The sequence below is a fragment of the Paenibacillus sp. FSL R10-2736 genome, assembly GCF_038000245.1.
Lineage (GTDB): Bacteria > Bacillota > Bacilli > Paenibacillales > Paenibacillaceae > Paenibacillus_AQ > Paenibacillus_AQ phytohabitans.
Genome location: NZ_JBBOBN010000001.1, coordinates 4,553,310 through 4,610,980, shown reverse-complemented (window position 1 = coordinate 4,610,980; position 57,671 = coordinate 4,553,310). Strand labels below are relative to the sequence as shown.

At 56.1% G+C, this 57,671-nt stretch carries 13 protein-coding genes (2 of these 13 cut by a window edge); 12 read left to right on the top strand and 1 reads right to left on the bottom strand.

Annotated features, from left to right (window positions below):
* Both NSQ73_RS19960 and NSQ73_RS19955 read left to right on the top strand, forming a co-directional pair.
* Positions 1 to 1,156, top strand: the 3' portion of a protein-coding gene (locus NSQ73_RS19960) for a hypothetical protein (RefSeq protein ID WP_340987844.1). The gene continues 902 nt to the left of window position 1, outside the view; the window shows 1,156 of its 2,058 coding nt (coding positions 903-2,058); its start codon lies off the left edge, out of view; its stop codon occupies positions 1,154 to 1,156.
* A complete protein-coding gene (locus NSQ73_RS19955; protein ID WP_340987843.1) occupies positions 1,156 to 5,787 on the top strand; it encodes a hypothetical protein in 4,632 nt (1,543 codons plus the stop codon). Before NSQ73_RS19960 ends, NSQ73_RS19955 begins: the two co-directional genes overlap by 1 nt.
* Before the next feature lie 806 nt (positions 5,788 to 6,593).
* Here the strand turns inward: NSQ73_RS19955 and NSQ73_RS19950 are convergent.
* On the bottom strand, positions 6,594 to 6,956 hold the full coding sequence (locus tag NSQ73_RS19950) for a DUF3221 domain-containing protein (RefSeq protein ID WP_340841233.1): 363 nt from the start codon (positions 6,954 to 6,956) through the stop codon (positions 6,594 to 6,596).
* A gap of 276 nt (positions 6,957 to 7,232) precedes the next feature.
* Here NSQ73_RS19950 and loaP point away from each other — a divergent pair, with 276 nt between their 5' ends.
* The 10 genes from loaP to NSQ73_RS19900 form a co-directional block, all read left to right on the top strand.
* Positions 7,233 to 7,817 (top strand): antiterminator LoaP, encoded by a 585-nt coding sequence (gene loaP / locus NSQ73_RS19945; protein ID WP_076244315.1) that lies wholly within the window; start codon positions 7,233 to 7,235, stop codon positions 7,815 to 7,817.
* Positions 7,818 to 8,240: 423 nt separating this feature from the next.
* Positions 8,241 to 9,500, top strand: a complete 1,260-nt coding sequence (locus tag NSQ73_RS19940) for a hydroxymethylglutaryl-CoA synthase family protein (protein WP_340987842.1) — start codon at positions 8,241 to 8,243, stop codon at positions 9,498 to 9,500.
* Positions 9,497 to 10,264 (top strand): enoyl-CoA hydratase/isomerase, encoded by a 768-nt coding sequence (locus tag NSQ73_RS19935; RefSeq protein WP_340946763.1) that lies wholly within the window; start codon positions 9,497 to 9,499, stop codon positions 10,262 to 10,264. Before NSQ73_RS19940 ends, NSQ73_RS19935 begins: the two co-directional genes overlap by 4 nt.
* Positions 10,265 to 10,267: 3 nt before the next feature.
* Positions 10,268 to 15,691 carry an AprA-related methyltransferase gene (locus NSQ73_RS19930; RefSeq protein WP_340987841.1) on the top strand — a complete coding sequence of 1,808 codons (5,424 nt, stop codon included), beginning with the start codon at positions 10,268 to 10,270 and terminating at the stop codon, positions 15,689 to 15,691.
* 19 nt (positions 15,692 to 15,710) lie between these two features.
* Positions 15,711 to 16,973, top strand: coding sequence for a hydroxymethylglutaryl-CoA synthase family protein (locus NSQ73_RS19925; protein WP_340987840.1), 1,263 nt, complete (start codon positions 15,711 to 15,713; stop codon positions 16,971 to 16,973).
* Positions 16,974 to 16,978: 5 nt separating this feature from the next.
* Positions 16,979 to 17,728 carry a polyketide synthase gene (locus NSQ73_RS19920; protein WP_340989337.1) on the top strand — a complete coding sequence of 250 codons (750 nt, stop codon included), beginning with the start codon at positions 16,979 to 16,981 and terminating at the stop codon, positions 17,726 to 17,728.
* Between the two features lie 4 nt (positions 17,729 to 17,732).
* Positions 17,733 to 23,021, top strand: a complete 5,289-nt coding sequence (locus tag NSQ73_RS19915; RefSeq protein ID WP_340987839.1) for a type I polyketide synthase — start codon at positions 17,733 to 17,735, stop codon at positions 23,019 to 23,021.
* A 13-nt stretch (positions 23,022 to 23,034) separates the two neighbouring features.
* Positions 23,035 to 29,808: a beta-ketoacyl synthase N-terminal-like domain-containing protein gene (locus NSQ73_RS19910; protein WP_340987838.1), complete on the top strand. Its 6,774-nt coding sequence runs from the start codon at positions 23,035 to 23,037 to the stop codon at positions 29,806 to 29,808.
* The gene (locus tag NSQ73_RS19905) at positions 29,805 to 48,179 is read left to right on the top strand and encodes an SDR family NAD(P)-dependent oxidoreductase (RefSeq protein ID WP_340987837.1); all 18,375 of its coding nucleotides are present in this window, start codon (positions 29,805 to 29,807) and stop codon (positions 48,177 to 48,179) included. The genes NSQ73_RS19910 and NSQ73_RS19905 overlap by 4 nt, the downstream gene beginning before the upstream one ends.
* Positions 48,176 to 57,671, top strand: partial view of an SDR family NAD(P)-dependent oxidoreductase gene (locus NSQ73_RS19900; RefSeq protein WP_340987836.1) — the 5' portion only. It continues 3,824 nt past the right edge of the window; 9,496 of the gene's 13,320 nt are visible here — the first part of the coding sequence; it begins with the start codon at positions 48,176 to 48,178; the stop codon falls past the right edge of the window. Before NSQ73_RS19905 ends, NSQ73_RS19900 begins: the two co-directional genes overlap by 4 nt.

The following is a 57,671-nucleotide window of genomic DNA, read 5'->3' as shown; positions in this document are numbered from 1 at the left end:
TATTGAAGTCAACAAATCTATTCCCATTGAATTGAGCGCAAATATAGCTGTATCTGCATCCTTGCAAATTGGTTGTAGATGGTTTAAATGTACCTTGCATTTTTCATACAATGCTTCGATAAGTGAATCGATGACAATTGAGACTAAAGGCGGAAACCTGTTAACAATACCATATGAAGCCATGAAATGGGGAAACCTTGCCCCTTCTAATGTTCCAAAGAAATTAACCGTTTACTTAGTTCCTGTGGTGACTAAAGGAGGTGGCTGGGAGGCCGCAGCTTCATTTGTAGTAACATTAATGATTGAAGCTGAAAAAATTGCCGGTTCAAGTAGCGGAACGCTAAGCTCACTGCAGATTCTCTCGGAGTTGATTTTATTGGAGCTGATTGCTGCGCTGCGGGTGGAAGGTCCGTTGAACGAAGCAGAACTTCTGCGAGATAGTGTCACTTTAGCCGAGATCAACAAATTAGTGTGTAAACTGACAGAGACCAAAGAACAATTCCCAATTCCGCCGGAACAGCTTTATGACATTTTTAATAATCATTTTGATTTACAAATAAACCTGAAATCAGCTGCGGATGATGATTTGTTGGACAACCTGGCATTCTTTCCGATGGTACCCAAATTGTCTCTAGAAGTAACTGGGGAAATTCCAATAGATTTTGAAGAACATAACAAACGAAACGAGACAGATATTCAAAAATTTAAAGAACAAATTAACCGGATGAGAGTAAGCTATGAAGCCAATTTATTCGAGCAAGGCTCTCCGAACTTGTGCAGCAGCAGCAATTTCTTGGAGTTTGATAAATCCGGATCAACCATAGTCTGGTGTGACTATTTCGCAGGAATAGCCGGAAGTATGGCTAAAATCAGTCAAGAAATATTCAAGGATCAGGGAAATCCGGACAATATGCTCATTGCTGATTTATTAGATAAATTACAAAAAAAAGAAGTATACAAGCATCTCACTGGTTTATTAAGCCGGCAGTTTTTCCATGGCCTTCGATTCTCCACAGGCCCTGCAGATCATGGAATGGGACTTTATCAATTGACCGGCCAGCAGGTAGATTTAAGTGCTGTTCCGGATGAGGGCTTTGAATTTTCATTAGAAAATAAGGAAAACCTAAAATGGATTACACTTAAGGAGGAGCACTAATGGCGAAGCTGACATACAAATTTGACCAGAAAGATATCGATAGAATTAACCAGATAAAGGATGCCGCCCACGATATCAAAGTAAACCATTTTATTGTCAATCCTTCCGCACCCTATACACCGAATACGTATCCTTTTGTCTCTTCAAGTACTTGGGAACCTGCAGAACCAATTGTATTTCCTGACTTTAATATTGAGCCACCTGTTCAAATTTGGTCATTTCCAGCCAGTTTATCCATGCTTTCCAAAGAAAATGCTTCAGATCAATTGCCGCAAGTGAAAATTATGAAGAAAAAAAATGAGGGGAACGCAAAGCCAAGCGCTGCTGACAAGTATGCTTGGATGACACAATTTACTTTTCGTATTGCACGTTCAAAAATGGTGGATTCAATTAAAATGACCCAGCATGCGCACCGGATTATTGGCATCGATCCCAAAGATATTGGATTAGTTCAGAATTGGCTTGAATATTTCAAAAAAAATAATAATAACGCCAATGATATTCTCTATGCCGGGATTCTATTCCCAAATAAAGAGTCTGTTAACATCGGAAAACTCTTTTCCAGTAAGAAGGCCAATGTGGATATTACGATCCATGGTTTACAGACGGAAAATCATCCGCCTGCAGATAGCTTCGTTCAGGAGCCGAGAGTCTTTTATGATGGGCTTGTTCCATTTGTTGAAAAACTGTTGAGATGCACAACAGCCTCTGACGGAAACTTATATTATTATGACGAGGATGCGAATTCAGGCTTGGAATCGGCATTCAAAGATGGGGAAGACACCACAGTATTAAGGTTTGTGTGTATATATAATAACATCGGTTCCCATGACCGTATTACAAGATTCGTAAATAGTACTGTTATCGGAGAAATTATCGACCCGACTACAACAACTCTTTATGCAGAGGCTGTACAAGTACCCGCACACCATGTTTTCAATGCGTCGGATTCTTTATTCGGCCTAGCAGATTATTATTACATGGGGTTAGTCCGACTGGCTGAATTCTGCGTAGACGTTATGCTTCAGCCTGGGATGATCATACATATTCCGAAGGATGGTATTTATGAAGTAAAAGAAAACTCAATAAACCTGGATGACATAGTAAGCTATACACAAATGGATCCGCAAGCCATAAAAGATTGCAATCTGGATACCATTGATTGGGATTTAGATCTTGATGTAGGCAGAGCTATCTTTTTACCGTCCTTGGGGCTTGAAATTAAAATAGGCGATACTTTGGGTTCTCTTTCTAACTATTACAATATTGAGTTAGGACGTATTGCTGAAGCCAATAAAATGCTGACAGGCCTCTTTGCTGCGGGGAGCGAACTAGATTTTGTTGCAGGTCCAGTATTACGCGCTTGTTTTGAACCCGGTGGAACAGTCTCCTGTGAGACCAAAAGAGATGTCCCGCAGCAAATAGCCAATATTCAGCTTATGTCCGCAGAAGAAGAGCATTTCTATATCGAACAGATGTTTCAACTGTTGAGTTTGCGTGTAAGGGGAAACGATTATTTCTATCAAAGCGACTATTCCTTAACTATAGGGCCAACGGAACCTTTGTCCAACGGTCTGGAGGATCTCAACTACTCAAATCCCAAAATCAAACGGGCGGACGATGATGATGTCTGGATTTATAAGCACACACTTCCGTATTATAGATATGCCAAACCCCAACCTTCCCTACCTGGTGGGAGCCCTCTGTTGCTTTTAAATTCAAACCCTTATTGTGGGATAGGCGGTATTGTGCAAACCGACTTTGAATGGTTGGACATCTTTGGCAATATGCTTAACTCAAGTAAGAAGCCCGGTTCGACAGCTGTTCCTCCGGTAAGAGTGGGTTATCAAAATCAGTTAATTGCTTTGGATCAATGGCCGAGCGTAACCAGCTCTTATAAGGTAACAAAGGGAATTAAACTTCCCCAGCAACTGGAGGTTACATTAGATTTTAATATTGAAAAATACAAGCCCGATGAAACTAAAGTATTGATTAACAATCAGGAGATTCCAGCCCATATTGTGTTGGCCCAGATGGATCTCTTAGTCTTTCAGCAACTAAGTGAGCAAATTAAAGACGCATTCGATCCGGAGAAGCCAGATCAAGTTGCATTTATTGTCGAAACCTCCATGTTAAATAAAGAATTTACTTTGAGTAAGTTAGGATACAACGTGTCTATTAAAGACTGGATTGGTGTCATCCAGTGGTATCTCTCTGATATTATTAAGAACAATAATTCAGCAGATATCTATCCAGCACCATTAACTATGCATCTTGAATTTGACATGAAGGACTCTCTTTGTTCTGACCTGATGTTTGAGCTTGTCACAACGTTTCGTATGGGTCGAAACAAGGAGAAGGTCCGTGGGGCTTACCTGGACATGAATCCCGTGTATGATGTCAAAACGGTTATATTGCCCAAAATAAGCACACAGGATTTTGCGGCTGATTTTGAGAGGGCACTTCAGGGGGATGGTTATCGTGTTAAGCTAGCCTATGGAATGAATGATCAAAATCAATATTCAGCATCCGGCAGAGAATCAATTTGGGCCATTCGTTTGGATGAAAATCAAATTAAAGGAATTGGATTTAACTTGTCACATGAACCTGCTTCAGTTTTTACTCCAGCACCGCTAAATACTGCTTTAATTACACGTCAAGCTAAATTTACTTATAATGAAAGTGACGGGGAGATAAAAGAAGCTGAAACAAAAGCCGACCGTGATATCATGCTAGATGAAGAATTAGGCAAGGTCTTAGTGGCTATCGAGGAGATGTTGTCACCAGAATATGCTGCACCTGTACGCTTTCTGGACTACCATTCCCAAGAAAAACTAAGTTTTATTAGCAAACTTACCAAAAGTAAATCAAACTTGGCAAAGAAGTTAATTGCATTTCTGGGCCCTGTTACTGATGTCACAAATATTGAAGGGTTAAAGAAAGCTCAGGATGATTTTGAACAGAAGCTTTTGGCCCAACTGCCCAATTTTTATAAAATTAACGCTGTAGTGCAAAAAAAAGCGGTTATTGCGGAAGAAGTAATCAACAGCGAACTAACTCCTCAATTCTATGGAACTTTTAAATCTACGGCAGTACCTCCGCTGCCACTGACACTTACTTCCTCAAAGCTGCCTATCCGAAAAAAGAACGCTGAGGACGTTCCTTTTTTGACTACTTTTGTAAGTATCACACGGCCGATTGACAGTGAACCCACCACTTCTTCAAACGTTATATTAACACCAATATATTCGGTTACGCATATTGAACATAATATAAAGAAACTACCCACAGATAATTACCGGACATCCAAATGGCTGAAATTTGTTATTCCCGAAGAAAACACCTTATCTCAGCACTTTACAAAAAAGGTACCAGTAATTTTAAGAACGTATCCGGCTAAGCCGATATTGACGCAAACGTATAGCAGACAAAATACGAGTCAATGGCCGGAGGTTCTGAACAACGCTTATGAAGTTTCAGTTCGCAGGGAAATCCATCCTCCCCAAGATGAAATAAAATTAAACCTGAAGTTTAATCAAGAAATCAAAGAAGCCTTCTTTTTGGATGTATCAGAAGATTTAGCAACCCAATTGGTTCGATTTAATGATGTATATTCTCAATTGAAGCAAGTGTATAAAGAAAACCTTGGTTCACTGAGTGAGAGTGATGTTTTGACGCGTGGTGATGACGATGAGCAAATTAAAAAGTCTAGGTTTGTTTTGGGTGCTTTATTGAGCTCAGTTGAATCAATAGATAATGCATTGGGCGCGACAATTAGTTTAAGAAAATCTAAACCTTCAGCGCCGGATGCGGATTACAGTCTGATCATTAGTGATGTTAGCGGAACAGATACGAATAAATATAGACTCAAAGTGTTGTCGGAACCGATACTTCCACCTAATCTCGATTTGGTGCTGGATAACGGTAAGGACAATGGTGAAAAAGCGTGCACGGATAAAATTCCTGTCTCAGAGAAGGAAGTTGTTTTTGAATTTGAGCTGTCTACGGATCAAGCTCAATCGGAATATCCCATCCGGCGATTAAAGCTGAAGGACCTTCACCTTGTACAGAAACAAAGTGTTAATTGTACCGCCTCAATCATCCGCAATGCCAATCTGCTGGGACCGGATGAGCCAATCAAGGAGACCTATATCTATCGAACACCTGAGATTAGTGATTTGACACCAATTGGTCTGACTGTAGATTATAAGGAGCCTATAAATGCATGTACACTAAGCGGAGGAGGAGCCAAACAGTCCATTGCCGCACATTTAAATTCACTATTTGAAACCATATTCCATTATTATCCAATAATTAAGGCTAAGGTAGTCATTGAGAACTTTTATGGTTACAGCCTTGAGAATGAGCTTATTAACATTGAAACGGTAGCCGCAAAACATGAGGCGGAAATTAGCAAGGATAGCACTGGGAAGCTGAATTATGAAACAATAAGCGAGTTATTTCAAACGGGTAACGAAGCTTGGCTGAAATCACTTCCTCATAGTACGAAAGACGGATACTTACACTTTAATATAACCGTGATGTCTGCAGTATCCAAACATCCTACACCACTGTTGCGTCTACACAATTATCAAATATCTTTAGAGTGCATAAAAGGGCTGGTTCAATGAATTATTGAAGCGCACAAGGCTGCGGATTGATGGTTGAATCGGCAGCCTTTCACACATGGAACATCAGCGACTGTAATCAGCCGGCAGGATTTGTTCATAGCCGGTAAAATGAAAAATCTCAAAAAATACTGTACGTTATGTCATCGGGGCTGACCCAAAAGCCATGTAATAGCTGCTTGGGACGCCCCCTTTTGTGTTGGCAACCAGAGTGAATTAGACCGCTTATATAGAGTGGATACAATCATTGAACAAATGCGAAGCTCATCCAGATTGTCAGTTTCTCTCTTTTACCAATGATACCTTGATTAACTTTGCGGACGAGATGTTGCGGGTCTGAAGAAGACACCGACTTCCGGCAAGGGGACCTTCAAACATATCCATCCATAAAATTACGTGATTTATTTTAATGAATAGTATGTATATTATACAGTTTCTTGCTGTTTGGAGGATTTATCGACTTCTATGGGCCGATATAAGTGTTTATGAACGCTGTAATACCTCTTTTTCACCTATGGTGGATCAAAATCCAGTATTAAATAAGGTTTTTCAGTCTTCCTTTTAGCAGCTTTGGTGATCCACCACGACTCATTAAAAATGACTACTTTCGCAACGGATTCTGCCAAGTGCTTTAAATAGGAGAATTATTTAATGATTCCCGGTGAGGCAATTCCCTCATCGGGAATTTTTGTGTGGAGCAGCTTTCTCGAAATACTAATAGTGGTTGTGAGTAGCTTTAGTCTCACATCAAAAAAGCACCGCTTCTTATTAGAAACGATGCTTTGATCTGCTGGATTTTATTTATTGAATCAATTACTAATTTTAGTGATTTTTTGGGCGGTTACTTGTGCCGGATAAGAATCATCACTTGCAGTATAGGTTATTTCAAGCTCATCCCCTTGTTTGAATTTAGAGGGAGAAACTTTACTCACCCAAATGATCTTAGCGTATTCACTAGAATTGAGAAGTTCTTTGTAACTCTTCTTCAAATCCTCTTCTTTTAAGCCAGATATAACTAGCAGTCTTTTATTTTCTATATCTATTGTGTGTACAGTTCCAATAAATACTTCAGCATCCTTATTACAAGAAGTAAGCAAGAACAAACAAATGAAAATTAAGATAGGAATTTTATTAAGGATAGTATTTTTAAAGATAGTGTTTTTTTGGACCATTGATTTCTCCTTTTAATTTATGACATTTGATGAGGGATATATACTGGATTTCTGTTAACATCAGAATGTTCAGAAGCAAATGCTGCAAATAAATGAAGAATTAGAAATAGCGCAATGATTCTAGTAACTGATCGTTGAAGACTCCTAACCTTTGGTATATAATGAGTAAAATAGCAATTATATAATTTCTTTTCTAATATGTTGATTATAACAAGTTTGGGCATTCATTCACCGGAAAGTCCGCCTGTCTCTAATCTTTTACTATTGGGGGATATTATGAGCTGGTACGTATTATTCGTTCGAAATGGCTGCGAAGACCGTGTGAAGTCATCTCTGCAGCGGCTATTTTCCGGAGAGATGCTCCGCTGCGTCGTTCCCAAGAAGCAAATTTCGGAAAGAAGAGCCGGTCAATATGATTTAATTGAAAGACTGTTATTTCCGGGCTATGTGTTCATCCAGACTCAAATGAATTACTCTACCTATTATATCCTTCAGAAGAACCCCCATGTCTACCGGTTATTAAACTACTGCAGCCGCAAGGATCTTATCTATAAGCACCAAGCTATGAATGATTTGGAGAACTCTGAGGAGCAGTATTTTAAGCAAATACCGGAAGAGGAGATTAGTCCTATATTGGGGCTGCTCGATCATGACGATGTGGCGGAGAATTCTAGGGTGTATTTTGAGAACTCCCGTATGAACGTCGTGTCGGGCCCCTTAACTGGAAAAGAGGAGCTCGTCACCAAAGTTGACAAACGCAAAAGGCGCGCGAAGGTCAGTCTTCAGTTGTTGGGCGGTGGGAGAACGATCGATTTAGGAATTATCCTTTTGGAGCCGGAAACGAATCTTGTACAGGAATAACTTTAGCTAATGAAACCGGAAGCTGTATAACCGATGTTTCGGCACGTTATATGGCAACCGATGGATATAGGATAGAAATGGTAGTGCCTTCCGGAAGGAAGCATGAAAGGGCGAAGCTGTCGACATTATGAATTCCAAATTTCAATACATATATGTAAAGACTAGACACACCTGTGTCCGGTCTTTTTATTTTGTCCGGGAAAGGGGAATGCGGCAGTATCGTTCCGGCAGTGAACCCTAAGGGGGCCCTGCCAAAGGAAAGGAGGCGAGCAGCTCTGTCACCATAAGTATGATTTGGAAGCGTAAGGCGTTACGGATGGGGCTCGTCATGCGCTGCTGCCCGACCGGGCTCTAGCGGAATGAATACGGCTATATGTCTTAGCAGATACGAAGAAACTTAAAGCAGAGAGGGCGAGGAATAGAATGCCTGTCGGAATTGAAGCGTTGAATATCTATGGAGGCTCCGCCTTTCTGGACGTGCTGCAGCTGGCCAAGCATCGCGGATTGGATACAACCCGGTTCGACAATTTGATGATGAAAGAGAAGGCTGTCGCGCTGCCGTTCGAAGATCCGGTCACCTTCGGCGTGAATGCGGCGAAGCCGCTAGTTGATGCGTTGCCGCCGGAAGCAAAGGATCGGATTGAACTGCTTATCACCTGTACGGAATCAGGCATCGACTTCGGCAAGTCGATTAGCACATATATACATCATTATTTGGGTCTGAACCGGAACTGCCGGTTATTCGAGATCAAGCAGGCCTGCTACTCAGGCATCGCGGGCCTGCAGACGGCCATCAGCTTCGTGCTGTCCCAAGCATCGCCAGGTGCGAAGGCGCTCGTCGTGGCGACGGATATTTCCCGCTTCATGACTGTGGAGCCGGGGGAGGTGCTGACGGCTGATTGGTCGTTCGCCGAACCGAGCGCCGGGGCCGGCGCTGTTGCTGTGCTGGTCAGCTCCCGTCCGTATGTATTTCAGATCGACGTAGGGGCGAGCGGATATTACGGCTATGAAGTGATGGACAGCTGCCGCCCGGTTCCCGACAGCGAAGCCGGCGATGCCGACTTATCCTTGATGTCTTATCTGGACTGCTGCGAGCAGACATTCCGGGAGTACAAAAAAAGGGTGCCGGAAGCCGATTACAGGGAGACCTTTCAATATCTCGCTTTCCATACCCCTTTCGGGGGAATGGTGAAGGGCGCCCACCGGTCGATGATGCGGAAGCTGGCCCAGGCGAAGCCGCCTGAAATTGAAGCGGACTTCCAAAGGCGGGTCAGGCCCGGCATGGTGTACTGCCAGCGGGTAGGCAATATTATGGGCGCGACGGCCTTGCTCTCGCTGGCGAGTACGATCGATCATGCAAGTCTCGATACGCCGGGCCGAATCGGCTGCTTCTCTTACGGCTCCGGCTGCTGCTCCGAATTTTTTAGCGGAGTTGCTTCAGCTAAGGGGCAGGAGCTTCAGCGCGGTTTCATGATCGGCCAACAGCTCGATGAGCGTTATCCGCTATCGATTGACGAATATGAATCGTTGTTCCAGCCTGCGAACGCGCTTCGATTCGGCACGCGCAATCTGAAGATTGATCCGGAAGTACTGCCCGCCGCACTGAAGTCTGTAAGCGGGAGTGCACGCCTCGTTCTGGAGGAAATCCGGGAATATCACCGGGAATACAGGTGGACCTCATGAACTATGACACGATTAAAGTCCGGGTTGAGGGGCAGGTCTGTTATCTTCAGCTGTACCGTCCGGAAGCCGGCAATACGATAAACGACCGGTTGGTCGAAGAATGCTCACACGCCCTGGCGCAATGTGAGGAAAGTGCGTCGGTCATTGTACTGGAAGGCATGGACGGTATTTTCTGCACGGGTGCTGACTTCAAGGGTATACATGCCAAGCTGACAGCGGGGGAGCCGCTGGACAATCGTCCGGAGCCTTTGTATGCCCTGTGGCAGAAGCTGGCGACAGGTCCATTCATTACGATTGCCCATGTCAGAGGCAAAGCGAACGCCGGAGGGGTAGGCTTCGCAGCCGCTTGCGATATCGTGCTGGCAGACGAGAAGGCGGAGTTCAGCTTGTCCGAGCTTCTGTTCGGGCTTTTTCCTGCTTGCGTATTACCGTTTCTCATTCGGCGGACGGGCTTTCAGAAGGCTCATTACATGACCCTTACAACGAAGCCGATTCCGGTACAGGAAGCGCATGCGTGGGGGATTGTGGACGGGTACGGCCCGGACAGCGAAATGCTGCTCCGCAGGCATTTACTCCGGCTCAAGAAGCTGCCGAAACCCGCGATTGCGCATTACAAAACCTATATGAACGAGCTGCGCGGGATATTGACGACATCCAAACCGTTAGCTTTGGCGGCTAACGAGAAGATATTCGCGGACCCCCGGAATCTGGAGAAGATTTACCGCTATGTGGAGAAGGGACAATTTCCTTGGGAGGACGAATAATCTATGCTGACGATATTGAACGATTATAGCAATGGCTATGTAGCCATTCCCGTCATTGCAGCATGCAGCAAGCAGGGACTTTTCGCGGAGCTGTCCTTGACGGACCCGGTTTCTTTTCAGGAGCTTTGCGGGAAACTGAACGCCAACAAGGGTTTTTTACGCATCGCGCTGAACATGCTTGAATCGATGCATTGGGTGGAGAGAAGCGAAGGGGATGCTTATATCCGTACGGCTTCGGCCGATGTTCATGAACAGATGCGGGAGGAAGGCGTGCCGCTGTTGTCTTTTCCGATGAAATCATATTTAAAAAGAAACCCATCCAAGCTCACACTGGAGCATTGGATCGAACGGTCGGAGCGGCAGTGGGATATGCAGGACCCGGTCATGGCCCGGTTTATGGACGGCTTGCTGGTGATTCCGCTCCTCCTGACACTGAAAGAAAACGGCCAGCTAAGCTACGGGCAAGACGGAAGCAACACGCTGCTGCTGAAGAACATGGGGGCGCGCACCCGTAAGGAGATTAAGCGTTACTTTTCACATCACGGCTGGCTGGCGCAAGTTAAGGAGGAGGATTGCCTGACTGATACGGGCCGCTTTATGGTGGACCGTATTTTCATTACCGCGGCGATGGCCGCCTACCGGCCGATGCTCATGAGTATGGACGAGATTCTGTTCGGGGATTCCAGGGCGGTCTTCGGACATGACGGGGAAGGGCATGAGCTGCATATCGACCGGACGTTGAATGTCGTGGGCAGCGGATTTCAGCATGAGAAATATTTCTCCGATATGGAGGAAATCGTCCTGGCGATATTCAACCGTGAGCCGCTCGCGGAGCAGCCGAAATATATCGCCGACATGGGATGCGGGGACGGCTCCCTGCTGAAGAAGATGCATGCCATCATCCGGGATAAAACGGTCCGGGGCCGGCATTTGCAGGAATATCCGCTTAAGCTGATCGGCATCGATTATAACGGGAAGGCGCTGGATGCGACAAGCCTGACCCTGCAGGGGACGGAGCATCTGGTACTCAAGGGCAATATTGGCGATCCGGCCCAGGTGATCCGGGATTTGAGGGAGCTGGGGATCGGGGACCCGGAGCATATTCTGCATGTCCGTTCGTTTCTCGATCATGACCGCCCCTACCTGCCACCGGCAGATCAGGTGTCGGCCGCTGCCCGCTCGCGGGTCCGTTTCGACCAGCCGTATACCGATTCGGAAGGGAATGAAATTCCGGGAACCGACGTGTTTCAAAGCCTGGTGGAGCATCTGGAACGCTGGGCATCCGTCATGGGTAAGGACGGTATAATCATCCTGGAGGTACACGGCCTGGAGACGCGGACTGTACGCGATTATATAAGTAAATGCGAAAGCTTGCATTTCGATGCCTACCACGCTTTCTCCCAGCAGCTTCTTGTAGGTGCAGAGCAGTTTCTAATGGCCGCATCCGAGGCGGGCTTGTTTCCGGATTCTAATTATTTCCGCAAATACCCAAAGACGATGCCCTTCGGCCGTATTACCTTGAACCGGTTCGAACGGAGAGACTATAGAATCCGGTATGCCCGTCTGGACGATATGCCGGCTCTAGAGGAGCTGGAGGAGGCATGCTGGGCGCCTGATCTACGGACGCCGCCCTCCTCCATCCGGAGCAGATGGGAGCAGGACCCGGCGGGTCAGCTTGTCCTTGAAGTGGATGGGAGAATAGCCGGAGCGGTGTACTCCCAGAGAATTGGAGCATCCGGGCAGCTGAGGCAGGCTTCCTTCGGCCGGTTGGAAGAGCTGCAAGAAGAGAATGGGCCGGTAGTCCAGCTGCTTGGACTGAACATTCTGCCAGGGATGCAGCACCGGAATTTGGGGGACCAGCTGCTGGAATTTATGCTGCTGCGATGCAGCCTGATTAGCGGAGTGCATACCGTAGCAGGCATTACCCGGTGCAAGAATTACTCGCGGAATACCGGGGTCCCGCTGGAGGATTATATCCGGCTGCGCAACGAGCATGGCAGCCCGGCGGACCCGAATTTAAGATTTCACGAATGGCATGGGGCGGAGATCAAGCAATTGATACCGGGCTACCGGCCGCTCGATACGGCGAACGAGGGTCAAGGCGTCTGGATCGAATACGATTTGCAGTACCGTCATCAGAAGCATAAGCATGCACCATCGCCTTCGCCTAAAGAAGTGAAAGCGTTACCCGCGGCCAAGATGCCGCTGCCGGCCAGAAATGTCCCATCCCGAAACGGCTTGATCCGCGACTACGTGACGAAGGTTATCGGTCTCGTCCTGGGGGGCGGTCAAGAATTCTCCATGGACCAGCCTTTGATGGAGATGGGACTGGATTCGGCGGATCTGCTGGAGCTGAACGAACGAATCAGCCACGAGTTTTCTGTCCGACTGGAGCCGGCCTTTTTCTTTCAATATAATACGCCGCAGCTCATCGTTGCTTACTTGGAGGAGCAGGCTGCCGCCCGGGAGCCGCAAACCGAAGAGGAGGTTGCCGCAGTGAAGCCTGTTGATGCTCCGGATTGCACGGATAACGGGAACCTGCGTCAAGCTGCTGCCGGGAATGGTGAAGCGGCACCGGATAACGGTATCGCTATCGTTGCCGCCGCCTGCCGGTTTCCCGGAGGCGTGTCCAATCTGGATGAACTGTGGGAGCTGCTGCAGGAAGGAAGAAACGCCGTCGGGCGTATGCCGGCCGGCAGATGGGAGTGGCCGGATTCCGTTGATACGGCTCAATCCCATAGGGGAATCGATAGGGGCGGTTTTTTGGATGATGTTTCGGGCTTCGATCCTTCGTTTTTCCGGATCTCCCCGAAGGAAGCCGAATGGATTGACCCGCAGCAGCGTCTGCTGCTTGAGCTTGCCTGGGAATGCTTCGAACACGCAGGTTATCCGGCCAAGGAGCTGGCCGGTAGCGATACGGGTGTGTTTATCGGGGCCAGCGGCTCTGATTATCAGCGGCTGCTGGATAAGCACGAGGTTTACTACGGTCCCGGCGCTTCTATGGCGGCCCTGCCGAACCGCCTTTCGTATTATTTTAATCTGCATGGTCCGAGCCTGTTGATCGATACGGCCTGCTCCAGCTCGCTTGTAGCCATACATGAGGCCGTACGTTCCATGACTGACGGGGAATGCGGGCAGGCGCTTGTGGGCGGCATCCATCTGATGTGCCACCCGGCCAACAGCATCACCTATTACCAGGCGGGGATGCTGTCGAAGGACGGCGCCTGCCGCACGTTCGATGCCGAAGCGAACGGATACGTGCGCGGGGAAGGAGCCGGCATGGTGCTGCTGAAGCCGCTTGATCAAGCGCTGCGGGATCAGGATACCATCCTTGCCGTTATCAAAGGCACGGCTGTTAACCATGGCGGCCAGGCCGGCGGACTTACGGTTCCGAATCCGGCCAAGCAGGCCGATCTGGTAGCCGCCGCTCTTCTTAAGGCTGGCTTTGCTCCCGAAACGGTCGGCTATATCGAAGCGCACGGAACGGGCACTTCGCTCGGTGATCCGGTGGAGATAGGCGGCTTGAAGGAGGCGTTCACCAGGCTGTCCGGCGGTAAAACGGAGGATTCCCCGCAGCCTTACTGCGGTTTAGGCTCGATTAAGACGAATATCGGACATCTAGAGGGAGCTGCGGGGATCGCCGGGCTGCTTAAGCTTGTGGTCAGCATGCGGAACCGGAGTATTCCGGCTTCACTGCATTTTCATGAGCTGAATCCGCATTGCTCGCTGGACCAGTCCCCCTTCTTCGTTGCCTCGGAGCAGCAGTCCTGGCCTTTGCCGGAAGGTCATCCGCTGCGCAGGGGAGGCATCAGCAGCTTCGGGTCCGGAGGTACGAATGCCCATGTGCTGGTGGAAGAAGCGCCGGAGCGGAAGATTCTGTCCCCGCTGGACCGTTCACACGAACTGCTGTGCATATCCGCTAAATCGGAGCAAGCGTTACAGAACCGGGCGAGAGATTTACTGCTATGGCTCGAACGGAATGGAGAAGCGTACGGGATTGCCGAAGTATGCGCCGCATTGCTGAACGGCAGGGAGCATTTCGCAGGGGCACGGGCCGCCTTCGTCGTTCAAAGCCGGGAGGATATGAAGGATAAGCTCGAGGGGCTGCTTGAAGGACGCGATTCGGGCGGGTATTTCAGTGCCGGGCACCTTGGCGTGAATGGGAAATTCCGCCGTCAACCGCTCTTCGAAGAGCTGGGACAAGGCATTATCAGGGAAATAGAATCGGTACGGGGCGCGGCCCTGGAGAACGGCCTTCATGCGTTGGCGGAGCTGTACGCCGCAGGCTACGATCTCGATTGGCAGGCGATGTACACCGGCGTTCCCGTTCCCCGGATTGGACTGCCGACCTACCCGTTCCAGCGGGAGAGGTATTGGATTGGTGACAGAAGGGGCAAAGTGGCCTCGGAGCAGCAGCCGAAAGCGCCGGACACTGCGCCGGTAGGGTACGAGTCCGGTTCATACCCGGCTGTCTCCGCTCCGGCCGCGGCAAAGCCGCATGTAGAGCCGCAGACGGCTTCAACGGCTGAAGCCCGCACGCAGGAAGTTTCGGAGCTGCGGGGGATAACAGCGTTGCGGCCGGTAACCGAATACGGGTCCAAGAGCACCGTACAAGCGGCAGACCGTTCCAGACCTTTCATCTCGCTCAAGTCTTCCTCCGAATTGCTGCCCCATACCGCCGGAGCGTCCAGCGGCAGGGAACCGCAGCGCAGGCCGGACCTGTGCGAAGCCGGTAACGAGCACGCGTTACAGGAAGAACTGACACTTAGCTTGGCTGAGGCGCTCTACATGAAGCGCAGCGAGATCGACCCGGGCGGGAAGTTCGTTGATTTCGGGCTGGATTCCATTATCGGGGTCGAATGGATTCAGACCCTTAACAAACGGTACGGCACGAAAATTCCGGCAACGAAAGTGTACGAGTATCCGACACTACGGGATTTTTCCGGGTATTTGGTTCAGCTGATATCCGCATCATCCGAGGGGCATATTGCTGATCTGCCGAAGGAGGAAGGGGTCCTTCACCCGCCGGTGTCCGCTCCATCCGCAAGGCCGTCCGATCTGCTGAAGCAGCTGGCTGTAAGCTTGGCGGAAGCTTTGTATATGAAGCCTGAAGAGATTGATCCTTCCCGGAAATTTGTTGATTTGGGGCTGGATTCGGTCATCGGCGTGGAATGGATTCAGACGGTTAACCGCCTGTTCGGCACAGCAATAACGGCAACCCAAATCTACGCCTATCCGACGCTGTATGATTTTGCGGAATACGTTCAGGAAACGCAGGCAGAAAAGGAAGGTCCGCCTAACGCGGGCACAGCTGAGGCCGAGCTGTCGGTCGACGAGATATTGGGAAAGGTATACACGGGGACGCTCGACAGCGGCCAAGCCGGTCATTACTTGCAGCAGCTTCGCTATACGGGAGCTTCAAAATAAACGATGGGAGTGCGATACGATGGTCTCGGTTGGAATCGAAGCGATGAATGTGTACGGCGGGTCAGCCAGCCTGGATGTTCTCGAGCTGGCCAAATTCCGCAGCCTGGACACCTCCCGGTTCGAGAATTTACTGGTGAAGGAAAAAACGGTGGCGATGCCCTACGAGGATGCCGTTACGTTCGGCGTCAACGCCGCCAAACCGCTCCTCGATGATATGACACCGGAGGAGATCGGGCGGATAGAGCTGCTTGTGACTTGCACGGAATCGGGCATCGATTTCGGCAAATCGCTCAGCACCTACATCCATCATTATTTGGGCTTAAGCCGGAACTGCCGGCTATTCGAAATCAAACAGGCCTGTTATTCCGGTACAGCAGGATTCCAGATGGCCGTCAATTTCGTATTGTCGCAAACCTCGCCCGGAGCCAAAGCGCTGGTGATCGCGACGGACATCTCCCGGTTCTCGGCAGCTGACGCCGCCGAGGCCGAAGGGGCGGACTGGTCGTTCGCTGAACCGAGCGGTGGCTCGGGTGCAGCAGCGGTGCTGGTCGGCGAGAATCCGGCTGTATTCGAAGCCGATATCGGAGCGAACGGTTATTACGGATATGAAGTGATGGATACCTGCCGCCCCGTTCCGGATACGGAGGCGGGCGATGTGGATCTATCCTTGCTCTCCTACCTGGATTGCTGCCAGCAAACGTTCCATGAATACAAAAAGCGGGTAATCGGTGCGGATTACCGGAGTACGTTCCAATATCTGGCCAGCCATACGCCATTCGGCGGAATGGTCAAAGGTGCCCACCGCACCATGATGCGAAAGGAAGCAAAGGCGGGGCAGGCTGAAATCGAGGAGGATTTCCTCCGGCGTGTTATGCCGGGAATCAGTTATTGCCAGCGGGTAGGCAATATTATGGGGGCGACCCTGTTTCTGTCTCTCGCCGGCACCATCGACCAGGGCAGCTTCGAGACGCCGGGGCGAATCGGCTGTTTCTCTTACGGCTCGGGATGCTGCTCCGAGTTTTATAGCGGTGTCGTGACGGCGGAAGGCCAGCGGCGGCAGCGGCGTTTCGGCATCGAACGGGCGCTTGGCGAACGTTATCCGCTGTCAATGGCGGAATACGATGAGCTCTTGCGGGATACGCAGGCGATCAAATTCGGAACCCGTAATGCGAAACCCCATTCACAGCTGATCCCGGAGGCTTGGCAGGCACTGCGGGGCAAAGGCCGGCTGGAGCTTGTGCAGGTCCGGGATTATCACCGTGAATACAGCTGGGGGGTCTGATGGCAATGTTCTCTTCGGTCGTTCGGCTGGATGAAGCGGAAGCAGGCATTTTCCAAATTACGATGGAGGATCGTGCTAACCGGAATATGTTCTCCGGAGAGCTGATCACCGGGCTGCGGTCGGCCTTTGCGGAGATCGATGCCAATCCGGACGGCAAAGCGGTCATTCTGACCGGATACGACAGCTACTTCGCCTCCGGCGGTACCCGTGAGTCACTGCTAAGCCTTCATGAAGGCCGCGTCCGGTTCACCGATCTCGATGTGTACAGCCTGGCCTTAAATTGTAAAATCCCGGTGATATCCGCCATGCAGGGTCACGGAATTGGCGGCGGATTCGTGCTCGGGTTATTTTCAGATATAGTCATTCTTAGTTTGGAAAGCGTATACAATACCAATTTTATGAAATACGGCTTTACGCCCGGCTTCGGCTCCACGCTGATCGTACCCCGTAAGCTGGGCATGAGCCTGGCGCAGGAAATGCTCCTCAGCGCAGGCAGCTATCGGGGCGCGGAGCTGCAGAGAAGAGGTATTCCGTTCCCTGTACTGCCAAGGAATGAAGTGCTGGAGCATGCGTACAGCGTGGCCAGACAGTTAGCGGAGAAACCAAGAATATCCTTAATAACGCTCAAAGACCATTTGACCGCTTCTTTGCGCAGGGAGCTTCCGGAAGTTGTGCAGCAGGAGCTTGACATGCACACCAAGACGTTCTTTCAGGATGAAGTGCGGGACCGGATTATGAACTTGTTCGGGAATTGAATTTATGGCAAAAGAGGGAATGCCGATGAATGCGGAACAGATATTGCAGGCGCTGATGCGAAAGGAAATCCGGCCGGATGAAGCCAAGGCGCTTCTGGCATCCGGCAAAGGACAGACAGCCGCAGCCGAATCGTATACGAACATAGACGGGCGGCGGAATAAGCCTGCGGACCGGACGGTTGCCGGCCGGGAAGCCATCGCGATTGTCGGAATGTCCGGCAAATATCCGGAGGCTGACGATTTGCCGCAGTATTGGGACAATTTGTCGGCGGGAAGGAATTCCGTCAAGGAGATTCCCCCGTCGCGCTGGAATACGGGCAACTACTACAATCCGCATCCTCAAAAAGGAAAAATTTATGCCAAGTGGCTGGGAATGCTCGAAGACTTTGCGGATTTCGATCCGCTCTTTTTTCATATATCGCCGACGGAAGCGGAATGGATGGATCCGCAGCACCGGTTGTTTTTGCAGGAAGGGTACAAGGCGTTTGAAGACGCCGGATATAGCCCGCAGCGGCTGGACGGCATGAAGTGCGGTCTATATCTCGGCATCATGAGCAGCGAATATGGGGCGCTGTGCAGAGAGAGAGGAAAGGCGGACATGTCTTCCGGCTTTGGCTTTGCCCATACGACGGGAAGCAGCCACGCCATAGCGGCCGCCCGCTTGGCTTATTACCTGAACCTGAAGGGGCCGGCAATCCCGATTGATACGGCTTGCTCCTCCTCGCTTGTTGCTGTTCATCTGGCCTGCCAGGCGTTATTGAACCGGGAAATCGATATGGCACTGGCCGGCGGCGTGAGCTTATATTTGACCCCGGAAACGTACGTTTCGATGTGCGATGCGGGCATGCTCTCACCTGACGGGCAGTGCAAAGCCTTCGATAACAGTGCCAACGGGTTCGTACCCGGCGAAGGAGTCGGCGCCATCGTCCTGAAACGGCTGGGAGACGCAGAGGCGGATGGTGACTCCATTTATGGTGTCATTCTCGGATCGGGCATCAACCAGGACGGGAGAACGAACGGCATCACCGCGCCGAGCTTGAGCAGCCAGATGGAGCTTGTGCGGGATATCTATGAGAAATACGGCATTGATCCGGAGAGCATCGGTTATGTGGAGATGCACGGAACCGGCACCAAGCTGGGCGATCCGATCGAGCTTGAGGCAATATCGGCCGTATTTAAGGAACGAACGAACCGTAAAGGCTATTGCGCTATCGGCTCCGTGAAAAGCAATATTGGCCATACATCCGGGGCAGCCGGCATCGCCGGCATCCAGAAGGCCGTGCTGCTTATGCGTCATAAGAAGCTCGTCCCGACGCTGCACTACCGGGTGCCGAATGAGCATTATTCCTGCGAAGATTCGCCGTTCTATGTGAATACGGAGACGAAGGACTGGGAGAGCCGCGAAGGAGCGCCGCGCTGCACGGCGGTCAGTTCGTTTGGCTTCAGCGGAACCAATGCCCATCTTGTCCTTGAGGAATATAACGACAAGAGACCTTCCGCCGGGACGGGCGTTCAGCCGTTGTTCGTGCTGTCAGCCAAAAGCGGTGAGCAGCTGGCGGACTACGCCCGAAGCCTGGCTGTTGTGATCGCTTCCCGGGAGCAGATCGATTTGGCCGATGTTGCCTATACGCTGCAGACTGGCCGTGATGCAATGGAGGTACGGCTTGCTTTTCAGGCGGATTCCAGAAAAGCGGTTATTGATGCATTGAACAGTTACCTGTCTGCTGGCGGGGGAGACGGTATGATTACAGGCCGCGCACTCACCGACCGGCGCCTGCTGGAGCAGGAGCTGACACCCCTGATGAACCACTGTATCCGGCAAAAGAAGGCGAAGCCGGCGCTTGAGCTGTGGGTGCAAGGGGCGGCGGCGGACTGGGACGCATGGTATGGGGACCGCAAGCCCCGGAGGATCAGCCTGCCGACGTATCCGTTCCTGAAGGAACGGTATTGGCTGCCGCCTGTACAAGGTGCCGGGGGCATCGCGGCGGCGGAACAGCACCAGCAGGAGGCGCAGCGTAATGGCGAAGACGCGCATGCGGGGCGCAGCCTGCGGATGCTGCGGAAGGAATGGGAGCCTTGCCCTCTCCGGGCAGAGCCGGGCAGCAACCGTGGAACGGTCGCCATTCTGGCGTCGGAGGAGACGAAGCCGTTAGCGCTGCTGCTGTCGCATAAGCTTGCTCCGGCCCGGATCATCGGCCCCGAGCAGCTGCGCGGCGAGCTGGACAAGCCCGCACCGGAGCAAGCGGTCTATTCGGGTCTCATTGATTTAATCGGCTGCGGGAAGCAGCGGAGCGGTGAGGCGGAAGACTGGATAACCTGGCTTCAGCGGCTGGTCGAATTCGGGAGCCGGGACGGTCTGACGCTGATCTGCGTAACCCGGGGGCTGGAGGCGGAGAATGGCCCGGCCAATCTGCCGGGTGCTGTGCGGGCCGGCTTGTACCGGATGCTGCAGAGCGAATACAGTCATCTTCGTTCAAGGCATGTCGACTTCGGGCCGGATTGCGGCGAGCCTATTATGGCGGAGACGATTGCCGCCGAGCTGCTGGCGGATAGTGAGGAGGCCGAGGTGCGCTACCTAATCGGGACGCGGTACCGCGCCTGCTTGGGTGAGCTGCCTATGGATAGCGGAGAAGCGACGCCCGCCTCGTTTCCGGAAGGGCAAACGCTGTGGATTACCGGGGGTACCCGCGGCATAGGGGCGCTCTGCGCGAAGCACTTCGTCAACCGCCGGGGTGTTAGGCGGCTGGTGCTGACGGGGCGGGAAGCATTTCCGCCCCGTCAGCAGTGGGAGGCATACGAGGCGGATGCAGACAGCGCGATCGGGCGGAAAATCCGGACCGTAAGAGAACTCGAGGCACTGGGCGCCGAGGTGAAAGTGCTGTCCCTTGATCTGACCGATGAGGAGGCGGTGCGCCGCTGCTTCGATGAAGTCAGAGCCGCGTGGGGCCGGATCGGTGGCGTGCTTCATTGCGCCGGGATCGTCGATCAGGAGACGCCGGCGTTTATCCGGAAATCAGGCAGCGGCATCCGGGAGGTGCTGGCTCCAAAAACAGCAGGGCTGGATGTATTGCTCCGCTGCATGAAAAGCGAGCCGCTGCAGTTCTTCATGCTGTTCTCGTCCGTGTCGTCCATTGTGCCGGCGCTTGCATCCGGACAGAGTGATTATGCAATGGCGAATGCTTATATGGATTACGCGGCACAGGCATGGTGCGGGGAAATCCCGGTTGTCAGCGTCCAGTGGCCCAATTGGAAGGAAACAGGCATAGGCGAAGTGAAGAGCCGGATTTATCAGCAAAGTGGTCTGCTGTCGCATACGAATGACGAAGGCTTAAGGCTGCTGGATCGTATTCTAGCCCGGGGCCTTGGACCGGTCGTGCTGCCGGCCGTCATCGATCCGCAGCGCTGGAAGCCGGAACAGCTGCTGCTGCGCAGCCTGGGGAGCGGGCAGGGGGAATCGCAGTCTCAGCCTGTGCGGCAGGGGACGGTCCATAATAACGGACAAGACGGGAGAGAAGGCCTTCTGTATTCCGTGTCGGCACTCTTGACCGGCATCTTTGCGAAGGAACTGAAGCTTGCACAGTCGCGGCTTGATCCCGATACGCCGTTCACCGAATACGGCGTCGATTCCATTATGCTTGCCCAGGTGCTGCGAACCGTACGGCAGTCGGCCGGCATTGATCTGGACCCGTCGGTATTATATGAATATCCGACTATCCGCCTGCTGTCGGAATGGCTGACGGATAAACACGGCGCATCGTTCTCCCTTGGGGCAGCAACGAATCCGGAAGAAGAAGCTTCGGATAAGGACAAGGGTATTCTCGGAGCGACGTTAAACGGCCGGGAGAATCAGCCGGTTCAACCGACTCCCGCACCAAAATCAGACCCCGTTCCTGCCAAGGCAGTGAGGACAGGAACGGGGCCGGCCGATATCGCGGTCATCGGCCTGTCCTGCCGTTTCCCGGGAGCGGAGACACCGGACGGCTACTGGCGGCTATTGTCAGAGGGAAGGTCGGCGATCCGAACGGTAACCCGGGATAACTGGACGGGTGGAGCAGCTGATTATGCAGGGCTGCTTGACTGTTCGCGCACGATGCCTGCCTCACATTTCCGCCTGTCGGAGGAAGACGCGAACGCGATGGACCCTCAAGCACTGCTGCTGCTCGAGGAGAGCCTGAAGGCATGGCATCATGCAGGCTATGTGCCGGAGGAGATCAAGGAGCGCAGCATCGGAGTCTATATCGGCGCGCGGAGCCGGCATGAGCCGGACGAAGCCAGCCTGCTCCAGGCCCGGAATCCGATTCTGGCGGTTGGAACGAACTATTTGGCGGCTAACATTTCGCAATATTTTGACCTTCGGGGTCCGAGTGTGGTCTTGGATACGGCCTGCTCGTCGGCGCTCGTCGGCTTGAACGTGGCGGTACAGGCACTGCTTGCCGGCGAGATCGAATGCGCGCTTGTCGGCGGTGTCAGTCTGCTCGTATCCGATAAATCGCACCGGCTGTTCCGGCAGCGCGGCATCCTGAGTCCTGAGCCGCAATTCCACATCTTCGACGGGAAAGCGAGTGGCGTGGTGCTGTCGGAAGGAGCAGGAATCGTACTGCTTAAGCCTGTAGCGCAAGCGCTGATAGACGGAGACCGGATTTATGCGGTCATTAAGGGAGTTGCCGTGAACAATGACGGACGGACAGCGGGACCGGCCGCGCCGAATTATACGGCGCAGACAGAAGTGATGCGCCAGGCACTGGCCCGGAGCGGCAAGCAGCCGGAGGAGATCGGCTACATCGAAGCGAACGGGTCAGGATCGGAGGTGAACGATCTGCTGGAGCTGAAGGCGACCCAAGCCGTGTACCGCAAGGCAGGCGGACCGCCTCTTTGCATCGGGTCTGCCAAGCCCAACATTGGACATCCGCTGTGTGCAGAAGGCATCGCCGGCTTGATTAAGCTTGTCTTGATGCTGGACCGCCGGGGGTATGTTCCGTTCCTGTCCGGCCATACGCCGATGAAGCATTTCGATATCGGCGCTTCGCCTTTTTATTTCAGCAGGGAGCATCAGGAGTGGGCGGGTCCCCGTACCGCAGCGCTGAACTGTTTTGCGGATGGAGGCACGAACGCGCATATCATCCTCGAAGGCTGGGAGGAGCTTCGCGGGCCGGATGCGCTCCGCCGTCCGCTGCCGCTGCCGGCTATGGAGCCGGATGGAGGGCCGGGCGCCACCACCGGGCTTGAGGGGACTGACGATTCGCAGCCGGGTGAAGCGGAGAGCGAACCGATCATCTGGGAATCGTACGCCTAAAGGAGGATCACGAATGAAGCAGCAGCTGGTCTTTAATCAAAATAATCCGATGATTCGGCATCATCAGGTCTGCGGACAATCGCTTCTGCCAGGCCAGGCCTATATCGATATACTGTATCAAATCTTCCGGAAGTACAAATACCGGTTCAACGAGCTTGAACTGCGCAATCTGTCTATCCATCAGCCATTGACCGCCCGGCCCGGCGAGGATATTGTGCTCACCATCCAGGTGACGGAAACCGCGGAAGGCCGCTGGGCGGTACGCTTCGGGGGCGAGAGCCGGCGCAGCGGAATATGCTCCGGTGAGGAAATTTTATATGCAGCGGCAGAAATGCACCGGACCAGGCCGGTACTGTTCGACGATAAGCTCTATCCGGACGAATACAGGTCGGCCCCGGCGCGTTCCCGGGATCTGGGCAGGATGTACGAGGAGTGGACGCAGCGCGGCGTCTTGCATACCGGTTTCATGAAAGCTGCGGGAACGTTATGGGCAACAGACAAAGCCTATATCATGGAAACGGCTGTCAGCGAGGAGGCGCTACTGACGGCGGACAAATTTATGTTCCATCCCGTACTCCTGGACGGAAGCGGGGCCGGGATTCTCGGAGGCTTGTTCTCGGATGGATTACAGACCGGGAAAGGTCTGCTGCTGCCGTTATTTTACGAATCGTTCCGCGCTTCGGGACTGCTGCAGACCGGCTGTTCCGCCAAGGTACTCTCCTCGTCCGTCCAACAAAGGGGAGAGCTGCTGTCGATGACGATCAGTTATTACGATAATCAAGGGAGTAAAGTAGCTGAGCTGACGAACTTCACAATGAAGCTGATTCGCCAAGACAATACAGGAGCGGAAATTATTATCGGGGAGTCTCGCCCGGACGGACAACAGCAGCAGAGCCATGCGGCGGGGGCTGCGGCAGCGCTGAAGCTCGTGCGGAAGCTTCTGGCGGAACAGCTGCAGAAGACGGAAGAGGAGCTGAATCCCCATGCCGGCTATTACGAGCTGGGTCTGAATTCGGCAGGCCTGCTTGCCATTGCGAATGCCATCGAAAATGAGATCGGAGACGCTGTGCCGCCAACGCTGCTGTTCGAGCATACGACGGCCGTGCAGCTGGCCGACTATTTGGCATCGGCCTATTCTGGTTGTTTTGGCAGGAAGGATACGTACGGGAAGGAGGCGTACGAGAAGGAAACGTACGTGAAGGATTCGTATGGGAACATCCCGTCCTTCAGGTCCGCCGGCGAGCCGCAAGGCCGGGAACAAGCGGCAGCGAACGCCCTGCCATCGCCAGATGCCGGTGCAGACGGCGACATTGCTATTATCGGGATGGCCGGAAGGTATCCCGATGCGGACGGGCTAGCCGCCTTTTGGGACAATTTGAAGTCGGGCAAGGATAGTATCCGCCAGGTTCCGTCCACCCGCTGGCAATGGGAAAGCTATAAGGATATTGTCTCGCCTTCGGGCAAGCCGGTGTCCCGCTGGGGCGGCTTCATCGACGATCCGGATTGCTTTGACCCGCAATTTTTCCGGATCTCTCCAAGGGAAGCGGAGACGATGGATCCTCAGGAACGGTTGTTTTTAACAGTCTGCTGGGAAACGATTGAGGATGCGGGGTATACACCGGGTACGCTCGTTCAACCCCGGGGCCGCCATAAGCGGCAGCCGGTCGGTGTATTTGCCGGTGTGATGCATAAGGACTATGCAATGCTTGGAGCGGAAGAGGCGGCGAAGGGCAATAGGTTTCCTTTGTCGCTCAATTATGCGCCGATTGCTAACCGGGTCTCTTATTTTTGCAATTTCCACGGTCCCAGCATGACCATCGATACAGTATGCTCCTCTTCACTGACGGCGGTTCATCTGGCGGCTGAGAGCATCCGGCACGGAGAGTGTGAGGTTGCATTGGCAGGGGGCGTGAATCTGTCCCTGCATCCGAACAAATACGTATCCTACGGCCTGATGGATATGCATGCCAGCGACGGCCGATGCCGTACATTCGGCGAGGGCGGGGACGGCTACGTGTCCAGTGAAGGCGTCGGCGCCGTGCTGCTCAAGCCTCTTCGGAAGGCGGTCCGGGACGGAGACTCTATTTATGCTGTTATTAAAGGCAGCGTCATCAATCATGTAGGTACGGTCAGCGGAATTACGGTGCCCAGTCCGGTCGGCCAGGCTGAATTGATCAGCGAATGCCTGGACAAAACGGGCATCGACGCGCGGACTATCTCTTATATCGAGGCGCACGGGACGGGGACGTCACTTGGCGATCCGATTGAAATGCAAGGGCTTGTCAAGGCGTTCAGGGATTACACATCCGACACCGGGTTTTGCTCAATCGGTTCGGTCAAGTCCAATATCGGCCATGCGGAATCGGCAGCCGGCATCGGCGGGCTGCACAAAGTAATTTTGCAGCTGTACCACGAGAAGCTGGTGCCCTCACTCCATGCGGAGGAGCCGAATCCGTACATTGATTTTGCCGGCTCACCTTTTTATATTCAGCGGACATTGAAGCATTGGGATCGGCCGAAGGCCGTTATCGGCGGCAAGGAGACGGTCTTCCCGCGGCGCGCTGGTATCAGCTCGTTCGGGGCGACCGGATCGAATGCCCATATCATCCTTGAAGAATACATGCCGGAACCGGACATGGTCAAGCCAGTAAACGCAGCAGGCCTTGAGCCGGGAGAACGGCTATACCTGATACCGCTGTCAGCCAAAAATAAGGAGCGTCTGCAAGCTTACGCCGCCAAGCTGGCTGCTTTTCTGCAAGCCTCCTTGCCTGAACAGAAGGCGGCAGCAGTCGGGAAGCAGCATGGCGCCGCTATTCTGGAAACGGCTGAGCACCGGGTATGCAGCATCGTCTCGGACATCATTCAGATGAAGGACGGAATCATCGATGCGGAGCAGGACTGGTCCGAATACGGACTGGAGCCGGTACATTTCATCCAGCTTCACGATAAATTAAAGACTGCCTTTGGCATAGAGCTCGGCAGCGAGACGATCCTGGCGCTTCGTTCGGCTGCCGCCGTGGCGAAACGGCTTGCCGAAGGGACGGCTGGTATTGAAGAGGAAGATGCTTCACCCGCCGTTGAAAAGTCCGGAGGTTCAGGCCGGCTGGATGCAGAGAACCTTGAAGCTATAGCCTATACACTGCAAGTGGGACGCGAGCCGATGAACGATCGCGTGATTTGCGTTGCCCGCAGCAGCCGGGAGCTGATCCTTCAGCTCGAACAAATTGCGCAGGGGAAAGAGAATATCGCGTCGGTGTTCCGGGGGACGGTCAAGCCAAGCGGCGAGCTGGCTTCCGTATTCCAGGCGGATGAAGATTTCGGCGAGCTGCTGCAGCGGTGGCTGAGCAAAGGACAGCTGGAAAAAATCGCGCAGCTATGGGTAAACGGCGTCGGTATTGACTGGAAACAGTTGTATGGGAGCAATGCTCCGAAACGGCTCAGCTTGCCGTCTTATCCGTTCGCGAAGGAACGGTACTGGCTGCCTTCAATGGCTGCATCGGAAGTTCGTGCATTTGGACAACAGGGATGGCCGCCTATGTCTGCCCGCCGTGATGGCGGGGCTCTACCGGCCGAGCGGAGCATGCGGATGCTGCAAAAGCAGTGGGAGCCATGTCCACCGCCAGCATCTATCTGCAGCCTGTCCGGAGCTGTGGCTATTCTCACGACGGAGGAGACAAGACCGCTTGCTCTCCGGCTCGTCCGGCAGTTGTCAGCTGCCCGGATACTGGGCTCCGAAGAGCTTCGCTCTGAGCTGGATGAGCATGTCTACTCATACGTCGTCGACTTGACCGGCTGTGGGAAAGAACAGACCGACGAGCCGGATGGCTGGATTCCCTGGCTTCAGCGGCTGATAGAGCGAGGGACGCGTGACGGCATGATGCTTCTGGGCGTGACCACGGGTCTGGAAGCAACGCAGGGGCAGAAGCAGGGCCCGGTCAATCTGGCCGGGGCTATGCGGGCGGGCTTATACCGGATGCTGCAGAGTGAATACAGTCACCTGCGTTCGCGCCACGTCGACTTCGCGCCGGATTGCGGCGGGCACGTTATGGCGGAGACGATTGCGGCTGAGCTGCTGACAGACAGCGAAGATGCCGATGTGCGCTATCTACAAGGGATGCGGTACCGCGCCTGCCTGACTGAGCTGCCTATGGACAGCGGAGAAGAGGCGTCCGGCCCGTTTCCGGAGGGGCAAACGCTATGGATTACAGGAGGCACCCGCGGAATTGGGGCCTTATGCGCGAAGCATTTTGTCAGAAGCCGGGGGGTACGCAGGCTGGTGCTGACGGGACGCGAAGCCATTCCGCCCCGGGAACAGTGGGATGACTATACGGCAGACAAAGCCGGTATGATCGGACAGAAAATACGGATGATCCGTGAACTGGAGGCGCTCGGGGCTCAGGTGAAGGTGCTGGCCCTTGATTTGACCGACGAGGCGGACGTACGCCGCTGCATAAGCGAGGTGAAAGCGTCGTGGGGCGGGATCGGCGGCGTGCTTCATTGCGCCGGGCTGGGTAATTTGGACACACCGGCATTTATCCGCAAATCAGGCGGCAGGATGGAAGAGGTGTGGGCACCGAAAGTGAAGGGCCTTAATGTCTTATACCGCTGCATGAGAGAGGAGCCCCTGCAGTTTTTTGTGCTGTTCTCGTCGGTGTCAGCGATCATGCCGACACTGGCAGCGGGGCAGAGCGATTATGCGATGGCTAATGCGTATATGGATTACGCCGCACAGGCATGGAGCGGGGAATGCCCGGTGATCAGCATCCAGTGGCCGAGCTGGAAGGAGACGGGCCTTGGCGAGGTTAAGAGCCGTGCTTATGAACAGACGGGAATGCTTGCGCATACGGATGCCGAGGGCTTACTGATGCTGGACCGTATTTTGTCCGGCGGCCAGGGACCGGTTGTGCTGCCGGCCGTGGTCGATCCCCGGCGCTGGAAGCCGGAGAGGCTGCTGCTGCGCAGCCTGCGTGAGCTGGGGGATGCCCGGATTGAGGCAAGGAAGCCTGCGCCGCAAGAAGAGCGGGACGCAGAGAATGTGCTGCCGGCGGTACGGTCATTCGTAACGGGCGTGTTCGCGAAAGAGCTGAAGCTTGACCCGCTGCGGCTTGATCCCGACCTGCCTTTTGCCGAATATGGCGTGGATTCCATTATGCTGGCGCAGGTGCTGCGAATCATTAAGCAGGGGGCCGGCACTGAGCTGGACCCGTCAATCCTATATGAACACCCGAGCATCCGTTCCTTATCGGCGTGGCTTGCAGACAATCACGGTGATTCGTTCGCTGCTCACAGCAGGGAAGCGATGGAGCTGCCGGGCCAAGGGGACAGCCGCCTGTTTCAACCGGCTGCCGCTTTGAAGCAGCCGCCGGTACCGTTATCAGGACCGCTGCCGCAGACTGCTGCCACAGGCCGAGTGATAGATTCGGGCACGGATGCGCCGAATATCGCGGTCATCGGCTTGTCCTGCCGCTTTCCCGGAGCGGAGACGCTGGACGACTACTGGCGCCTGCTGTCAGAGGGAAGCTCCGCCATCCGCCTTGTTCCGGCGGGGCACTGGCCGGGGCCGGAGCTGTATTATGCCGGTCTGCTTGGCCGTCCGCGGGCGATGCCGGCTTCTGTATTCCGCTTATCGAATGAAGATGCGCAAGCGATGGACCCGCAGGCACTGCTGCTGCTCGAAGAAAGCCTCAAGGCATGGCATCATGCAGGCTATACGCCGGAGGAGATCAAAGAGCGTTCAGTAGGCGTATACATCGGTGCGCGCAGCAAGCATGATCCTGATGAAGCAAGTCTGCTTCAAGCCCGGAATCCGATTCTGGCGGTCGGGTCGAATTATTTGGCCGCCAACATTTCGCAGTATTTCGATCTCCACGGCCCGAGTCTCGTCCTGGATACCGCCTGCTCTTCGGCGCTTGTCGGCCTCAATCTGGCGGTCCAGGCCTTGCGCAGCGGAGAAATCGAATGTGCGCTTGTCGGCGGAGTCAGCCTGCTGACCTCCAGTAAGATACACCGGCTGTTTCAGCAGCGGGGCATCTTAAGCCCGGAGCCGAACTTTCACGTGTTTGACAGCCGCGCGCAGGGCGTGGTGTTGTCGGAAGGAGCGGGAGTCGTGCTGCTCAAGCCTGTAGAGCAGGCGGTTAAGGACGGGGACCGGATCTACGCAGTCATTAAAGGAACCGCCGTGAACAATGACGGGAGGACGGCAGGTCCTGCCGTGCCGAACCTGCAGGCACAGAAGGAAGTGATGCGCCAGGCGCTGGCCAGAAGCGGTAAACGGCCGGAGGAGATCGGTTACATTGAGGCGAACGGCTCCGGATCAGTAGTGACCGATCTGCTGGAGCTGAAGGCAATTCAGGCCGTGTACCGCAAGGACGGCGGAGTGCCGCTTGGCATCGGGTCGGTCAAGCCGAATATCGGTCATCCTTTATGTGCAGAAGGGATCGCCGGATTGATCAAGGTGGTGCTGATGCTGAATCATGGAGAGCAAGTTCCGTATTTGTCCGGCCAAAGGCCGATGAAGCACTTTGATATCGAAGCGTCACCTTTCTATTTCAGCAGGGATTGCGCCGAATGGCCGGGCCGCAGAACCGCTGCGCTGAACAGTTTTGCAGACGGAGGCACGAACGCGCATGTCATCATGGAGAGCTGGGAGGAGCTGCGCGCGCCGAATGCTGTCCGCCGTCCGCTTCCGTTGCCGGAGGAGGCCATTGAACAGCCTGCCGGCACAGGCGCGGTTAAGCCGAACTGGTGGCTTAAGCAGACCAAAGCGGCTGATGAGATTCGAGGATGAGCAGAGAGATTAAGACTGGAGGGTTAAGCGGGATGACAACAACAGAATTCCGGTTTCAAAGCGATCATCCGATCTTGGCCTATCATCAGGTGATGGGCAGCGGCATCCTGCCGGGATTGGCTTACATTGATATCTGTTACCAATGGTTCAGGGAGCAGGGATATGATTGCGCAGAGCTGGAGCTGCGCCAGGTTACCCTCTTCCGCCCCGTAACCGTCCGGGAGAACGAGGAGATCCGGCTGCAGCTTCATTGTGTGGAAGCGCAGAAGGGGCGATGGCAAATCCGGGTGGAGGGCGAAATTACCGGGACGGAGGAAGGGTCCGCCGGGACTTTCATGACCGCCGAGATGCACCGCTGCCCGCCGGTGCGGTTCGAGCATTCGATCGATGCGGACCGTATCCGTTCTTCGGCCGGCAGCAGGACAGATATGGCGCTGCTCTATGAGCAGTGCCGGGCTCTCGGACTTGTACATTCCGGATTCATGAAGGCGGAAGGAAGGCTGTTTGACGAGGCCGATTCGCTCTTGCTGGACCTGGATCTCCCGCAGGATAGCCTCGGGGAAGCAGATAGCTTCATGTTCCACCCGGCACTGCTCGACGGAAGCTGCGTCGGGGCCGGGGCACACTTCACTCAATTAGCGGAGGACCGGCGGCTGTTTCTGCCTGTCTACATCGAATCATTTTGTGCTGCGGAGCTGATTCAAGCGAACTGTATGGCCGTAGTCAAGCATTCATCGGTAATTCAACGGGATGGACTATTGTCGTTTACGCTGGCGTTTTTTAACCGGGATGGCCGGCAAATCGGCGAGCTGAAGAATTTCACGAACAAGCTGGTCCGCGGCGGGGAGGCAGAGAGCCCTGGTCAGCTCCTACCCCGGCAGCCGCAAGAAGCTTTGCCGGACGTAACGGAAGCGGCTCAGAGCGCGGCAGCTGCCGCACGCCGTTTTCTCGTCAGCCTGATTGCGGAGCGGATGGACCGGGACGAGAAACAGATTGATGTGCGGGCGGGCTATTTTGAAATGGGGCTTGATTCGGCCTCCATGCTTACACTGGCCCAGGCTGTGGAGAACCGTCTCGGGACGGCCATCTCCCCGACGCTTCTATTCGAGTACCCGACGGTTGAACGCTTAGCGCAGTATTTGGGAGCTGCCTATCCGGAGCAGCTTCGTCCGGAGGAGCCGGAGCTGAGCACGAATCTGCCGGCTGCAGACGGCGGCGTATGGCCAGTGAATTCCGGTACGGCTGAACCGGCAGCGCACGCGTCTGCTCACGGTGGTGACATCGCGGTCATCGGCATGGCCGGGCGGTATCCGTCCGCTGCGAACCTGGAACAGTTCTGGTCGAATCTGACGGCCGGCAAAGATTGTATCCGCGAAGTTCCGTCTTCCCGCTGGAAGTCAGAGCGGCTGGCGGGCCTTCGTTCCGCCTCGGGGAAGCCGATGTCCCGCTGGGGCGGATTCATCGATGATCCGGATTGCTTCGATCCGCAATTTTTTAGAATTACGCCGAGAGAGGCAGAGACGCTCGACCCTCAGGAGCGGCTGTTTCTGGAAACCTGCTGGGAGACCATCGAGGACGCTGGCTATACGCCGGATTCATTGACAGTACCGGCAGGACCGCATCAGCGCCGCCGTGTCGGGGTATTTGTCGGCGTGATGCATAAGGATTACGCGCTGCTCGGAGCGGAAGCGGCGGCGCAGGGGCACCCGTTTCCGCTTTCGCTGAACTATGCCCCCATAGCGAACCGCGTGTCGTATGTTTGCAATTTTCATGGACCCAGCATGGCCGTCGATACGGTATGCTCCTCCTCGCTGACTGCGGTTCATCTGGCCATGGAGAGCATTCGGAGCGGAGACTGTGAAGCCGCATTGGCAGGCGGCGTCAATCTGTCGCTCCATCCGGCCAAATATGCCACTTACGGCATGATGGACATGCAGGCCAGCGACGGGCGCTGCCGCACGTTCGGCAGCGGCGGAGACGGCTACGTGTCGGGAGAAGGAGTCGGCGCCGTTCTGCTCAAGCCGCTCAGCAAGGCGATTGCGGACGGTGATCATATTTATGCTGTTTTGAAAGGAAGCATGATCAATCACGGCGGCTCGGCGAGCGGCATTACCGTGCCTAACCCTGTGGCCCATGCCGATTTGATCGGTGAATGTCTCCAGAAGGCCGGTATCGGCGCGCGGTCGGTTTCGTATATCGAGGCTCACGGGACCGGTACGCCGCTGGGCGACCCGATAGAGATGGAGGGACTCGTCAAAGCTTTCCGCTCCCATACGAACGATACCCAGTTCTGTTCGGTCGGCTCCGTAAAATCGAATATCGGCCATGCAGAGTCGGCTGCCGGCATTTGCGGGCTTCACAAAGTCATTTTGCAGCTTTACCACCGGATGCTGGTGCCTTCGCTGCATGCGGAGGAGCTTAATCCATATATCGATTTTGAACGGTCTCCTTTCTATGTACAGCGGAAGCTCGCGGCATGGGAGCGGCCAATTGTGACGGATAAGGGCAAGGAGATAAGCGTGCCGCTGCGGGCGGGCATCAGCTCGTTTGGAGCCACCGGCTCCAACGCCCATCTCCTGCTAGAAGAATACGACCCTGCGGCTCACGCGGCAGGCACGGTCCCGGTCAACCCGCCAATTGGTGAGAACGGCCAGTGTCCCGCGCTTGTATTGCTCTCCGCCAAAAACAAGGAACGTCTTCACGCATATGCCGGCAAGCTGGCCGGCCATTTACAGCCGGATTCGGATTACCGCGCCGTTGATCTGCATGCGCTGGCCTACACGCTTCAAGTCGGCCGTGAGGCGATGGAAGAACGCGCTGCCTTCCTGGTGAGGGATTTACCGGAGCTTGTCGCCGGGCTGCGCCTGCTGGCAGGGGGAGAAGATAGCATCGGCTCCGTATGGCTTGGCCGGTCAGAATTTGACGCGGCTGAGGACCGGCTCGTTCCGGAGGCGGCTGCTGAAAGCTTGGCTTCCGCTGCCGCCGCATGGGTCCACGGACGGGAAGTCGACTGGAAGAGGATGTACGGTGAATCCGTACCTCTTCGCCTGAGCCTGCCATCGTACCCTTTTGCCAAAGAACGGTATTGGGTACCGGTATCCGGCCATCCAGCGGGTGCCAGGCTGTCCGCTTCGTCCTTGCTGCATCCGCTGCTCCACGAGAACGTCTCGGACTTCCGGGAGCAGCGCTTCCGTACGGTCTTTACCGGCAGCGAGTTTTTTCTGGCAGATCATATTGTGAACGGACAACGTATGCTTCCCGCCACAGCATACCTGGAAATGGTCCGGGCCGCTGTGGCGATGTCTGCCGGCGAAATGCCGGAAGGGCCGCTCCGTATCCGGTTGAAGCATATTGTCTGGTCTAACCCCTTCATCGCAGGCGAAGGAACGGCAAGTGTCGATATCGCGCTTTTTCCTGAGACGGACGATGAAATTACATTCGATATCTTTAGTCATGCGCCGGGAGAGGAGCCGGTTGTGTACTGCCAGGGAACTGCGGTAATTGCTTCCGGCACCGTAGAAGCCGACCGGATGGATCTGGACCGGGTTCGCTCGGAATGTGCGGAGGATTGTCTTGATGCGCCAGCACTATACGGGCTGTTCCGGTCGATGGGAATTGAATACGGCCCAGCCCACCGCGGGGTGGACAGGCTTCAGCTAGGCGAGGGCCAGGCGCTTGCGCGGCTGACGCTGCCGGCGGAAGCGGCCGCTTCAGAGGCCTATGTCCTGCATCCGAGCTCTATGGATGCGGCGCTGCAAGCCTGCATCGGACTTGCTCCGGCGGCGGGCGCGGCAGGCAAGCCTTTGGTTCCATTCGCGTTGGAAGAGCTGGTTATTCACGGTGCCTGCACGGAACGGATGTGGGTCTGGACCCGCTATAGCCCGGGAAGCGGGACAGGGTCTCCGCTGCTCAAATATGATTTGGACCTCTGTGATGATCAGGGCAGTATGCTCGTTCAGCTAAAAGGCTTATCCGTTCGTCCGCTGGAGCTTGAAACGCTTACGGGTACGAAGTCAGCACCGGCTTCCACACTACTGCTGTATAAAGAATGGGAAGAACGGCCGGCTGCCTTCACGCATAGATTATCCGGCTCGTACGTTAAACATCTCGTTGTCCTGAGCGGACAGGAGGCGTTCGATTTAGCCGCCCTTCGTGCCAATCTGGGTGATGTAGAATGCGTCCAATTCCCTCATGAAGGGGAGGGGACCGCCGCCCGTTACCGCAGGGCTGCGGCCGCTCTGCTGGAGCTTCTTCAGCGCGTACGCCCAAGCTCTCCGGCGGGGAGACTGCTTATTCAACTCGCGGTCCCGAACCAGGGTGAGCTCCGGCTCTATGCCGGACTTTTCGGGATGCTGAAAACGATGCAGCTGGAGAACACCGGTCTGGCCGTGCAGCTAATTGAGCTGGAGCCTGAGGACAATGCCGTTTCCCTCGCGTACAAATTGAAGCAGGACAGCACAGATTTGGAGTGCGAACATATCCGTTACGAGCATGGGAAGCGGCATGTTGCCATTCGTCAGGCGGTTGACATTTCCGGCGGAGATGCTCCTCATTCGCTGCCTTGGAAAGATGGGGGCGTCTATCTAATCACCGGCGGAGCGGGCGGGCTTGGCCTGATTATTTCCAGGGAAATTGCACGTTCTGTTAACGCTTCGTCAATTATACTGGCTGGACGCTCCGAGCTGGACAAGGCAAAGGAGGCGGAGCTTGACGAGCTGCGCAGAAGCGGTACCCGCGTCCGTTACGTGAAGACAGATGTTAGCGACCTTACGGCAGTTTGCGGACTAATGAACAGCATCCGCTCCGAATATGGCACGCTGAACGGCATCGTACATAGCGCGGGCCTGGTTCGTGACCGTATGCTCATGCACAAAACAGCTGCGGAGCTGCAGGAGGTGCTGGCACCGAAGGTGGACGGGCTTGTTCATCTGGATGAGGCCAGCACCGGTTTTCCGCTCGACTTTGTTATCGCCTTCTCATCGGCAGCCGGGAGTCTAGGCAATTCCGGTCAGGCGGATTATGCGGTGGCCAACGCTTTCATGGATGCTTATGCCGGGTTCCGCAATACGCTCTACCAGTCCGGCAAGCGGAACGGCCGGATGCTGTCGGTTGGCTGGCCGCTGTGGGCGGAAGGCGGAATGAGGCTGGAGGCACAAGCGGAGACAGCACTGCTTGGAAGCAAAGGCCTGATTCCTCTGCTGACGGCCTCCGGCATCCGGGCATTGTACCGGGCATGGGCTGCACAGAAGGATCATGTACTGGTGCTTGAGGGAGACGCTGCCCGTATGCTGGACATCGATAAGCAGCAGCCCGCCACATGGGAACAACAGACCGGCGCTGGCGCGGACGGGACTTTGGCCGAAATTGATGTGCTTTACGGCTTTGCTGTACGGTATCTCACCAGGCTGTTGGCCGAAGTGACCAAGCTGCCGGTCAGCCGGATTGATGACGTCACCTCCTTGGAGGAGTACGGCATGGATTCGATCGTGGCGATGCAGTTGACTGCTGAAATGGAGAAAGGATTCGGGACGCTGCCGAAGACGCTGTTCTTCGAATACGGGAATTTGCAGGAATTGGCGGCATATCTGACCAAAGCTTACCCGGGCAGGATATCCGCATTGTCAGGCGAACCGGCCGGGCTGAAGGAGACAGCGGCCGCCAAGGTTCCGGCTGAGACTGCAAAAGGCGGCACGTTGAAGAGGCTCACGCCCCGCTCCCGGCCATCCGGCAGACTGCACCGCGGTAATAGCGAGGATACCGCTGCCGAAGCTGCGGGTCTGCCGGCTGCCGCAAAGGATATCGCCATTATCGGCTTGTCGGGACGTTACCCTGGAGCATGGGACTTGGAGGAGTTCTGGCAGGTACTGAAGGACGGCAGGGATTGTATTACCGGAATTCCGGCTGCGCGCTGGGATTACAGCCGCCACCGCAAAGGGAGCGAAGGCCGGAACACTGAACGTTGGGGTGGTTTTATCGATGGTGTCGACGAATTTGATCCGCTATTCTTCAACATCTCTCCGCGCGAAGCGGAGACGATGGATCCGCAGGAGCGGCTCTTTCTGGAGCGCGTCTATGAAGCGATGGAGGATGCGGGCTACGTGCGCCTGACAGGCGGAGCCTCCGCCCCGTATCAAACGGGCAATGTGGGCGTATACGTCGGGGTCATGTACGAGGAATATCAGCTGTATGGCGTTCGCGAGCAGATGCAGGGAAATGCGGTGGCACTTTCGGGCAATTCGGCATCCATCGCCAACCGGGTGTCGTATTATTGCAATTTTCAAGGACCGAGTATGGCGGTTGCCACCATGTGCTCGTCCTCTCTGACGGCGATTCATCTGGCATGCCAAAGCTTGCGGCTGGGCGAGTGCAAGATGGCCGTAGCCGGCGGAGTCAACGTATCGGTTCATCCGAACAAATATATATTGCTTGAGCAAAACCAGTTCGTGTCGAGCAAAGGCCGATGCGAAAGCTTCGGTATCGGGGGAGACGGCTATGTGCCCGGCGAGGGAGTTGGCGCCGTGCTGCTTAAGCCGCTCGATCAGGCAATTGCCGACGGCGACCCGATCTACGGCGTGATTAAAGGAACGGCCGTCAATCACGGCGGCAAGGTGAACGGCTACACCGTCCCGAATCCGAACGCCCAAGCGGAGGTCATCGGCAAAGCGCTTAGGGAAGCAGGACTTGATGCCCGGGAACTCACGTATATCGAAGCGCATGGAACGGGCACTTCGCTGGGTGATCCGATTGAAATCGCGGGGTTAGCCAAATGCTTTGGGACCTATACGCAGGATAAACAATTTTGTGCAATCGGGTCGGTCAAGTCGAATATCGGCCATTCCGAAAGCGCAGCCGGCATTGCCGGACTCACCAAGGTGCTGCTGCAGCTGCAGCATAAACAGCTCGTGCCATCGCTCCACTCGGAAGTGCTGAATCCTAATATCGATTTTACGAATACGCCTTTTACCGTTCAACGGGAGCTGGCAGAATGGCCAAGACCACTGCTTAACCTGGACGGAACGGCGAAGGAGCACCGGCGGACAGCGGGCCTGTCATCGTTCGGCGCGGGCGGCTCAAATGCCCACATCATTATTCAGGAATACGTACCGGCCGGGACGGAGGTAATGTACGGGGAGTCTGCGGTTACACCGGCTTATCCTGCTCTTATTCTGTTATCCGCAAGAGATGAGGAGAGGCTCCGGGAGCAGGCGAAGCGGCTTGTCGAGGCGATACGTTGTAAAGGACTGTCAGATACGGATTTGCCGCATTTGGCGTATACACTTCAAGTCGGCCGCGAAGCCATGGAGGAACGGCTGGCGCTTGCGGCGGTGACGATGGCGGATGCGGTGCAGAAGCTGACGGCTTACGCAGAGAACCTTGCGGCAGCCTCCCTGGACATATACCGGGACGGGATCAGACGCAATAAAGAAATGATGGCATTGCTCGCCCAAGATGAAGATATGGCTGCTGCAGTGGATCATTGGATGGCAAAAGGAAAATGGAACAAGCTCCTCGGGCTCTGGGTGAGGGGCGGGGCAGTGGATTGGTCCCGGCTTTACACCGGTTCGGGCTTCTTGCCGCGGCGGTTGCGGCTGCCTTCCTATCCTTTCGCCAGAGAACGGTATTGGGTTGCCGGCGGACAAGAACATGCCGATGTATCCGGCGGCAGTGCCGGGCAAGCTTATCTTCATCCTCTGCTGCATGTCAATACATCGGATCTGGCAGAGCAACGGTATACTTCTTTGTTTACGGGGGCGGAATTTTATCTGGAGGATCATGTGGTGAACGGGCAATCCATGCTGCCTGCCGCCGCTTTGCTGGAGATGGCACGTGCTGCCGTAGAAGACGCGGCTGCAGGCTTGACGGACGAGCCGACAGCCATCCGGCTGTCCGGCGTAACGTGGCCCCGCCCGCTTATCGCGGGAACACAGCCCGTTCAAGTGCATATCGGACTCCATCCCGGTGAGCGGGATGAAATTATGTTCGACATATACGGGAACGGGGAAGACGGCAGTGCGCCGGTCTACAGCAGCGGCCGGGCAGAGCTGTATGCGGTAGAAGATGCACCGCATCTAGCCCTGGACGCCCTTTATGCGGCCTGCAGCGGGCAGCAGTTCGATGCCGGTACCGTGTATGAAAGCTTCCGCTTGAGGGGGATCGGGTACGGGCCCGGCCACCGGGGGATCGAGAGGCTGCACACCGGCCGAGGACAAGTGCTGGCCGAGCTTACGCTGCCTGACTGCCTGGCGGGGACTGAGGATACCTATATGCTGCATCCGAGCTTGCTCGACTCGGCGCTTCAAGCGTCGGCAGGACTGCGCCTCGCTGAGGCTGACGCTGACGCAGGAAAGGCAGCGGACGCCCAGGGGCTCTATCTGCCTTTTGCTTTGGAGGAGCTGGAGGTGACGGGAGCGTGCGCTTCCCGGATGGTTGCCCATGTCCGTTACAGCGATGGAAGCCCGGCAGACGGGAGCACCGACAAATTCGATATTGATTTATGCGACCGGAGCGGGAAGGTCTGTGCCCGGTTAAAAGGGTTCACGGTTCGTAAAACCGGCCCGGAAGCGCTGCGCCAGCAGGAAAAAGGAGCGGCAGCAAGCGCGCCGAAGCCGCAGATGCAGACATTAAGCCTGCTGCCGGTCTGGGATGCCGTTAAACCTGCAATGAAGCAGGACAATACACGGGATGGAGAAGGATTATTACTGATCGGAACGCCCGGGGTGATACGCGACCGGGTGATGCAGCACTTTGCCGGTGCTTCCCTGATGGAGCTTATGAGCGGAGAAACGGCGGATATGATTGCGCAGCGGCTTCAGGCGCAGGGTCCGGTCCGCCATGTGGTGTGGATTGCGCCGCAGAATACGATCGAATCTCCTGCTGATGAAGCATGGATTGGGGAGCAGGAGCGCGGGGTGCTGCAAGTATTCCGCCTGATCAAAGCGTTTCTTCAATTAAAATATGGCAGCCAGCCGCTGGAATGGACGCTGGTAACGGTGCAGTCACAGCCTATCCATTCCTGTGACCCGCTGAAGACGGCACATGCCGGGGTTCACGGACTGGCAGGGTCAATGGCCAAAGAATATCCGGGCTGGCAGGTACGCGCTGTCGATCTGGAAGCGGGCCGGGAGTTCCCTGTTGATGATATGTTCAGGCTGCCGGCGGAACCGCAAGGAAATTCCTGGGTCTACCGTACGGGCGAATGGCACAAGCAGAAGCTCGTCCCGATTCAGGAAGCCGCTTCCGAACCGACGCTCTTCCAGGAGGGCGGCGTGTATGTGGTAATTGGAGGTGCAGGCGGCATCGGCCAAGCGTGGAGCGAATATATGATCCGGACCTACCAGGCCAATGTGATATGGATTGGAAGGCGGGAGAAGGATTCCGGCATTCAAGCCGGCATCGACCGGCTTGCGGCTCTGGGTCCGGCGCCCGAATATATTGCGGCAGATGCGGCCGACCTGCAGTCTTTTCAGCGCGCTTATCTTGAGATCAAGCAGCGCTATTCCCGCATTAACGGCATTGTGCATGCGGCGCTTGTGCTGCGGGATCAGTTACTTGCGAACATGGACGAAGAACGTTTCCACGCGGCCCTTGCCGCCAAGGTCGATGTATCTGTGAGGATCGGCCAAGTATTCCGGGACGAGCCGCTCGATTTCGTGCTGTTCTTCTCCTCCATCAATGCGTTTGCAAGATCCGCAGGACAAAGCAATTATAGCGCAGGCTGCGCTTTTAAGGATGCATATGCCAGCTATTTGGCAGGAGTGTGGCCGTGTGCCGTCAAGGTGATGAACTGGGGATATTGGGGAAGTGTCGGAGCTGTCGCATCCCGGGAATACAGTGAGCGCATGGCTAACAGGGGAATCGGCTCCATCGAGCCGCCGGAGGCAATGGCTGCGCTGGAGTCGCTGCTGGCCGGTCCGGTGAATCAGATGGCACTGGTCCGGACGGCGAACCCCGGAGCTATGGAAATGATCGATGTCCGGCAGGCAGCCTCGGTCTATTCCGCACAAGGTGATGCTTCACCGGGCGCCGGCATATTCCATCATATGGCGGATGATATCCAGGAAGGGCGGACCCGGCAGGCCAAAGCGCTGAGCAGCCCGGCGGCCCGTGAGCTGGAACAGCTGATAGCGCGGCTGCTGCTCAAGCAGCTTCGTACAACCGCTGCCCCCCTTGCTAACGGCAGGCTGGAGCGGCAGGCGATGTTCGGTAAGTGGCTGGAGGCAAGTGTACAACTGCTTGCGGAGCACGCTGGAGTGTCCGATCCGCTGAATGAATTGCCTGAGGAGGAGACGGCTGCACTCTGGCAGGAGTGGAGCGGCCGCAGGCAGGAATGGCTGGACGCCGAAGGGTTAGAAGCACAGGTTATCCTGGCGGAGACGATGCTGCGCGCGCTGCCTGATATTCTAACCGGGCAGCGGCCGGCCACAGATGTCATGTTCCCGAATTCCTCCATGCATCTGGTCGAAGGAATATATAAGAACAATCCCCATGCCGATTACTTCAACGGCGTATTGGCCGGCACGGCTGTCGCCTATGTGGAGCAGCGTATCAGGCACAATCCGTCCGCAAAGATCCGCATTCTGGAGATCGGCGCAGGGACCGGCGGAACGAGCAGCGGGGTGCTGAGCAAGCTGGAGCCTTACCGGGACCGGATCCAGGAGTACGCCTATACGGATCTCTCACGGGCGTTTCTTCAGCATGCAGAGAAGGAATACGGCCCGCGTTATCCTTATTTGGCTTATGGCATCTTTAATGCCGAGAACGGCATTCAGGAGCAGGGGTATGCGGCCGGCAGCTATGATGTCGTCATCGCGGCGAATGCTCTGCATGCGACCAGAGATATCCGCACGGCACTGCGCAATGCGAAGGCGCTGCTGCGGAGCGGGGGCATTCTGCTGCTGAACGAAATCACACGCAGCGATTTGTTCACCCATATCACCTTCGGTCTGCTGGAAGGCTGGTGGGCGTATGAAGATGCTGCGCTGCGCGCGCCGGGATGTCCGGGGCTTGCTCCAGATACGTGGCAGGCTGTTCTCGCCGGGGAAGGGTTCGGGGAGATCATCTTCCCGGCCGGTGCCGCCCATGACAAGGGGCAGCAGATTATTGCGGCGCACAGTGACGGAATCGCAAGACAACGTCCCGAGGCCCAGCCGGACGGCAGTCCTAAGGTTCATAAGGAAGTAAAGACGGGTCATGCGGCAGCAAAAGTTAAAGCCGTTAGCTTCCAAAGGAACCAACCTGCGGCTGCTGCGGAGGTTGCGGATACCCGTGTGCCGGAGGAGGAGCTGCGCGCGCGAAGCCGCAGCTATTTCAAACGGCTGATCGGGGACGTGCTGAAGCTGCCGGATCACCGGATCGACGCCTCAGAACCGTTCGAAAGCTACGGCATCGACTCGATTCTGGTCGTTCAGCTGACGGATTCGCTGCGCGGAGTGTTACCTTCGGTCAGCTCAACCTTGTTTTTTGAGCACAGGACGATTGATTCGCTGGTCGAGCATTTCATTCAGACGCAGGAGGACGGATTGCGGAAGCTGGTCGGCATGGAGAACGGCATTGCGGTGGCAGCCGGATTACCGGAAGCTTCTGCGGCCGGTCCGGGAGCCGGTTCCGCGCCTTCTGTGCATTCCGCGCCGCTTCGTCCACTTACGGCATCCTTGATGACCAAGCGCCGGTATGTTTCCAGGACGGCAACGGAGCCTGAATCGATGCCGAGGCCGGTATCAAATTCGGAATCCAAGCCAACGTACGTGCGGGACGTCGCGGTCATCGGTTTATCCGGCCGGTTCCCGATGGCCGGCGGGGTGAACGAATTCTGGGAGAACGTGAAGCAGGGAAGAAGCTGTATCTCTGAGATTCCGCCGCAGCGGTGGGATTGGCGAAGTTATTATAACGAAGAGAAGGGCAAGAGCGGATCGATGTATACCCGGTGGGGGGGCTTTCTTGAGGATATCGACGCTTTTGATCCGATGTTTTTCCGCATATCGCCGAAGGAAGCCGCCCAGATGGATCCTCAGGAGCGGCTGTTTCTTGAATCTGCTTACGCTTCCGTAGAGGATGCGGGCTATACGCCTGCGAGTCTTAGCGCCAGCCGGAAGGTCGGCGTATTCGCCGGGGTGATGAATGGCAGTTATCCGACAGGGGCCAGCTACTGGTCGATTGCCAACCGGGTCTCATACCTGCTGAACTTTCAGGGGCCGAGCATGGCGGTCGATACAGCCTGTTCGTCTTCCTTGACGGCTGTGCATCTGGCGCTGGAGAGCCTCTACAGCGGGATGAGCGAATGCGCCGTCGTCGGTGGTGTTAACCTGATCGTGGACCCGGTCCATTATCTGAAGCTGTCGGCGGCGACCATGCTCTCCCCTGGCGATACCTGCAGGGCGTTCGGTGCGGGAGCGGACGGCTTCGTAGATGGCGAGACCGTGTGCACAGTCGTGCTTAAACCGCTGGAGGCCGCCCTTGCAGACAGCGATCATATCTATGGCGTTCTGAAGGGAAGCGCCTTGAACGCAGGCGGACGGACGAACGGCTACACGGTTCCCAGCCCGGATGCTCAGCGCGGGGCGGTCGCAGAAGCGCTGCGGCGCTCAGGCGTTCCGGCCCGAACGGTTACGTATGTGGAGGCGCATGGCACGGGGACGGCGCTCGGCGATCCGATCGAAATTTCCGGTCTTACCAAAGCGTACGAACGGGAAACGTCCGACAAGCAGTTTTGCGCCATAGGCTCGGTGAAGTCCAATATCGGCCATACAGAAAGCGCTTCGGGCATGGCGGGGCTGGCTAAGGTGCTGCTTCAACTGAAGCACCGCAAGATTGCACCTACTCTGCATGCACAGGAGACGAATCCGGATATTACATTCGGCGAGACTCCGTTCTTCGTTCAGCAGGAGCTTGCGGAATGGCAAAGGCCGACTGTGGAGCTCGGCGGCATCCGCAGGGAATTTCCGCGCCGTGCGGGCATTTCCTCCTTCGGAGCAGGCGGAGCGAATGCCCATCTGATCGTTGAGGAATTTGTTCCGGAGGTGCGGAGCGAAAGACCCGCAGCGGCTGCGGCAGGCCGTCCGTTCCTGATTGTGCTGTCAGCGAGAAACGGGGACCGCCTGAAGGAGAGAGTCCAGCGTCTGCTTGCGGCGGCCGAAACGAAGGGCTATTCCGATGCCGATCTTGCGGACATCGCCTATACGCTGCAGGTCGGACGCGAGGAGATGGAGGAACGGTTAGCGTTCACAGCGGTATCAATGGCCGACCTGCACCTGCGGCTTCACGAATATCTGCGCGGGGACAGCTATCAGCCGGAGCTGCACCGCGGTCATGTGAAAGCGAACCAGGAAGTGCTGGCGGCGCTGACGGCGGATGAGGATATGCAGGAAACCGTGGACAAATGGATTCGGCACGGCAAATTCGCCAAGCTCCTCGACCTATGGGTCAAGGGCTTTCGTCTGGATTGGAGCGGGCTGTATGATGGTCTGCCGGCTAAGCCGCGGCGCATATCGCTGCCGACCTATCCTTTTGCAAGAGAACGGTATTGGATGGAGGGAAGTCCCTTCCCGTCGGCATTTGCCATGGACACAGCAGGTGAGCAGCAGGTCCTCCCGAAGAACAGTCAGGCCGAACGGCCAAGTCGTCACCCGGCGCCGCAGGAGCAAGACGAACCCATGATCTTCGAGGAAATCTGGGAGGAAGAGAGCGGGGCAGAAATGCCTGCTGGGCAGGTTCAGCTTGAAACGGTTGTGTGCTTCCTGTCGGACCGCCGGAGTCAGCAGATTCTATCCAATGCGGTGAGGCTTAGCTCACCTACTGCACGCATCGTCTTCGTCAGCGAACAACCAGACGGCGGCGAGCGGCTTGAGGATACGTACAGGGTCCGGGGAGACGATAGCGCCTCCTTGGCAGAAGCTTTCCGTGACATAGCCGTCAAGTATGGTAACGCCGATGCGGTGCTCTACATGTGGCCGCTCGAAAATCCGCTGCATGTTCAAGATCCGTCTGCACTTGTTCATACCATTCAGGCACTTGTCTCTACGAAGTTCGAGGTGCGGAAATTAATAGCTGCGGCTGCCTATGCGAACGGGCTTGAACGCTGCTATGCCGAATCGTGGATCGGGATACAGCGCTCGCTTGGAGACGTGCTTCCCGATACGTCTATGGGGGTATGGCTGGCGGAGGCCGGATTACACGGGCAGGACGCGGACATGAAGGATTGGCTGGAGCAAATAGGCGCAGAGCTGCGCTCTTCCGGCGTACGGAATGTGCTGTATGTTGAAGGTAAGCGTAACGTCTGCACAGTACGCAGGGCAACAGATCATGTCTGTGTTCAGCCGGTATGGAAGAAGGGGGGCACCTATTTAATTACAGGCGGCTGCGGGGGACTTGGTTATCTGTTCGCCGAGCACGCTGCCAGGACGCACGGGGTTCAGCTTATTCTAACCGGCCGTTCGGCTGTGGATGACACAATTAAGAAGAAGCTCGGGACACTGGAGGCACTGGGCAGCAGTGTCGAATACGTGCAGGCGGACCTATGCAATCTTCCGCGTATGCAGGAGGGAATCGCCCGGGCCAAAGCACGGTTCGGCCCGATTAACGGAGTTATTCACGCTGCGGGTATCCAGGTGAACCGCAGCGTTATGGAGAAGAGTGCGGAGGAATTTCGGCAGGTGCTTCGTCCGAAGACGGAGGGCACGGCTGCCCTGGACGAGCTGCTGCTGGAGGAGCCGCTTGACTTCTTCTGTCTGTTCTCTTCAACCTCTGCCGTACTGGGTGACTTCGGTTCCTGTGATTATGCCGCCGCCAACCGGTTCCAGATGGCTTTTGCGGATTACCGGAACGCCCTGCGAAAGCAGGGGCTGCGGCGCGGCCATACGGCTGCCGTTGGCTGGCCTCTATGGAGAGACGGGGGCATGGGCTTCTCGGAGGAAGAGCAGAGCGGCATGTATCTGAAAGCGAGCGGACAGCGGTATCTTGAAGTGGAAGAAGGGCTTGCTGTATTCAGTGATCTCATCTCAAGGGCCGGCGGGCGCTATCTGGTGCTTGCCGGGGACAGCAGAAGAATCGGGCGCTTTCTGGGCATCGGTACCTCTTCAGCGGACTTCGTGCCTGCATCTTTCGTCCGCCCAGGGAGCTCAGCGGAGTATGCGCAGGGTCCTCTCCGACTGGAGGAGTACATGGAGCGCGATCTGAAGAATCATATCGGCAGCCTGCTCAGCATTCCGCTGAACAAGCTGGATTCCGGGGAGAATCTCGTAGACTATGGCTTCGATTCCATCTCGCTCACGCAGTTCGCCAGGCTGCTGGCCAAGCAGTATGAAATCGACTTCGGGCCTTCGTTATTTTACGCCTATCCGACGATTGAGAAGCTAAAAGAATATTTGCTTACGGGCCATGAGAATGCTGTCCGGTCCTATTACCTGCGCGCGGAAGAAGCGGGTGTGCAGGCAAGTCTGGAACCTGTTGTCAACGCGGTGTCCGGTGAACAGAAATCTGCCCTGGTATCCGAATCGTCCGGTTCGCCGCAGCCGGAGGCGCAGGTGCCGAAGGGCGCTTCAACGGCCGGTATTCCGGAGCCGGTTGCGATCATCGGCATGAGCGGGAGGTTCCCCGGCGCATCCGACATTGACACCTTCTGGAGCAATCTTGTGACGGAAACAAGCGCCATTTCGGAAATACCGCCCGAACGATGGGATTGGAGGAAATATAGCGGCGATCCCCGCAAGGAGCCGGGAACCAGCGTGTCCCGATGGGGCGGGTTCGTCCCGGATATTGACCGGTTCGATCCTTTGTTCTTCGAGATCTCGCCCAAAGAGGCGGAGCTGATGGACCCTCAGCAACGGCTGTTCCTCGAAGAAGCCTGGCATGCTCTGGAGGATGCGGGCTACATGGGCGAACGGATCAGAGGCAAGCTCTGCGGTGTGTATGTGGGAGCGGAAGAGAGCCAATATGCTGATGTCACCGGAGGGGAAGGGCAGATCAGCTCCAATCAGAATGCAACCTTGTCGGCACGGATCGCATACAAGCTGGATTTGAAAGGGCCGAATTTCACGTTGACGGCTTCTTGCTCCTCGGGACTGGTAGCAGTGCATCAAGCCTGCCTGGCGCTGCGGAGCGGGGACTGCGACATGGCGGTGGCGGGAGGCGTCAGCCTAACCGTATCGCCCCGTATGTATGCCGGACTCGGCAAAGCGAACATGCTGTCGCCGGACGGTACATGCAGCGTATTTGACGGCAGGGCCAACGGACTCGTTCCGGGCGAGGCGGCGGCAGTTGTCGTGCTCAAGCCGTTGTCGAAGGCAATCGCGGATAACGACCGCATCTACGGCACGATCAAAGCAAGCGGTGTCAATTATGACGGCCAGACGAATGGCATTTCCGCTCCGAACCCGTTAAGCCAGGAGCAGTTGATTAAGCAGATTTATGAACGCAGCGGCATACGTCCCGAACAAATCGGTTTTCTGATGGCACACAGCGTTGGCGCGAAGATCGGAGACTCGATCGAAATGGAGGCTCTTTCGTCTGCATTCCGGAAGCTTAGCGATGTAAAAGGCCACTGCGCTGTCGGTTCCGTCAAGTCGCTGATCGGTCATACCTTCGCCGCTTCGGGGGTTGTCAGTCTAATCGCAATGGTGACGGCACTACACCGGAAGACGATTGTGCCGGTGTCCGGCTTTGAATCGTTGAGCGAGCTGATTTCATTCAAGGAAAGCCCGTTTTATATTGCACAGGAAGTGCGGGAATGGACATCCCGGTCAGGCCAGGCCAGACTTGGAGCGGTATCCACGACCGGAATTAGCGGGACGAACGCGCATGCCGTGCTTGAAGAATATATTCCTTCATTAACGGAGCCGCAGGGGGAGTGCCCATCACCGGCGGCTTATGCCGTTATTTTGTCCGCACAGAACGAGGAACGCCTGCTGGCGGCGGCCCGGCAATTAGCAGATTATATGGACAGCGGCCGTTCGGCTGACGTCGCTTTACGCGACCTGGCTTATACGCTGAGCGTGGGCAGAGAGGCGATGAAATGCCGTCTTGCGATTGTGACACCATCGAAAGAAGCGTTGGTGCAAGGCTTAAGCGCTTATATCGAAGGAACGGCCGCAACGCTTCCCGGCGGGCTTGCCATCTATGGCGGAAGTTCGGGAACTCACGGACATCAGACGCCTGCATCCGCCACTGCCGGGACAGCGGGTAAGGCGTTGAGGGAGCGCGACCTTCTACAGCTCGCCTCGCTTTGGGCCGGTGGGATGCAGGTGCCGTGGGCAGATCTGTACGAAGCCGGAAGCGCCAGAATCGTTTCAGCTCCGGGGTATCCTTTCAGAAGAAGAAAATGCTGGCCGCAAGAGAACCGTAACGTATCCGTTCAGCATACGGCTGTCAGCCTGCCTCCTTCGGGGCCGGACGGCGGCAATAAGGCGGCGGAGCTGTACTCGTTCAACACCGTCGACCGCTCGGCGGAATTTCAGGAAGAATATTTAACGTTTTGCCCGTTCGAATCGCGGATTCCCGGCTTCTCGATGAGCAGGGTGCTGCTGAATCCGGAGCGGTATCCGGATGAAGCAGCCCTTGTCAAGGATAAACAGATCGAACTGCGGCAGGTATTGTTCTATAAAGCGGATTTCCGCCGTGTCCGCTCCGTACTGGATATCGGCTGCGGCCATGGTACCGATATCATTCAAATCGCTTCGCTGTATCCAGATATCCAGGCGCACGGGTATACCATTTCGAAGGGACAGGCGGAGCTGGGCAACAAACGGATTGAAGGGCTGAATCTAAGCTCCCGTGCAGCAATTTATCACCGGGACAGCGCGGTTGACCGCTTCCCTGACTGCTACGATCTCGTCATCGGGATTGAGGTGTGCTGCCACATCCCGGACAAAACCGCCTTGTTCGCGAATATTGCCGCTTCCTTGGCGAAAGACGGCCAAGTGCTGCTGATGGATTTCATCGCGAATCTGCGCGGGCCGATCGTTGATGCGGACATTGGCATTGCGATTGCTACTGCGGCGGAATGGGCCGGCGTGCTGGCGCGCTGCGGCCTGGCTATCGAGGAGATTATCGACGTTTCGTCCCGGGTCGCCAATTATTTGTATGATCCGGATTGCGAGCGGAACACGGAGGGATTAGTTCCGGTCGCGCGTGATTCGCTGCGCAGCTATGCCAATAACGCCATCTCGCTAGAGCGGGGCTGGACCAGCTACTGCCTGTTCAAGCTCTGCAAGGAGACGGCGATGACCGAAGCGGAGCTGAAATCGTTCAACGAAATCAGAATCGCGCACAAAACCCCGTACGCGGAAGCGCTGAACGAAATGAAGCATCTCGGGCAGAAGCCCTATCCGCCGGCGTCTATAACGCAGCAGGAGAGACCGTTGAAGGGAGCAATCTTATGATTTCTGGGAATAGGCCGGATTCACTTGAAGAAAGGCTGGATGTTGTTAGAGAAAGCTTGGTGCTCGTATTCGGGCAGGTCCTTGGTTTGGACCGGGAAGAATTGCTGGAGGCGGAATCGCTGAAGGAGCTTGGCATCTCGTCCGTTAATTTGGTCGAATTGCTGGAAGCAATCAACGTCCGCTTCGATTTGTCACTCCCGACCAGCATTCTCGTCGAATGCCATAATTTCGAAGCGTTGGCCGTTTATGTCGCCGGGCAGCTGCACGCAAGCGGTGCTCTGCCGTCCGCCGGGCCGGTAACGAAGGTGTCATCAGAATACGCGGCAAAAATAACGGGTCCCGCGGTGGACTTCGTTCCGGTTCCCGGACCGGCCGGAATGCCTGCCGGTGTACCTTCCCGCGAGGAGAAGGTGCAGCAATCGCAGCAACAGGGGAGTGTATCCCGGCCGCCGGAGGCGAACCCTGCAGGGTCCGTCTCCGGCGGGATCGCCGTCATCGGGCTGTCGTGCCGCACCGCCGGGGCTGCTAATCAAGACGAGTTCTGGGAGATCGTTTCGCAAGGAAAGGACTGCACCCGGATGATGGACAATCCGGAGTGGATCGCTTACATCCAAGCGCATTCCTCCTCGCCTGTGCCCCTCCGGTATGGCGCTATGGATGGGATCGAGCACTTCGATCCGCTGTTTTTCAATATATCGCCCAAAGAAGCGGAAGCGATGGATGCGGCGCAGCGCATCGTTCTGCAGGAATGCTACCGGGCGCTGGAAGATGCCGGATATGCCCGCCAGGGCGGACAGGTCGGCACGTTCATAGGCTCGATGGGGTATCCCTCTGCGCAGGATTACTCCCACCATACTATGCTGGGCACCGACACGAGTATTATGGCGGCCCGCATTGCGTATTGCCTGGATCTCAAAGGTCCGGCGCTTGCGGTCAACACGGCATGCTCTTCTTCCCTGGTCGCCATCGACCTTGCTTGTGAGAAGCTGCGGAATGGCGCTATTGATCTGGCCATTGCCGGCGGAATAACGATCTATACCCATCCCGGTGCCTTTCTGTTCATGAACAATGCCGGCATGCTGTCTCCTACGGGAATGTGCCGCCCGTTCGATAACGATGCGGATGGCATCGTCGTCGGTGACGGCGCAGGCATCGTCATTCTAAAAAGGCTTGAGGACGCTCTGCGCGACAACGATTCGATCTATGGGATTATTCGCGGGAGCGGCACCAACCAGGACGGTCAAACTTCAGGCATTACGGCGCCGAGCTTCCTCTCCCAGAGCAAGCTGCAGCAATCGGTGTATGAGCGGTATGGAATCAACGTGGAGGATATTCAATATACGGAAGCGCACGGAACGGCCACGAAGCTGGGCGACCCGGTTGAAATTCACGCGCTGAGCCATGCGTTCGGCAAATTTACATCGAACAAACAGTATTGTGCCATCGGCTCGCTGAAAGGCAATATCGGGCATACGACCGCCGCCGCAGGCGTGCTTAGCTTAATAAAAGTGCTGCTTAGCTTCAAGCATATGCAGATGCCGCCTTCGATCCACTTCCGCAAAGAGAATGAGCATATCGATTTCGCAGGCAGCCCTTTCTACGTGAACACCTGTCTGCAGGAATGGCCGCTAAACGCGAAATCGTCGCGGCTCGCTGCGGTAAGCTCGTTCGGCTTCAGCGGCACGAACGCGCATCTCGTCGTTGAGGCGCATGAAGCAGCCGTGCCGTTGGCGTATGACAGGCCGGCTGCCGTGGAACAAGGCTTGTTCATGCTCTCTGCGGCCAGTGAGGCAAGCTTGCGGGAGTACGCCCGGTCTGTGCATGCGTATTTACGTTCACACCCTGACGTGGACATCGGGAGCTTCCTGTATACGTATCAAGCCGCCAGAACCCCGATGGAATACCGGCTTGCGGCCGTAACCGGCAGCGTTGCCAAGCTTACGCAGCAATTGGAGGATCTGGCCGGGGAGCAGCGGCTTGCACCGGCACCGGCAACGGGCCGCTATGCCGGAGTGGCCGGCAAGAAGGAAGGCACTGATCTCGCCGACACGGCGGAAGGCAGACAATTCCTGCAGCAATTGCTGACGGGCGGGAAATACAAAAAATTGGCGGAGCTGTGGGTTGGCGGAACCGATGTGGGACAGGCTGTCCTCCAGTACCGCCAAACGGCCGCCAAGCGGCTGGCGGGATTGCCGACACATCCTTTTGCCCGGGAAAGGTTTGCTATTCCTGACATCAAGCCTGTCTTGAGCACACGCTTGGCGGAAGGCTTTGGTCCGGCAGCGCCGGGTCATCCTTTGCTGCAGCACAATACGTCCGATCTTGCCGGGCAGAAATTCACCTCCGTGTTCACGGGGAACGAGTTTTTCTTCCGGGATCATGTCGTCAACGGCCAGCGGCTCCTGCCGGGATCGGCCTATCTCGAAATGGCCCGGGCCGCATTGGAGAAGTCGGCAGACGCTGCCGCACAGCAATCGCTTCGGGCCGGAACGGCAGGAATCCGGCTTCAGCATGTCTCGTGGTCCCGTCCTCTCGCCGCAGGGGAAGAGCCTGTTCATGTTCATATCGCCCTGTATCCGGAAGAGGACGGCAGCGTATCCTTCGAGATCACCGGCTCCTCAGCTGAATCCGGGGACATCGCGGCCGTACACAGCCAAGGCCGCCTGATGCTGGAGGCTTCATCCGAAGCGCGGAGCGTGATCGATTTGCATGCGATCCGCTCGCAATGTGGTACAGCGCGGATAACTGCCTCCGAAAGCTATGAGCGGTTCGAAGCGATGGGAATCCGGTATGGTCCGGCCCACCGGGGATTGGAAGAAATGTATATCGGCAAGGGACAGGTACTTGCCAGACTTAAGCTTCCGGAACCGGTATGGGGAACGGGCGATGCCTTCGTTCTGCATCCGGGCATGCTGGATTCCGCTTTACAGGCGTCGCTCGGGCTGCTGCTCGGGGAAGAAAGTCCGGCGCCCCTTCGCCCGCTTCTTCCTTTTGCCGTGGAGAACGTGGAGGTGATCCGTCCATGTCTTTCGTCGATGTGGGTATACATCCGCTCAGGCGAAGGAGAGGTGTACGGCGGCGTTCGGAAGCTTGATGCCGACCTATGCGATGAACAAGGAGCCGTATGCGTGAAGATCAGAGGTTTCTCCGTTCGTGCTTTGGATCACCCGGCGGAAGAAGATTCAACGGAAACGCTGCTGCTTGAGCCCGTCTGGGAAGAGCAAACAGCGGGCCAATCCGATCAGGGCAGCAGAACGGCACCGTTCGATCTTCATCTCGTCATGCTGTGCGGGCAGCAAGAGCTGGCAGACAGCCTGGATGCTTGCTGGAACGGCAGGCCGCTTAGCCGCCGCTGGCGCATTTGCAATCTGGTTGCTGCGGAGGAAGAAACCTGTCTGCGTTTCAGCCGGTACGCAGCGCTGGCACTGAACGAGCTGCAAGCCGTTGCGAACGATTCTTCCATCGGCTCGGCTCTGGTGCAGCTCATCATCTCCGGCAAGGGCGAAGAGCGGCTGCTGTCTGGATTGGCAGGAATGCTGCAGACGGCCGCCCTGGAGCATCCGAAGCTTGCCGTTCAGCTGATCGAAGCGGAAGCCGGAGCCGGAAGCAGTGCTCCGGACTTCGCCATTCAGCTGCAGAACGACGGCGGAAGCCCGCAGGACACGAGAATCCGCTATCAGAACGGCATCCGCTATGTATTACGGTGGGATGAGCTTGAAGCATCCGGCGGGCTTGCGGCTGAGCCGTGGAGAGAGAATGGAGTGTACTTAATTACAGGCGGCACAGGCGGCCTCGGCCGGCTATTCGCCAGAGAGGCAGGCCGGCAGGCCAAGCAGGCAACGCTTGTTCTGACCGGACGGTCTCCGCTCGATGCGGATAAGGAGGAGCAGCTCCGGCAGCTTCGCGCCACAGGCGTCCGGGCAGAATACCGGCAGGCCGACATGAACGACAGGCAGGCCATGTTCGGCCTTATACGGGATATCGGGGAACGCTTTGGCAAATTGCATGGTATTATCCACAGCGCGGGAATCGTGCGTGACAGCTTGATCGTGAATAAGGGCATACAGGAGCTTGCGGACGTACTGGCTCCTAAAGTAACCGGTTTAGCCTATCTGGATGAGGCGACCCGCCATCTCGAGCTAGACTTTTTTGTGCTGTTTTCGTCCACTGCGGGCAGCATGGGGAATGCCGGTCAAGCCGATTATGCGGCAGCCAATGCCTATATGGATGCATTCGCTGCATACCGCAGCGAGCTGGCGGCAGCCGGGCAGCGCCAAGGCCGCACGCTGTCTATCAATTGGCCGCTTTGGAAGGACGGCGGGATGAGCGTGAGCGAAAGCACGGTGAAGAGGCTCCGGGAGACGTTCGGCTTCGTGCCGCTTCAGACGGACAGCGGCTTCTCCGCCTTTTATCGCGCCTTCGCTTCAGAGCGAAGCCAGGTCATGGTCGTCCAAGGCAAGCCGGCACAATTGCGGAGCGCCTTGCACAAGCTGGCGGCTAGCTCAAAGGTTGGGGCAACCCCGTCCCCGGCGCCAGCTCCTGTGAAGCGGAATGCGGATGACGGAACGAAGCAAAAGATTCTCGCTGCCGCAGTCCGTGCCGTATCCGGGTTGCTCACCGTTCCCGGCAGCGAGATTCATATCGATACCGATTGGGACGAATTCGGCTTCGATGCACATCAGATGCAAACTGCCGCAGTGTGCATAGGCGAGGCTATAGGATTTAAGCTAACACCGTTCGAACTGCTTGAATATCCGACTATTCGCCAACTGGCAGAGCATTTGGCGGAACGTATGCCGGCTCCAAGGGAAGCTGAACCACTGGAGGCTCCTGCAGTGCATGCGGAAGGGGTTTCCTCCCCGCCTGCCGACTTGCCGGCCGCTTTCCGGGAGCAGGCAGTCCAATATTTTAAAAAGCTGCTCTCGTCTGCGATCAAGCTGCCGTCCCACCGGATCGACGAGCATGTCCCGCTGGAGAAGTACGGGATCGATTCGATTATGGTGATGGATCTGACCGGAGAACTGGAGAAAGTGTTTGGCCCCTTGTCCAAAACGTTATTTTTTGAATACCAGAACCTTGCTGCCTTAACGGACTATTTCCTCAGGGCGCATCAAGCCAAACTGAAGGAGCTTCTGGGCTCCGGCAGACCACCTGCGGACGATAACAGAGCTGCTGCCAAGACAGCACCTCCGGTGACCGGGCTTATCCGGCCTTCTACAGGGAGGCAGCCCCGTTCCCGGGTTTCACCGGCGTTGGCGGCTTCAGGCACCCCTTCCCCGTCATTAAGGCAGCACGGGCAGGGCGGTCCAATCGATATTGCCGTTATCGGCATAGCGGGACGTTACCCGGGAGCGCCGGATGTGGCGGAATACTGGCGCAATTTGCAGCAGGGACGGGATTGCATTACGGAGATCCCGCCGGAAAGATGGGATCACTCCCTTTATTTCGACGAAGATAAGAACAAGCTGGGCACCACTTACAGCAAATGGGGAGGTTTCCTGGACGGGATGGATCAGTTCGATCCGTTGTTCTTCCAGATTTCGCCCCTGGAGGCAGAAGTAATGGATCCCCAGGAGCGGCTGTTTCTGCAATGCGTCTACCATACACTGGAGGACGCCGGTTATACGAGGGAATCGGTTGCGTTCAACCGGAAGCTGAACCGCCGGATTCCGGTGGGTATTTATGCCGGCGTCATGTATGAGGAGTACCAGCTGTACGGGGCGCAGGAGCAGCTTTCGGGCAGAAGAATCGCTTACGCCGGCAGCCCGTCTTCGATTGCGAACCGGGTGTCCTATTGGTATAACTTCCAGGGGCCCAGCATAGCCGTCGATACGATGTGCTCTTCGTCCTTGACCGCCATTCATCTGGCCTGCCAAAGCATCCAGCAAGGGGAGTGCGGCGTAGCCGTTGCCGGAGGCGTCAACCTGTCGCTTCATCCGAACAAATATCTGATGCTTGCGCAGGGGAAATTCGTGTCGAGCAAGGGCCGCTGCGAAAGCTTCGGCGAAGGCGGCGACGGCTACGTGCCCGGGGAGGGCGTCGGCGCGGTGCTGCTCAAGCCGTTGTCCGAAGCGGTTGCGGACGGGGACCGGATTTACGGCGTGATCAAAGCAAGTGCAATCAATCACGGCGGCAAAACGAACGGGTACTCGGTTCCGAATCCCAATGCCCAGGCTGAAGTGATCAAGCAGGCGATGAGCAGGGCGGGGTTCGACCCGAGAACGGTCAGTTACATCGAGGCTCACGGTACCGGGACATCGCTCGGCGATCCCATAGAAATCGCGGGTTTGTCGGGCGCGTTCTCGGCATATACGGATGATAAGGCATTTTGCGCCATCGGCTCGGCCAAGTCCAATATCGGCCATTGCGAAAGCGCGGCCGGCATTGCCGGCTTGACGAAGGTGCTGCTGCAGCTGAAGCATGGGCAGCTGGCGCCGTCCCTGCATGCCTCGGTGCTCAATCCGAACATCGATTTCTCCACAACGCCATTCGTCGTACAGCGGGAGCTGGCGGAATGGAAGCGGCCGGTCCTGCGTGAGTCCGGCTCGGTGCGGGAATATCCGCGCAGGGCGGGCATATCGTCCTTCGGGGCCGGGGGTTCCAATGCGCATTTGCTGGTGGAGGAATATATTCCTGCCGCAGAGGCGGGTGCGGATCCCGCGGCGGCTTATCCGCTGCCTGCGGTGATCGTGCTGTCCGCCAAGAACGAGGAACGGCTGCGCGCGCTTGCGCAGGCGCTGCTGGATGCAGTTCGTGAAGAAGCGTTCACCGATGCCGACTTGGCCAGTATAGCCCATACGCTGCAGACCGGCCGGGAGGCGATGGAGGAACGGCTCGCGCTTCTGGCAGACAGCATAGGCGAGGTTGAGAGCAAGCTGGCCGCTTACCTGAGAGGAGACCGTACGACCGGGGATCTGTTCTACGGCCGGGGAAGAATTAATGACGGCGCAGCGGCCGTCTTAACGGCAGATGAGGATTTGCAGCACACGGTCGATGCATGGCTTGCCAAAAGAAAGTATACGAAGCTGCTCGACTGGTGGGTGCAAGGGCTTTCGGTCGATTGGAGCAGCATGTACCAGGGACGGAAGCCTCGGCGGATTGCCCTCCCTCTATACCCGTTCGCCAAGAACCGGTACTGGTCTCCGAAGCCGGGGGCGGATGCCGGAGGCGGTCATACCGGCTCCGCAGGCGAGGGAAGCGGGTCTGCTGCTCCTGCCGGTGAGCTGCTGCATCCGCTGCTGTACGCCAATACATCCGACTTCTCGGAGCAGCGTTACAGCTCGGCCTTTACGGGAACCGAGTTTTTCTTTGCCGATCATGTCGTCAGGGGGCAGAAGGTGCTGCCCGGCGCGGCGCAGCTGGAGATGGCCATTTATGCTGCGGCCCAAGCCAGCGGCAGGAGTGAAGGCATTCCGGTGGGCCTTCGGCTGAAGGAGGTTGTCTGGGTGAGACCTTGCACAATCAGCGAAGGGACGTCGAACGTTCATATCGGGCTGCGCCCGCAGGAGAGCGGGGACATCGCATTCGAGATCTACGGCGGCAATGCAGGAGCAAGCGGGGATAACATCTACAGCCAAGGACGTGCGGAATGGAGCGGCAGTGAAATTGCTCCTGCACTGGAACTGGCGTCCCTGCGCGCAAAGTGCGGCATTCGCGTCCTGACGGCCGATGATTGTTATTCGGCGTTCCAAAGGATGGGGATTGAGTACGGCGCAGCCCACAGGGCTGTTGATTGCGTCTATGCGGGTGACGGGCGCGCGCTTGCAAAGCTGGTTCTTCCTGCATCGGCCATCCCTTCGGCGGACCGGTTCATTCTGCATCCGAGCTTGACGGACGCGGCGTTCCAAGCCGCGATCGGTCTGATGGACGGCATCGGGCAGGAGGACGCCGGCTTGAAGCCGATGCTTCCGTTTACACTTGAGGAGTTGACCGTTTACGGCCGTTACTCCTCCGTCGTATGGGCTTATGTCCGTTGGAGCGGGGGCGACACGGCCAGCGGCAAAGTACGGAAGATGGACATTGACCTGTGCAATGAGCAGGGCGGTGTTATCGCAAGTCTGAAAGGCTATTCCGTAAGGGGGATGGATGGCGATGCCGTACCCGCTGTTCGGACGGAGCCGAGTATTATGGCAACGGCGGCAGCGGATAGACAGACTCCTTCCGCTCTTATGACGTTACACCCTGTATGGGACACCGTGCCTGTCGAACGTGTTCAAGAGTGGCCGAAGCCTGATAGCCGCATAACGATTGTCGGCGATGCCGGTCCTAAGAACAGTTCGGCTTTGGAACAGCTGCTTCCACACGCGCAATCACTTAGGTTCCAGCCGGAGGATACGATCGAAGAGATCGCCCGGCGGCTTGCGGACGGAGGGATGCCGGAGCATATCGTTTGGATTGCGCCGGATGCTGCCGAAGGCTCGCTGCCCGGTGTTTCGCTGACCCGCGCGCAGCAAGCCGGCGTCTTCCAGCTGTTCAAGCTGATCAAGGCCGTACTGCTTGCAGGCGGAGGAGGCAGCAAGACCGGCTGGACGGTCATTACCGGACAGACGCAGAGCGTAGGCCGGAGAGAAGAGGCCGATGCGGCACATGCCGGCGTGCATGGGCTGATCGGTTCGCTCGCCAAAGAATATCCGAACTGGATCGTACGGCTAATCGATCTGGAGTCCGGCGGTCAGTGGCCGCTTCAGGAGCTATTGTCGCTGCCCGCAGACCGGCAGGGCAACGCCTGGGCTTACCGAAGCGGCGAGTGGTTCCGCCAGAAGCTCATTCCGGTCAACCGGAGTAACAATAATACCCCGGAACGGATTTTGTACAGAAAAGGCGGCGTCTACGTGGTGATCGGCGGAGCCGGCGGCATCGGCGAGGTATGGAGCGAATATATGATCCGCACCTGGCAGGCGCATATCGTCTGGATCGGACGACGCGAGAAGGATGAGCTGATCCAGGCGAAGCTTGACCGGCTGGGTGCCTTCGGTGAAGCACCTGTCTATATTTCCGGGGACGCATCCGACCGCAGCTCTCTGCAGCTTGCCTACGACGCGGCGAAGAAACGGTTCAGCCGCATTGACGGTGTTGTTCACTCGGCCATCGTGCTGGCGGACCAAAGCCTTGCGAACATGGACGAAGCCCGTTTTCGGTCCGCGCTTGCGGCCAAGGTCGATACAAGCGTCAATATGGCGGAGCTGCTCGCCGGGGAAACGCCCGATTTCGTTCTGTTCTTCTCGTCCATGAATGCCTTCATGAAATCGGCGGGTCAAAGCAATTACGCCGCCGGATGCACATTCATGGATGCTTATGCGCATCAGCTTGCCGCCCGCTCGCTTTACCCGGTCAAAACGATGAACTGGGGTTACTGGGGCGGTGTTGGTGTCGTTGCTTCCGATGCTTATCAGGAACGCATGGCACAGATGGGGATAGGCTCCATTGAGCCGGAGGAGGCGATGGAGGCGCTCGGCGGACTTCTGTCCGGCCCGCTGAATCAGCTGGCTCTGC

What these genes read in the sequence shown, in the direction of transcription:
- NSQ73_RS19955 (WP_340987843.1), top strand. Translation starts at nt 1,156, where the DNA reads ATGGCGAAGCTGACATACAAATTTGACCAGAAAGATATCGATAGAATT.
- NSQ73_RS19950 (WP_340841233.1), bottom strand. Translation starts at nt 6,956, where the DNA reads ATGGTCCAAAAAAACACTATCTTTAAAAATACTATCCTTAATAAAATT.
- loaP (WP_076244315.1), top strand. Translation starts at nt 7,233, where the DNA reads ATGAGCTGGTACGTATTATTCGTTCGAAATGGCTGCGAAGACCGTGTG.
- NSQ73_RS19940 (WP_340987842.1), top strand. Translation starts at nt 8,241, where the DNA reads ATGCCTGTCGGAATTGAAGCGTTGAATATCTATGGAGGCTCCGCCTTT.
- NSQ73_RS19935 (WP_340946763.1), top strand. Translation starts at nt 9,497, where the DNA reads ATGAACTATGACACGATTAAAGTCCGGGTTGAGGGGCAGGTCTGTTAT.
- NSQ73_RS19930 (WP_340987841.1), top strand. Translation starts at nt 10,268, where the DNA reads ATGCTGACGATATTGAACGATTATAGCAATGGCTATGTAGCCATTCCC.
- NSQ73_RS19925 (WP_340987840.1), top strand. Translation starts at nt 15,711, where the DNA reads ATGGTCTCGGTTGGAATCGAAGCGATGAATGTGTACGGCGGGTCAGCC.
- NSQ73_RS19920 (WP_340989337.1), top strand. Translation starts at nt 16,979, where the DNA reads ATGTTCTCTTCGGTCGTTCGGCTGGATGAAGCGGAAGCAGGCATTTTC.
- NSQ73_RS19915 (WP_340987839.1), top strand. Translation starts at nt 17,733, where the DNA reads ATGGCAAAAGAGGGAATGCCGATGAATGCGGAACAGATATTGCAGGCG.
- NSQ73_RS19910 (WP_340987838.1), top strand. Translation starts at nt 23,035, where the DNA reads ATGAAGCAGCAGCTGGTCTTTAATCAAAATAATCCGATGATTCGGCAT.
- NSQ73_RS19905 (WP_340987837.1), top strand. Translation starts at nt 29,805, where the DNA reads ATGAGCAGAGAGATTAAGACTGGAGGGTTAAGCGGGATGACAACAACA.